The organism is Halosimplex marinum, from assembly GCF_051414075.1.
Lineage (GTDB): Archaea > Halobacteriota > Halobacteria > Halobacteriales > Haloarculaceae > Halosimplex > Halosimplex marinum.
Window position 1 is genome coordinate 561655 of sequence record NZ_JBLKNY010000004.1, and the last position, 54515, is coordinate 616169.

Sequence of the window (54515 nt, forward strand, 5' to 3'; positions counted from 1 at the left end):
GCTGACGCCCGCGGAACTGGCCGAGAGCGACGAGTACGAGCGACGCAAGCGCGAGGCGGAGCGGCTGGGCCGACAGCTCCGGGAGTCCCACCCCGACTTCGAGGAGATCGTCGACACCTTCCGCGACATCAGCCGCAACGCCTGACCTGCGGTGCAACCTGTGGCGTCGCCGCGACGCCCGGGCGGCCGGATTACAGGTCGTCCAGCGCCGCCCGAACCTCCTCCCAGTGGGGCTGGCCCTCGGGGTCGTCGGCGGCCCACGCGTAGCGGACCGTCGTGTCGGTGTCGACCACGAACACCGCCCGGTTGCACACGTCGCGGTGGCCGGCGACCTCGTCGAGCCGGACGCCGTAGCGCTCGGCGACGGCGCCGTCGCTGTCGGACAACAGCGGGAAGGGGATGGCGTGCTCGCGGGCGAACGCCCGGTGGCTGAACGCGCTGTCGCGGGAGACTCCGAGGACAGTCACGTCCTCGCGCACGTCGAACCAGCCGAAGTTCCCGATCGAACACAGCTGGTCGGTGCAGTCCGGGTTGAAGTCGAACAGGTAGAACGCCAGGACGACGGGCCCCTCGCGGGTGTGCTCGGCGAGCATGTACTCGCGGACCTCCTCGCCGTCGGTGCCGGGCAGGATGAAGTCGGGCGCCGCGTCTCCCGCTGTGAGCATTGCTACCCGGTCCGTTCGGGGTACGGTGGCTTAAACGACCCGGGCGGCGTCGCCAAGCGATAGAGCTTTTCCCCGCCGGTCGATAGGGAGCGAGTAGGATGCTCCAGGGCGCGACGCTGGCGCAGGCAGGGATCGACGCGGCCGCGATCAAACCCGCCGAGGTCGAGGTCGAGCGGGCCCGCGACCTCGCCGTCGACACGCTCGCGGTCGACTACGAGGGCCGCGAGCACCTGCCGTCGCCGGAGACGCTCGCCGCGCTGGCCGAGGCGAAGGAGCTGCGCGTCACGACGCCCGTCCGCGCCGACGGCTTCGACCCCCTCGGCGAGCGGGACCTCGCCGAGTCGCTGCCCGAGTCGGCCGGGCGGGTGCTCGTCGCCGGCCACCCTGCCTACCTCACCGACGCCGAACGCGAGCGGGCGGTCGCGCCACGCCTCCGGGAGGCCGCGGCCCGCTCGCGGGACCCCTGGGTCGGTACCGAGGGGATCGAGCGGGTCGCCCTCGCCGTCGGCGGCACGCAGTTCGAACTCCTCGGCCCCGGCACCGACCGCCGCCTGCGCGCGCTCAGACAGGCGGGCTACGAGGGGGAAGTCGCGCTCTACGCGCCGACGGTCTTGACCGACGAGGAGGACGCCGTTCTCGACGCGCTGGGCGCCTACGCCGCCCGCCGCGCCCCGGTCCGGTCGGCGCTACCCGACGGCGCGCCGACCGACGCCACCGCCGGCGGTCGCGCCCGCGAGGTGCTCTCGCAGGCGGTCCGCGACTACGGCCTCGTCGGCGGCGTCGGGACGGTGGCCGACCGGGTCGACGAACTCCGCGACGCCGGCGCCGACCGGATCGTCGGCTACCCCGCCCGCGGGCTCGACCCGTTCCTGTGACCCGCGTCGCCGTCGTCGGCGGCGGCGCCCTCGGCGTCACCGCCGCCCGCGACCTGGCCGCCCGCGGCGCCGACACTGTCCTCTACGAACGCGGCGAACTGGGGAGCGGCGCCTCCGGCCGCGCCGCCGGCATCGCCTACGACGCCTTCGCCGAGGACACCGACGCCGCCGTCGCCGCCCGCGCGGTAGAGCGATTTCGGGAACTGGGCGAGGAGGGTGCCATCGAGTTCGTCGACCACCCGTACGTCTGGTTCGCCCGCACCGGCGACGACCGCCGCGCGGAGGCGGTCCGCGAGAGCGCCGAGCGGATGCGCGCCAACGGCCGCGACGTGGAGACGCTGGATCCCGACGAGTTCGCCGACCGCTTCCCCGCACTCGCCGGCGTCGACGTGGCCGCCGCCGCGCTCGCCCGCGACGCCGGCTACCTCGACCCCGCCGCGTACGTCGCGGCGATGGGCGAGCGGGCCGAGTCAGCCGGCGCCGACCTCCGGAGGAGGACGCCCGTTCGGCTCGCCGCCGACGGGACAGCCGTCGAGACAGCCGCCGGGACCGAACGGTTCGACGCCGTCCTCGTCGCCGCGGGCGCCCACACGAAGCGCCTGCTCGCCGGGGTCGACGTACCGATCCCGATGAAACCCTACCGCGTGCAGGCGCTCGTGACCGACCCCGTCGACGGGAGCGAGCGGGTGCCGACCTGCTACGACGCGACCGAGGGCCGCTACGCCCGCCCCCGCGAGGGCGGCCTGCTCGTCGGCGACGGCACCGACGAGCGGGAGTTCGACCCCGATGACTACGACGAGAGCGCCGACCTCGAGTTCGAGCGGGCGTCGCTGGCGTGGCTGAGAGAAATCAGTGGCGACGGGGCCGGCCCCGTCACCGACGACGACCTCGCACTCCGCCGGTCGTGGGTCGGGCTCTGCACGGCCACGCCCGACCGGGACCCGCTGCTGGGCGAGATCCGCGACGGGCTGTACGTCGCGACCGGCTGGCACGGCCACGGGTTCATGCGCGCGCCGGCGCTGGGCGAGCGGATCGCGGAGCAGATCCTCGGCGGCGACGGGGTCGCTCCCTTCGACCCGAACCGCTTCGACGGCGACGAGACGTTCGAGGTGGTAGAGGGGATGACGGTCGACGACTGATACGGATTATTGCAAGCGTTTCCCGGGTCGACCGCACGACTGCGTGCGGTCGATCCCGGACTGTCTTGCAATAATCCGTATGAGAAAGGACCGCGGCTGGGCCGCACCGCGATGGCACCGCGCCGCTACTGCTCGCCGTCGCTATCGTCGGAGTCGTCGGTGTCGTCCTCGTCGGCGGTTTCTGCTTCGGCGTCGAGTTCGTCGGCGTCGGCCCCGTCGCCGACCTCGGTGACCTCGTCGGCCTCCAGCGCCTCGTCGGTGTCGGGGTCGACGGGTTCGGCCTTCGGGATCCGAACTTCGAGCGTGCCGTTCTCCCGCAGCGTCGCGGTGGCGGCGTCGGCGTCGACGCGGGCCTCGGCGGGGAGTTCGACGTGGCCGTCCAGCGCCAGCCCGCGGCCGGGGTAGCGCATCTCGAAGCCCTCGTGGAACCCGCGGAAGCGGTCGATGCGGACCTCCACGAGCCCGGCGTCGAACTGCACCTGCACGTCCGAGGTCCGGGCGCCCGGCGCGTCGAACACCGCGAGGTAGGCGTCGTCGCTCTCCAGCAGGTCGACCGGCAGTGGCGTCCGCTCCTGGGCGCGACCCATCGCCCGCCCGACGTTCTCCAGCACGGTGTTGCCCAGCGACTCGCCGATGTCGCGCAACTTGCTCATACCCGCCGGTTGGGGCGGTACGGCCTTCAGGATTGTGCCCGCGGCGTCGGGACAGAAGACGGTCGGCGCCGACCCGCGGACGCCCGCGGGCCGCGGGGCCGCTACAGCTCGATCTCTTCGAGGCAGTCGGTGCCGCCGCAGACCGGACAGGACAGGTCGGAGACGCCGTGGTCGTCGGGCACGTCGTAGGTGTAGTGGTTCTCGAACATGTCGAGGAAGCAGTCCTCGTCCGTGCATTTGACTTCCTTCGTCGGTGGCATACCCGCGGGTTCGGACGGCCGACGGATACTGTTTTCGACCGTTGGGCCGGGGAACGGCGGTTCCGGGAAGCCGAACATTCATATCGGACGAGTGAGAGTCGGGTGGTATGGGTTCGCGTGTCCTGGGCGTCGATTTCAGCGGGGCGGGCGACGCGGGGCGCTCGCTGTGGCTGACGGAGGCGCGGTCGACGGGGGAGGGGCTGGTCGTCGAGGACTGCTACAGCGCGGCCGACGAGTGGGGGGTCGACCGCGAGCGCGCCCACGCCGGCCTCCGCGAGCGCGCGACCGAGTTCTCGGTCGTCGGGCTGGACTTCCCGTTCAGCCTCCCCGAAGCACTGCTCGACGAACACTGCGGCACCAGTTGGCGCGGCCTGGTCGAGTGGCTGACCGGCGGCGGGCCGGACGATCCGGATACCTTCGCCTCGACCTGCCGGTCGACCGCCCGCGCGTACACGGGCGACGGCACCGCGCAGTTGCGCCGGGAGACGGACCTCCGGCGGGCGGCGCTGTGTCCCTACGACTCCATCGTCCAGTACCAGACCTTCCACGGGATCCGCAACGTCCTCGCGGGGCTGGCCGACGACCCCGACGCCGCCGTCCTGCCGATGCAGTCGGGGCCGGCGGACACCCGCGTCGTCGAGGTGTACCCCGCGGCCACGTTCGGCTGGCTCGGGCTCTACCGCGAGGGGTACAAGGGCGACCACCGCGAGCGCCGCGCGACCAACCTGGAGGGCATCGAGGCCTGCAGCGTCGACGTCGGCGGGTTCCGCGACACCTACGAGTCGAGCCACGACGCGCTCGACAGCCTCGCCGCGGCCGTCTCGGCCGGCCGGGTCGGCGCCGACCCGCCCCGTCACGGTCCCCGCGAGGAGGGTCACATCTACGTCTAGCCCGCCGACGCACCGACCTGCGGCGGCCGCTCCTCAGGCGTACTTCGGCAGCGTGACGGTGAACACCGACCCTGTCGGGTCGTTGTCGGTCACCTCGATCTCACCGCCGTACTGGTCGACGAGGGTGTGCGCCAGGTAGAGCCCGATGCCGGTTCCGGGACTCTCCGGCCCCATCTCCCCTTTGCCGAAGACGGCGTCTTTCTGCGAGTCGGGGATGCCCGGGCCGTTGTCGGCGAAGCGGACGGTGACTTCGATCGCCGACTCCTCGACGCCGACGCTGACCCGGGGGTCGGCGCCGTCGTTGTGGCGGGCGGCGTTGCTCAGCAGGTTGCCGAACACCGACGAGAGCAGCTCGTTGGCCCGGACCGAGACGCGGGGGATCTCGCCGTCGACCGAGACGGTCAGGTCGTCGTGGCGCCGGTCGGCCTTCTCGATCTCGTCTTCGAGGATCTGCCGGAGGTCGACGCCGGTCAGCGTGAACTCGCCGTCGCCGCCGATACTGTCGACGAAGTCGCGGGCGATCGTCGTCAGCTCGTCGATGTGGTCGCAGGTCCCCTGGATCCGCTCGACGTACTCCCGGCCCTCCTCGTCGACGTACTGGTCGATCCCGTCGGCCCAGGCCAACAGCAGCTGGATGTCGTTGTTGATGTCGTGGCGGACCAGCCGGTTGATGACCGCCAGCTCCTCCGTGCGGGTCTCAAGCTCGCGCTCGCGGCGCTTCTGCTCGGTGATGTCCCGGGTGATGAGCTGGAAGGAGTCGGCCTCGCTGCCGACGCTGACCGGCGCGGCGACGTTGTGGAAGTGCCGGACGCCGAAGCTGTCCTGGAAGGTGACGGCCGACCCCGCCGTGAGCGCCCGCCGGCCGTGTTCGATGCGGCCGGCGGCCGTCTCCGTCGGCAGCACGTCCGAGAGGTGCATCCCGGTCAGCTCCGAGCGGGTGGTGTCAAACGACCGGGCCGCCGCCTCGTTGGCGGCCGTGATCGTCCCGTCGACGGCGACCTGCGTGATCTCGTCGGGCGTGTTGTTGACCAGCAGCTCGTACTTCTCGTTGGCCCGGCGCTGTGCGACGACGTTCTCGATGCGGTTGGCCAGCAGTTGCAGTTGCCCCTCCTCGGCGACGTCGTCCTTCCGGAGGTAGTCGTCGACGCCCGCGCCGATCGCCCGGCTGGCCGTCCGCTCGTCGCCCTTCCCGGTCAGGAGGATGAAGGGGAGACCGTACTCCTCGTCGACGCGCTCGTACAGTTCCAGTCCGTTCAGCCCGGGCATCTCGAAGTCGCTGACGACGCAGTCGACCGACTGCTCGTCGAGGGTCTCCAGGGCCTCCTCGCCGTCCACGGCCTTCCACACGGAGACGTCCTCGGCCGCCCCCAGCCGGTCGGAGACGATCGTGCGAAAGAAGCCGCTGTCGTCGACGAGTAGCACGTCGATTGACGACGTATTCACCATATCGGAGCGTCACCGACGGCGGTGTTATAGCTGACTCCCGGATTTTCGCCGGCGATAATCGAACCGGGCGCCGGTCCCCGTCGGACGGGCCGCGCCAACGCTCCCGAACCGGCGTCGCTGACTGCAAGCCCGGGATATTTCAGTCCGGAGCCGAACGCGGTTGCATGAGCGACGAACACGGGGGGTTCGAGGGGGTCAGGGAGAACCTCGACGGGAACCCGATGTGGCAGCTACTGGGGTACGCGACGGCCTACTGGCCGCGGCTGACGGCGGGCGTCGCGGCCTCGATCCTGACGCGGCTCGCCCGGCTGGTCCCGCCGATCATCGTCGGCGCGGCCATCGACCGCGTGATCCGCGGGTCGGCCGACCCCGGCCTGCTGACGACGCTCGGGCTCCTGCCCGGCGGGGCGATCACCGGCCAGGCCGCACGGATCGCCCTCCTCGAACGGCTGGTCGCCATCGCGGCGCTGGCCTACCTGGTCCGGTCGATCTCCCGGTTCGTCTCCCGCTATCTCCTGCAGTCGACGGCCCAGAAGGTCCAGCGGGACCTGCGAAACGACAGCTACGACCACATCCAGCGCCTCTCGATGGACTTCTACGCCGACCACCAGACCGGCGGCATGATGTCGATCCTCAACAGCGACATCAACCGGCTGGAGGCGTTTCTCAACACGGAGTTCCGCCAGTTCATCCGCGTGGTTGCGACGGTCGGGGGGATCGCGGCCGTCCTGGCCTACTACTCGCCGAAGCTCGCGCTGATCGCCCTGGCGCCGGTCCCGCTCATCGGGGTCGCCTCCTGGTACTTCCTCAGCTGGATCGAACCGCGCTACAAGTCGATCCGCGAGACGGTCTCGCGGCTGAACACCCGGCTGGAGAACAACCTCAGCGGCGCGGCGGTGATCAAGGCCTTCGACCGCTACGAGTACGAACACGACCGCGTCGCCGCCCAGAGTCAGACCTACCACGACGAGAAGGTCGGCGCCTTACGCATCCGCCGGGGCTTCTTCGCGGCGCTGCGGCTCGTGACCGGCGTCGTCTTCGTCGTCGCGCTGTACGTCGCCGGCCGGGGCATCATCGCGGGGACCAGCGCGCTGACCGCCGGGACCGTCGCCGTCTTCTTCCTCTATCTCCGCCGGCTGTACTCCCCGATGCGCCGCGTCGGCAAGTCCGCCAACAAGTACCAGCTCGCCAAGTCCAGCGCCGAGCGGGTGTTCGGCCTGCTCGCCCAGGAGCCGACGGTGACCGACCCCGAGGACCCGTACGTCCCCGAGTCCGTCGACGGCGCGGTCGAGTTCGACGGCGTGACCTTCGCGTACGACGAGGAACCCGTGGTGCGGGACGTGAGCCTGGACGTGTCGGCCGGCGAGACGGTCGGACTCGCCGGTCCCACGGGCGCGGGGAAGTCGACGCTGTTGAAGCTCGTCCCGCGGTTCCACGACCCCGACGAGGGCGTCGTCCGCGTGGACGGCCGGGACGTGCGGGAGTACGGCCTGCAGGCGTTGCGCGACCACGTCGGCGTCGTCGAACAACAGCCGTACCTCTTCTCCGGCACCGTCGCCGAGAACATCGCCTACGGCGACCGCGAGGTACTCGACGGCGAGGCAGCCGGCGACGAGGCGGCCCGCGAGCGCGTCCGCGAGGCAGCCCGCGCGGCCGAGGCGAGCGAGTTCATCGAGGGCCTCCCGGAGGGGTACGACACCCAGATCGGCGAGCGCGGCGTCAAGCTGTCGGGGGGCCAGCGCCAGCGGGTCGCCATCGCCCGCGCGCTGCTGAACGACCCCGAGGTCATCGTCTTCGACGAGGCGACCAGCGACGTGGACACCGAGACCGAGGAGCGCATCCAGGAGAGCCTCGACCGGCTGGTCGAGGACCGCACCGCGTTCGTCATCGCCCACCGCCTGTCGACCATCCGCGACGCCGACCGCATCGTCGTGATGGACGACGGCGAGGTCGTCGAGCGTGGGACCCACGACGAACTGCTCGCCGAGCGCGGCGACTACGCCGACCTCTGGTACGCCCAGGCCGACGAGGGCGCCGTCAGCGCCGACGACTGAGTGTCGGCGACTGAGTTTCGACGACCGCGCGTCGAACGCGGACGGTGACCGGGTCGCGCCCGGTCATCCACCACCGAAGTAATATGTCGGGCCGTTGAATCCGGGGCCATGGCAGAGAGTCCCGAGCCCCCGGGCTGGGTCGTCGAACAGCCGGGACTGACCGCCGTCGCGCTGGTGAGCGTCCTCCTCGCGCTGGCCGTGCTCGCCCCGTACCTCCAGTTCGTCCTGTTCGGCGTCGTCCTCGCGTACATCCTCTACCCGCTCCAGCGGCGTCTGGAGCGGTACGTCCGACCGATGGTCGCGGCGATGGGCGTCGTGGTCGCCACGCTGCTGGTCGTCCTGCTCCCGCTGGTCTGGGTGCTGTCCCTCGCCGTCGAGCAGGCGTTCGGCGTCGTCCGGACCATCCGGCGGGGCGACATCGACGTCGAGCGGATCGAGCAACTGATCGAGGCCAACGGCTACTCCGTCGACCTCGTGGCCGTCTACGAGGCCAACCAGGGCCGGATCGCGATGGCCATCCAGGAGGTCACGACGGGCGCGCTCGGCCTCGTCGGGAGCCTCCCCGGGCTGTTCATCGGGCTGACGATCACGATATTCGTCCTGTTCGCGCTACTGCGCGACGGCGAGGGGCTGCTCGCGTGGATAGAGTGGGTGCTGCCGGTCCCGGACGACGACCTGGCCGAGCTCCGGGCGGGACTGGACGACCTCATGTGGGCGTCGGTCGTCGGGAACGTCGCCGTCGCGGCCATCCAGGCCGTGATGCTCGGCGTCGGCCTGTTCGTCGCGGGCGTCCCGGCCATCGTCTTCCTCACGGTGGCGACGTTCGTGCTGACGCTGCTGCCGCTGGTGGGCGCGTTCGGCGTCTGGATCCCGGCGGCGGCGTACCTCGTCTCGGTCGGGCGCCCGCAGGCCGGCGCGGCGGTGGTCGTCTACGGCCTGTTCGTCACCTTCTCGGACTCGTACCTGCGGCCGGCGCTGATCGGGCAGACCGCCGCGTTCAACTCCGCCATCGTCATCGTCGGCATCTTCGGCGGGCTCGTCGTCTTCGGCGCGGTCGGCCTGTTTATCGGGCCGGTCGTCCTCGGCGGCGCGAAGCTCGCGCTCGACAGCTTCGCCCGCCAGCACGCCGGCCGCCCGCCCGACGAAGCGAGCGTCGAGCCCACCGACGACGAGGCCGGAGCCGCCGAGGGGAACGCCGAGGCGGGGTGAGCGCCAGCCGCGGGTAGCCGACTCCCGGGGCCGACCGCGCCGGGGAGTGCCCGAAAAAGATAGTTTATACGCGTCGAGCGGGTACCGGGAACCAATGACCCGAGACCCCGCGACGCTGGACGTGACCATCGTCGACGGGTACGTCGACGAGCCGGCGCACTTCGGCGTGCCGCCCTACATCTCGACGTACCCGCGCTACACCGCGGGGGCGCTCGTCGACGCCGGCGTGCCGCGCGAGGGAATCACGTACCACACCATCGACGGCCTGCGCGACGACAACGGCCGCTGGGCCGACGTGGCGGACGCCGACCTCATGATCTACGTCGGCGGCATGACCGTCCCCGGCAAGTACGTCGGCGGCACCCCCGCCGAACCCGACGAGGTCCGCCGGCTCACCTGGGAGGCCGACGGGACGACCCTGCTGGGCGGCCCCATCCGCTTCGGCGTCGGCGAGGAGAACAAGGGCGCCGAGGAGACCGAACGCGACGACCTGGACTACGACTTCGTCGCGAAGGGCGACGTGGAGGCCGCCGCCCACGACCTCGTCCGCGAGGGACTGGAGGGGTTCTCCGACCGGATGCGCGACAACGAGGAGATCCGGCGGTGGGCCCGGGAGGGGGCGTTCGTCGTCGAGCAACACCCCAACCACCCCGACTACCTCATCGCCGAGATGGAGACCTCCCGGGGCTGTGCCTACCGCTGTTCCTTCTGCACGGAGCCGCTGTACGGCGACCCCGCCTTCCGCACCGCCGAGTCGGTCGTCGACGAGGTCGACGCCCTCTCGGACCACGGCGTCCGGGACTTCCGACTGGGCCGCCAGGCCGACATCCTCGCCTTCGGCGGCGACGGCGAGGCGCCCAACCCCGAGGCCCTCCGGGACCTCTACGGCGGGATCCGCGAGGTCGCGCCCGACCTGCGGACGCTACACCTCGACAACATGAACCCGGTGACGATCACGGATTACCCCGAGAAGTCGCGGGAGGGGATCCGGATCATCGCCGAGCACAACACGCCAGGCGACACGGCCGCGTTCGGCCTGGAGTCGGCCGATCCGGTGGTCCAGGAGGAGAACAACCTGCTCGTCTCTGCCGAGGAGTGTCTGGAAGCCGTTCGCGTCGTCAACGAGGAGGCCGGCTGGCGGCCGGGCGGCGACCGCGAGTCGGCGCCCAATTTCGGCGACGACGCGGCGCGACGGCTCCCCAAGCTTCTGCCGGGGATCAACCTCGTCCACGGCCTGGAGTGCGAGCGCTCGGAGACGTTCGAACACAACAAGCAGTTCCTGCGGGACGTGCTGGACGAGGGGCTGATGCTCCGCCGGATCAACATCCGGCAGGTGATGGCCTTCGAGGGGACGGAGATGAGCGACACCGGCGCGGAGATCGCCCGCGACCACAAACAGCAGTTCAAGACCTACAAGCGGGAGGTCCGCGAGGAGATCGACAACGCGATGCTCCAGCGGGTCGCGCCGCCCGGGACGGTGCTCCCGGACGTACACCTCGAATACCATCAGGACGGCAAGACGTTCGGCCGCCAGCTGGGTACCTACGCCCTGCTGGTGGCCGTGCCGGGCGAGCGCGAGCTCGGGCGGACGGTCGACGTGGCGGTCACCGACCACGGCTACCGCTCGGTGACGGGCGTCCCCTACCCGCTCGATTTGAACGCGGCGTCGATGGACGAGCTGACCGCGGTGCCGGGGATCGGGACGTCCACGGCCGGGGACCTGGTCGTCGGCCGCCCCCACGAGAGCCTCGACGCCGTCGACACCGACGCGGACCTGGGCCGGTTCGCGACGGTCGACGGCGAGCCCGCGCCGGCCGTCCCCGGACTGGCCGACGGCGAGGGCGGCGGCGGAACTGGCTCCGGCTCCGCTGACCGGACGGGGACGCCGGAAGCCGACGACTGAGTCGCGGTCGGGGCCGCCGGCGACCGCGGTATCGCCCGCCAACGCGCCGGGCGGACGGCGGGCCTGCATCAGCGAACAGAAGGTTCTTGCCCGTCCCCGCCGGTAGCTGCACCAATGAGTGACGCCGAGGTGAGCGTCGTCCTCCCCGCCTACAACGAGGAGGGGACCATCGAGCGGACCGTCGAGGTCACGCTGGAGACGCTCGCCTCCTTCCTCCCCGACGGGTCCTTCGAGGTGATCGTCGCCGAGGACGGCTGCGACGACCGCACGCCCGAGATCGCCTCGCGGCTGGCGAACGAGGACGAGCGGGTCCGGCACATCCACAGCGACGAGCGCCTGGGGCGGGGCGGCGCGCTGGAGTACGCCTTCGAGCGGGCCGCGGGCTCGACGCTGGTCTACTTCGACACGGACCTCGCGACGGACATGAGACACCTGGAGGAGCTGGTCGAGAGCGTCCGCTCGGGCGAGTACGACGTGGCGACCGGCTCGCGGTGGATGCCCGAGAACCAGGCCGACCGCCCGACCAAGCGGGCCGTCTCCAGCCTCGGGTACAACACCCTCGTCCGGCTCTTTCTCCGCTCGGACCTGCAGGACCACCAGTGCGGGTTCAAGGCCGTCTCGCGGGAGGCCTTCGACGCCCTCCGGAGCGAGGTCGAGGACGAACACTGGTTCTGGGACACCGAGGTACTGGTGCTGGCCCAGCGCCGCGGCTACCGGGTCAGGGAGTTCCCCGTCGACTGGGAGCCGAAGGGCGACACGAAGGTCGACCTCGTGCGGGACGTGTTCGGCATGGGCAGTCAGATCCTCCGGACGTGGTGGCAGCTGTCGGTGAGCCCGCGGCTCTCTCGGCGGGTGAGCATGGCCGCGGGGTCGGTGCTCGTGATGCTCGCGCTGGTGGTCGCGGTGAGCGTCGTCTTCGACCTGGGAGCGGTCGTCGACGCGATGAGCGGGGCGGACCCGCGATGGATCCTCGCCTCGGGGGTCGTCTACCTGCTGTCGTGGCCGCTGCGGGGGTTGCGCTACCGGGACATTCTCGACCGGCTGGGCTACCCCAGCGACACGTGGTTCATGACGGGCGCGGTGTTCATCAGTCAGACGGGCAACCTCGTCTTCCCGGCGCGGCTGGGCGACGGTGTCCGCGCCTACGTCGTGAAGGCCCGCCGCGACGTACCCTACCCCAGCGGGTTCGCGTCGCTGGCCATCGAGCGCGTGTTCGACCTGCTGGCGATCACCGTCCTCGGCGGGAGCGTCCTGGTCGGACTGGCCCTGACCGGCGGGACCGACCAGATCGTCGCGGCTATCGCGGCCGAGGTCCCGCCGGTCACGGTCGGCGGCGAGACCATCGACCCCGGCGCGGCCGCCCGGACCGCCCTCCGGGTCGCCGCGGCCGTCGGCGGCGCCGCGGTCCTCGCGGTGACGGCGATCCTGGTCAGCGCTCGCCTGGAGGGCGACTACGTCCACCGCGCGGTCACCGCGGTGAGCAACGACTCCTACGCCGACTACGTCGCCGGCGTCATCGAGCAGTTCGTCGGGGACGTGCAGGCCGTGGTCAGCGACCGCGGCGCCTTCCTGCGGGTCGGCGTCGGCAGTCTCGTCATCTGGGTCGTCGACGTGCTGACGGCGCTGGTCGTCTTCGCGGCGTTCCCCGGCATCGCGCTCACGCCCGCCCTGGTCGCCACTGCCTTCTTCGCCGTCAGCGTCGGCAACCTCGCGAAGGTGCTCCCGCTCTCCCCGGGCGGGATCGGCCTCTACGAGGGGGCGTTCACGCTCATCGTCTTCGGGCTGACGAACGTGGCGGCGCCGGTCGCGTTCGCCATCTCCATCGTCGACCACGTCGTCAAGAACGCGGTCACCATCCTCGGCGGCCTCGTCTCGATGGCCTGGCTCAACGTCTCGCTGACCACGGCCGTCGAGGAGAGCCGCGAAGCGGGCGAACTCGAGGCCGCCGCGACCGAGGACTGACCGGCCGAAAACGGGCGGACCTCAGTACAGGTCGGTCGCGAATGGTCCGAACGCACCAGCGACCGCGTGGGCCAGCGCCGACTCGCGGTCGATGGCCTCGCCCGTGAGTACGCCCGCCGCGCCGGCCCGCTCGCTCAGGCCGTCGGTATCGAGCAGGTCGTCGAGGACCGGGCCGAGTTCCTCGCCCGAGCGGACGCGTTCGGCGATGTCGCCGGGGAGTCGCAGCGCGGGCCCGCCGCCGCGTTCGAGGGCCTCGCCGTCCGAGACCGCGGCCCACATGACCAGATAGAGGCCGGGCCGCTCGGCTAACTCCGCGACGCCGCCCTCGATCCCGACGCCGTAGTCGGCGCCGGGGTCGCCCTCCAGCGCCCGCGCCGCGCGGTTCTCCGCGCCCGTCACCGTCTCCGCGCGGCCCCGCGGCTGTTCGGACACCCCCGAATCGACGGCGACGGCCGCCACCTCGACCCCGTTCTCGAACAGTTCGCCCGCGACTCGCTCCGTCGCGGCGACCTTCACCGGGTTCTCGCTCCCGACCGCGACCCGTTCCATACCGCCGTCCAGCCCGCCCACCCGCTTCGGCGTTTCGCTCCGCGCCGGATGCGGATATATAAATGCGGGATAGTAACGTGTGGAAGGTGTTCACACACTGCCCGAAATCCCGTCTGTGGGCCGTTTTTGCGACCGCACGATCTCGGGAGCGAAAGATTTATAAAAGTTTCTCCGTATTGTTGTTCCACCACCGAACGTCCGGGGTTCTCGCGGCCTTGCTGCCCGGATCGTCACGCCCATAGCAATGAGCGACTCTCGACTCAGAACCCAGCGAACAGAGGCACAGGAGACCGAATCGACCGAGGAGCGGACCGACCAGGCCTGCCCCGAGTGCAGCGGCCACCTCGTCGTGGACGAGGAGCGCGGCGAGACGGTCTGCGAGGAGTGCGGCCTCGTGGTCGACAGCGACGAGATCGACCGCGGCCCCGAGTGGCGCGCGTTCGACTCCAAGGAGAAAGACGAGAAGTCCCGCGTCGGCGCGCCGACGACGAACATGATGCACGACAAGGGCCTCTCGACGAACATCGACTGGCGCGACCAGGACGCCTACGGCAACTCGCTGTCGTCGAACCAGCGACAGAAGATGCAGCGCCTGCGCAAGTGGAACGAGCGATTCCGGACGCGGGACTCGAAAGAGCGCAATCTCAAGCAGGCGCTGGGCGAGATCGACCGCATGGCGAGCGCGCTCGGCCTCCCGGAAAACGTCCGCGAGACGGCCAGCGTCATCTACCGCCGCGCGCTCGACGAGAACCTCCTGCCCGGCCGCTCCATCGAGGGGGTCTCGACGGCGGCCGTCTACGCCGCCGCGCGGCAGGCCGGTGTCCCGCGTAGCCTCGACGAGATCAACGAGGTCTCCCGCGTCGAAAAGTCGGAGATCGCCCGCACCTACCGCTACGTCATCCGCGAACTCGGCCTGGAGGTCCAGCCGGCCGACCCCGAGAGCTACGTGCCCCGCTTCGCCTCCTCGCTCGAACTCTCCGACGAGGCCGAACACCGCGCGCGCAAGCTCCTCCAGAACGCCAAGGAACAGGGCGTCCACTCCGGGAAGTCCCCGGTCGGCCTCGCGGCCGCCGCGGTGTACGCCGCCGCGCTTCTCACGAACGAGAAGACCACCCAGGCCGCCGTGAGCGAGGTCGCCGACATCTCCGAGGTGACCATCCGCAACCGCTACCACGAACTCCTCGAGGCCGAGCAGGGTCTCCCCGCGGTCTGACACCGGGGCCCGCTCGACCCTGCCCGATCTGACCACCGCCCTGCCGCGGCCGAACGGTCCGTAACATACCCCGTCGAACCCCCAGAGCGACGCCGCTGGCCGTGCTGACGGCAGTCGAGAATCAGGCCTGATAACCGCGGGGGCACGTTTAATTCGGACGCTCCCGCCTATCGGCGTATGGCTTCCGATTCCGGTGACCTCGGCACCGAGGCACTCGACGTGGACTCCGAGGCAGGGGATATGACCGTCGACGAGTTGGGGACCGCTATCGACGAGTTGCTCCGCGCGTCCGAGAGCGTCTCCCAGAGCTCCCAGCAGATCAGCGACCTCGCCAACGAGCAGTCCGAGAACATGCGCGAGGTCGCCGGCGAGGTGTCCAACCTCAGCGCGACCGTCGAGGAGGTCGCCTCCAGCGCGAGCCAGGTGCGGCAGGTCAGCACCGACGCCCGCGAGCTGGCCGACGACGGCCGCGAGCTGGCCGACGACGCCATCGACGCCATGGAGGCCGTCGACGAGGCCAACTCGGAGGTCTCCGACGACGTCGAGCAGTTGCGCGACCGCATCGACGAGATCGACGAGATCGTCGAGGTGATCAACGACATCGCCGACCAGACGAACATGCTCGCCCTGAACGCCTCGATCGAGGCCGCCCGCGCGGGCGAGGCCGGCGAGGGCTTCGCCGTCGTCGCCGACGAGGTCAAGAGCCTCGCCGAGGAGTCCCAGCAGAACGCCACAGAGATCGAACAGCTCGTCTCGAACATCAAGAGCGACACCGAGAGCACCGTCGAGAGCATCGAGCACGCCAACGAGCAGGTCGAGGAGGGCATCGAGCAGGTCGACGACACCGTCGACGTGCTCCGGGAGATCGACGCCGCCGTCGAGGAGGCCGCCCAGGGCGCCCAGGAGGTCGCCAGCGCCACCGACGAGCAGGCCGCCTCCACCGAGGAGGTCGCCTCGATGGTCGACTCCACCGCCGAGAGCGCCGAGGAGGTCGCCGGCGAGATCGAGCGCATCGCCGCCGCGAACCAGGAACAGACCGCCCAGATCAACGAGATCCAGGAGCTCATCCGCGACCTGCAGCGGTAGCGGGCCTGCGGCGAACCGGTGTCGCGGAACTGGCGACCCCCGCGGCCGTCGATCCGGTCGCTTTTTTCCGGTGCTCGCGGTAGCACCGGTATGCACATCGACTTCTCGTCGTTCGTCCTCGCGGCCGCGACCGCGGATCTAGCCGACGAGCCCGCCGCGCGCGAGGCCGCCGACGCCGTCGAGTTCCGCATGGACTTCGCGAGCGACCCGCTCGATTCGCTCGCGGCCTACGACGGCGAGTTGCCGCTGATCGCGACCAACCGCCCCGAGTGGGAGGGCGGCGACGCCACCGACGACGACGCCCGGCTCGCCGCGCTCGAAGCCGCCGCCGAACACGACGCCGTCGGCGCGATCGACGTGGAACTCGCGGCGCTGACGGACGGCGACGCCGCGGGCGTCGTCGACCGCGCGCGCGACCACGGGACGGCCGTGATCGTCTCGACGCACGACTTCGAGGGGACGCCCCACCGCGACGCGCTCCGGGAGACCCTCGCCGAGGCGAGCTGCTGGGGCGACGTGGCGAAACTGGCCGTGACCGCGGAGGGCGCCGGCGACGTGCTGGACCTGCTGGGCGCGACGTGGGCGGCGACCACCGCCGGCGAGACGGTGGCGACCATGGCGATGGGCGAGGCCGGCCGCCACTCCCGGGCGGTCGCGCCGCTGTACGGCTCGCGGATCGGCTACGCGCCGGTCGACCCCGCCGAGGCGACCGCCCCCGGCCAGTACGACCTGGCGACGCTGGCGGCGCTCGTCGACCGGCTCGGCGGCGAGCGACCGGACGGCGAGTGACCGGGCGACGACGACGAATTCCCCGGAGTCGGAAGCTTAACAACGCGCGACGACCGAACGCTGACAACTAACAGTGAGTACACGGAACCGACGGCGGCCGCTGCTGGCAGTCGTACTCGCCTTCCTCTACCCCGGCCTCGGCCACGTCTACCTGCGCGAGTGGCTCCGCGCGCTGGTGTGGTTCTTCCTCAACGTGACGAGCTTCGCGCTGCTGATGCCCGAGAGCGCGGTCCCGGAGACGTTCGGCTGGTCGGAGCTGGTCGCCGCCGCCGAGAACGTCACGCCCGAGGCGGCGCTGGCGCTGGCCGCGATCACCGTCTTCAGCATGGTCGACGCCTACTGGATGGCCAAACGGCAGAACACGGAGACGGAGGTCGAGGACGGGACGACCTGTCCCAACTGCGGCCGCGACGTGGACCCCGACCTGGAGTTCTGTCACTGGTGTACCGAGCGCCTGGAGCCCGAGTCCGGCGCAGACTCCGAGGAGACCGCCGACGACTCCGGGGCGAACGCCTGAGCGCGGTCGGCGTCGCCGCTCACCCCGTCGGCGTCCGCTCGTTCGTGGTGCCGCTCACGAGTTCGTCGTACAGCCGGACGAGTTCGTCGCCGACGGCGTCCAGCGTGAACCGTTCGGTCGTCTCGGCGGCGTTGTCGCCGATCCGCTCGCGCTCCTCGTCGTCCTCGCACAGTTCAGTGATGGCGTCGACGAACTCGTCGACTGTCTCGGCTTTGCGGCAGTCCCGGTCGTCGTCGAGCCACTCGTAGGTGGGGATCGACCGGACGACCGGCGGCTTGCCGCAGTGCATCGCCTCCAGCAGCGCCATCCCCTCGTTCTCGTTGCGCGAGGGCCAGAAGAACACGTCGCCCGCCGCGGGCGCGCCCCGCGGGTCCTCGATGTACCCCGTAAAGGTGCAGTTGGCCGGCGAGTTCTCCACGAGTTTGCGCGTCTCGCGGGGCTGGAGGAACCTGTCGAGGGTCCCGCCCGTCGGGTTCAGGTAGCCGAACCAGGCGAAGTCGTACTCGGGGAGCCGGCGGGCGACCTCGACGAACGTGTCCAGGCCCTTGCGCTTGATGACGTGGCCGAACATGAACACGACCGGCGGCTCCAGGTCGTAGCGGTCGAGGTACTCCGCGCGCAGTTCGGGGTCGTCCCAGCCGGCGAACCGTTCGGCGTCGAAGCCGTTGGAGATGACCGTCGAGGGCGTGTCGGTGTACCCGGCGATCACCTCCCGGTTGTGCTCGGAGGGACAGACGAGGTGGTCGGCCTGGTCGTAGGCGTAGGCGAGATAGGGTTTCAGCGGCCGGGCGAGCTGGTTCGAGAAGACGAAGCTGTTCCGGAAGTCCGCGGCCGTGTTGTGGGTGTGGAAGAGAACGGGAATCCCCCGGCGGCGGGCGCGCTTGGCGTAGTAGATGGAACGGGGACCGGCGTTGTTGAGGTGCAGCAGGTCGCAATCGAGGGTGGGTTCGGTGGTGTAGTCGACCCCGCGGTCGTCGAGGACCGCCCGCTGGTTGTTGACCGACTGGGCGAACCCGCCGGTGACGACGCCCTCGCCCTCGAAGTAGTGGCTGACTCTCATAGGATGTCCACGACCCGTTCGCCGGCCTCGGTCAGCGCGTAGCCGTCGTCGGTCTTCGCGACGAGTTCGCCGCGGAGTCGCTCCAGGTGGTAGTTGAACTGGCCGGAGTCGGTCACGCCCGCCCGCGAGCGCAGGTCCGAGAAGCACACCGCCTCGGCGTCCGCGTCGGCCAGCGCCGCGAGGATGCGCACCCGCATCTCGTTGCTGAGTAGCGCGAACGTGTCCGTCACCGCCGCGGGGTCGTCGCGCTCGCTCGGACTACTGACCGTCGGTCGGGCGTCGTCGCGCTCGTCGGGTCCGTCCCCGCCGTTCGCGCGCTCACTCATCATCGACGAGCACCTCCGGGATCCCCACGTCGGAGACGATCGGCGCCCCGCCGTCGTCGCGACGCCAGGCGATGGCCGGCCCCACCTCGTAGGCCTCCTCGCCGTCGAACGACAGCGTCGCCGTCCCGCCGCGAGCGAGGTGTTCGTTTATCGACTGGCGGGTCTCGCGGTCGAAGCGGTTCATCCCGGAGACGGACTTGCCACCGCGGACGGCGACGACGTCGAAGTCGAGGCCGCCGCGGCTCGTCTCCAGTCTGACCCGCAGCGGTACCCTGTATCGGGGGTCGTCGCCCGTCACGTCGTCGAACCGGAGGACGGCGTCCTCGGCGCGTTCGAGTTCCGTCATCTCCCGCTCCAGGTCCCCGCCCTCGACCGACTCCATCGAGGCGCGCAGCGACTCCCGGACCTGGTCCTGGACCTGCCCCTTGATCTCGTCGACCATCGCGCCGATGGAGTCGCCGGGGTCGAACGAGTCGCCCTCGAACTCGACGCTGACGTCGTGGCCGCGCCGACCACCTCGTTCGCCTTCCGGGCGACGGCCGCCCTCCCGACTGGGGCCTGCGCCGGGGGAACGCGGCTCCCCCTGTCGCTCCTCGGGCACCTCGCGCAGTCCGCGGTGGAGCACCTCCTCCCAGGAGAGGTCGAGTTCCCGCTTGCGGGCCTTCATCCGCTCGAAGACCTCGTCGTCGTCGATCGTGATCCGGACCTCTCTCGCCATGGTGTGAGTTCTAGCGGAACGCTTACTTAAATCTATCCTAGAATACTCACATCGGACTCACATCGAATCGGGGATCGGCGCTCGATCGAGAGGGAGACGTGGGTCTTTGGGGCGCGAGAACGGGAGGAGATCGGCGCGGAGAAGGCGGTCGGCCGTTACTACTGCTCGATGATGCTCTCCTCGATGGCCTCGCCGAAGTGACGGGCCTCGTCGCCGTAGAAGACGCGCACCTCGTCGCCCTCTTCCAGATCGGTGACCGCCTTGCGGCCGTCGGCGGTGGCGACCTTGATCGTCTCGGCGTTCTGCAGCAGCGTCTCGATGCGGTCGACGCCGTCGTCGGTCTCGACCTCGGCGCCGACCCGGAACATCGGCCGCTTCTCGATCTTGACGCGGCCGACGATGGCCTCGCGGGTGTGGCCCTCGGTGTCGACGACCTGGACCTCGTCGCCGCTCCGGAGTTCGGAGAGGTACTTCGTGCCGCCGTCGGGGGTGCGGACGTAGGCGTGGACCGCGCCGGCGTTGACGCGGAAGGGTCGCGAGGCGACGTACGGCGACTCGGCGGTCTCGGCGTGGACGAAAAAGAGGCCCCGGCTCATCGACCCGACGAGCATCCCCTCGTCGTGGTCCATGAGGTTGCCCGTGTCGATGCAGACCCGATCGGCGGAGCCGGTCCGCTCGATCTCGGTGACCGTCGCCGTCGTGAGCTCCAGCTGCTCGCGGCGCATCTCGTCGCGGACCTCGACGGTCTCGCGGATCTCGTCGGGGTCGTCCGTGTCGAGCAGGACCGAGTCGGCGCCGATCTCCAGGGTCTCGTAGGCGGTGCGGGCCTCCTCGGCCGTGGTGACGCCCGCGACGAGGTTGGTCTCGTCGCCGATGCGCGCGATGAGATTTTCGAGGGGGATGATCTGCCAGTCCTCGCCGACGACGATTGTGTAGTCGGCGGCCGTCGCCACTTCCTCGGCGAACTCCTCGTAGCGCTCGTCGAAGATGCGGACGTAGCCCGCCGTCGCTTTCCCGTCCTGGCGCAGCACCGACAAATCCGCCGAGCCCGAGAGGTCGCCGGGGATCTCCATCGAGCCGTCGCCCTCGCCGTCCTTGCCGACGACGGCGGCGTCCGGTTCGTCCGCCTCGTCGGCCTCGGCGTCCATGACGTGGACGTCACCGTTGGTGAACGCCGCGACGTTGACGGCGCCGAGGTCGCGGACCCGCGCCACGTCGGACTCGTCGACGAGGACCCAGTCGACCCCCGCCTCCAGCCCCGCCGTGATCCGGCGCTTGCGCGCCTCCCAGTCGCCGACCTCGTCGTCGGCCTTCAGCCACACTTGCCGTGTCATGTATCCACGCTCGCCCCCGTCCGATTTGAACGTGGCGGAAGCGGCGCTATCGGGGACCCGCCGTCCGAACCGCGACGGGAGCGGCCCCGCCGCCACTACCGGCCGACGGCAGCCGTCGCTGACCGGGTGGGCTTCCGGTGGACAGAACGCGCGAGTACCCCTACCCGCTGTCCACCGACGTACACCCGAGTCGGCGGAGGGTCGGAATATGTCTTGTGGTCGCTGGCGGATGCCGCCGGGGTTTCCGTCCCGCCGCTGTCCCTCGGTTCGAGCGACCGCGTGCGGGCGCTCAGCGCCCGGTCGCGTCGGCAAGCGCGTCGCGGGAGGCTCGGCGGACGGCGTCGGGGTCGAGGTCGGTCTCGGCCCAGGCGGGGAGGCGGTCGGCGGCCTCGGGCGCGCGGACCGACTCGGCGTAGGCGTCGACCTGCCGGCGCTCGTCGGCGGGGTCGTAGTCTAGCCCGTTGAACGCGGCGTCGGCGGCGTACTGGTCGACCAGCCGGCGGGCGGCCGTCCGGTAGCGCTCGCGCAGGTCGCCGTAGTCGACGGCGACGCCGCCCTCCTCGAGCGCGGCAAAGAGGGCGGCGGCGACCTCGTCGGCCATGTCCGAGAGGCCGCCGCGGCCGCTGACGGCGCGGTGGTCGTGCTCGTGGATCCCCAGGTCGACCTGCGCGGTGCCCTCGAAGCCGGCCGTCCGGAAGGCGTCGCCGAGCGTGGCGACCTCCAGCCCCCACCCGCGGGGCGGGCGGAGTTGCCGGACGAGGTCGCTCGTGGCGGCGAACTCGCCGGCCAGCGCGTAACGGAAGGCGCCCAGGTAGTCGACCAGCGGGTCGTCCGTCGCCTCGTCGAGAGCGGCGACGACTGGCTCGTAGAACAGGCGACAGAGCCGCCCGTAGAGGCGGCCGTTCTCGACGCGGGCGTAGTAGCCCTTGACGAACTCGTAGTCGCGGGCGAGCGGGAAGAGCAGTCGGGGAACGTGCTCGGGGCCGTAGGTGGTCGCGTCGGCGTCGTGGACCGCCACGAGGTCGCTCCGGGCGGCGGCGACGCCGAGCGCGAGCCACACGTCACGTCCCTTGCCCGCCTCGCCGTTGAGCCCGTGTTCGCCGAGGAGTTCGCGGACGGCGGGCGCGTTGCACCACAGAATGTCGGCGTCGACGCCGAGGGAGTCGACCCACTCGCGGACCGCCTCTACCTTCCCCTCGTCGGCGCGCAGCGCGACGACGACGGACTCGGGGTCGACCGCCCCGAGCGTCGAGAGGACGCGCTCGGCGGCGAGGCTGGCGTGGTCGCGGTCGGTCAGCGGCACCACGACCGTCGCGCGGTCGACCGGCGCCTCGGGGGCCGCGCCGCCGAAGTCGTGCAGCGTCGCCACCCGCTCCTGGACGTACTCCATCGACGCCGGCTAGCGACTCGACTCCCATATAGTCCGCTGTTCCGGCGAGTCCGGGGCGGTCGCCGCGCGGTCGCGGCCCGTCACGAGCGCGCGCTCCGGGGGAGCCGTCCCATCCCGTGAGCGACGATGAGCCCGGCGAGCACGACGACGAGGCCGCCAGCGAACGAGCGGAATATCAGGTCGAACGGCACTTGCGCGTCCCGGAGGAAGCCGACGGCGTAGGAGCCGCCGGCCTGGACGAACATCATCGTCCCCGAGTAGGCAGCGTAGGCGCTCGCGCGGTGGCGGTCCGGCAGCGAGCCCAGCAGGTAGGTGTCCATCGCCGGGAACAGGCTGTGGGTGACGTACCCGAGGACGAGACTGACCGCGACCACGGCAACGAGCCCGGAGACGGTCGTCAGCGCGAGGACTGTGACGACGAACCCGAAGAGTAGCGCGAGGATGTACCGGACGATGTCGAGGCGGTCGGCCAGCCGGCCCGACAGCGCCATCGCCGGGACGCCGGCGCCGAAGACCACCGAGAGGACCGTCCGCGCGGTCGACTCGGAGAGGGACTTCGTCTCGGCGAGGTAGGTGGGGTAGAAGTTGAACACGCCCTGCCAGACGAAGCCGGTCGCGCCGAGCATGACGACGCCGGCGAGGACCAGCCGCCACTGCTCGCGGACCGCCCGGAGGAGGTTCCGGTCCTCGGTACCGGCCGCGGGCAGGTCCGTCCGCCAGGCCGCGACGGTGAACAGGACGGTGGCGACGGCGGTGATCCCGGCCATGATCCGGAAGGTCAGCGGCCACTCGCCCCGGGCGAGGACGGCGGTGACGAACAGCGGCGCGCCGACGGCGGCCAGTTGCGCCGCCGTCCCGTGGACCCCCAGCGCCGAGCCGACCCGCGAGGGGAACAGCTCGCTGACCAGCGGGTTCGCGGCGATGAGGTAGGCCCCGCCGGCCGCCCCTATCAGGACGGCGGCGGCCTGGAGCGCGCGGATGCCCGGCGCGACCGACGCCAGCGCGGTCGCGGCGGTGAGGGTCGTCCCCGTCGCGAAGACGACGTAGTGGCGCGGGACCCGCGTGAGCAGGTAGCCCGTCGGGATCCGCGGGACGGCGCTGCCGACCCAGACGAGCGACGCGAGCAGGCCGACGGCCGCGGCGTCGACGGTCAGCGCCGCTCGCAGCGGGTCCAGCAGCGGCGCGAAGACGACCCGCCCGAGGTTGACGACGAACACCATCGCACAGAGCGACCCGAACAGCTGGCGGCGCGTCACACCACGGGGTTCGTCCGCTACCCTTCAAGGGTTGCGAACTCGGCGGAGCCGTCCGCTACACGGGCGGCCGGCCGCCCGCACCCGGACGGTCCGCCCGGCCGCGTCCGACCGTGGTGTGTCGGATCTATGCATGGGGTTTTTCAGAGTCGGTGTCGTACCCCCGGCCATGAAATCGGTCCGGAAGGGGTTGCGTTCGGGCGAGATCGAGAAAGACGTCTACGAGCGCCTGGCCTGCAGCGAGTGCGAGGAGGAGCTCGCGACCGAGAACGACCCCGACGAGGTCGGCACCGTCCGGGTCTGCCCGGAGTGCGACAGCAAGTGGAAACAGGTGGGGTGACCGCCCGCTCGGCTCGCGCGTCAGTCCGAGCGCCGCCGACCACCCGCCAGCCGCCCGACAACCGTCCTTTCCTCACTCGAAGACGGCGTCGAACGAATCCGCGCCGAGCGGCGGGTGGGTCCCCGCCGCGACGTTCTCCGCGACGTGCTCGGGCGAGCCCATCCCGACCAGCGAGCACGTCACGCCGGGCGCGCTCCGGGCGAAGTTGATCGCCTTCTGGGCGCTCGTCTCGCCCTCGACCCGCTCGGCCACCTCCTCGGGCAGCCCCGCGCGGGCGAGCTTCCCCTGGGCCAGCGACGCGCTCGTGAAGACGTTCAGCCCCGCGTCGTGGGCGAACCACAGCGTCGACTGGGCGCCCTCGGACCCCTCCTGGGCCTCGACGGTGAACGCGTCGGCCATCACGACGTTGAACGGTAGCTGTATCGCCCGGAAGTGCGTCGCCGCGTTGTTCGCCCGCTTGGCCGCCTCGCGGGCCCGCGAGACGACCTCCGCCAGCGAGAGGTAGCTGTCGTCCGCCGCGGGGACGCGGAAGGCCTCCCACGTCGCCACGCCGTACTGGCGGATGTCGCCCTCGGCGGCCCGCTCTTCGAGGCGGGTGAACGTGTCTTCCAGCCGGTCGTAGACCTCGTCGGCCGGGCGGTCGGCCAGCTGTGTCTCCGGATTGTGGACGTAGTACAGGTCGATCGTGTCCAGTCCGAGGTTGTCCAGCGAGCGGTCGAGCTGGTCGTCGATGTACCCGGGGGCGATGCAGTGCTGGCCGGCCACGAGGTCGTCGGCGTCGACGATGCCGGTGTCGACGTACTCTTCCTGGATCCACCGGCCGGGGTCGTCCGGTCGCTCGCCGTCGAAGGGGACGAACCCCCCCTTCGTGGCGACGAGAACGGCCTCGCGGTCCACCTCGGCGGCTTCGATGGCCTCTCCGACGACCCGTTCGCTGCGCTGGTTGCGGTAGTTGATCGCCGTGTCGACGACGTTGATCCCCGACTGGAGCGCCTCGACGCTCGCCTCGCGGTAGGCGTCGTCGACCTCGTCGGTCGGGTCTCCGAGGTAGGTGCCGACGCCGACGCTGGAGACGACGCCCTCGCCGAACCGCCGGAAGTACGTGCGGGCGAATTCGTCACCGAACTCGTCGCGGTAGGCCCACGTGGCGTCCCTGGTGACCATACCGGAACTGGGGTCGCCGCGGGTAAAAGCGTGCCATCTCAACGACGGTCGGCTCCGCGCCCGGCCCGCCGGTCGGCCCCCGGTTCTACCTTACCCCGCGACCGGCGCGGTCGGCCCGTCGTCGGTCGCACCGAGGAGGGCGGCGACGATCAGGAGCCCGGCCGCGGGAAAGACGAACATCCAGAGGGCCGCCTGCCAGAACCCCAGCAGGAACAGGCCGCAGGCGCCGCCGGCCGCGACGAGGGGGCGCCGGGAGACGGCGCCGGCCGCCCCAGCGACGGCCGCCCCGCCGATCGCCGCGAACAGCGCGAGCCGGGACCACGTGCCCCCGGGCTGGACCAGGTAGTAGCCCAGCACGGCGAGCAACGCGGCGGTCGCCGCGACGGTCAGACCGCGGACGAGAGGACGGATTTCGGGGACCATCTCGTCCGAACTACGCCGCGCGTCCTTAAGAATTCACTCGTCGTCGAGGTGGTCGGCCATCCACGCGAACTGCTCGTCGACCATCCGGCGGCCGGCGTCGGTCAGCGCGTACTCGTCGTGGATGCCGGACTCCCGGAGTTCGAGGTGGCCGTTGTCGACGAGCGTGTCCAGCGCGCCGTAGAACGACTTCGGGTCGATCCGCTCGTCGTAGTGCGATTCGAGCCGCGATTTGAGCGCCTGGCCGTTGAGCGGTCCCTCCCCGGCGAGGATCACGCAGATGTCCCGGCGGCGCCCGCTCCCGAGCCACTTGGTCATGGAACGAGTGTCGCACCGGGGCCGTTCGACTCTTGTGGTTCCCGGTGGTGCGGGTGCACGACGGCGGACGGGCGCGTCGCCGAGCCACGACGCGGCGACGAGTCGACCGGGGATCGAAGCCTACGACTATCACCGGTCCACAGATCCGCCAATGACCGACGCGACCGCGACGAGCGAGGGGATCACGGCCCGCTACGAGGAGACCGAGACCGAGCGCCTGCTGACCTTCGAGCGCGACGGGGCGACCGCCGCCGTCGCCCAGAACACCGAGGGCTACGCGATGCTGAAGGTCCGGCCGACCGCCGACGGCGACGAACTGGAGCGGTACTACGGGTTCGACATGGCGCTGGACCACGCCGCCGAACTGCTCGGCGTCGCCCCGCGTGACCTGCCGGTGCCCGAGGCCGCCGAGGACATGGGGATGTAGGGCGGACGGCGACACGGGGTGTAGGTCGGTCGGACGGCGACACGGGGTGTAGGTCGGTCGGGCGGCGACGCTCACAGGAAAGCGTTGCCCCGCCGGCGGAACTCGCGGCGTTCGGCGGGCGTCGGGAGGGTGTGGTAGTCCTCGGGGCCGGTGGGGTTCGGGCGCGTCTCGAACGCGGGGTAGCGGTCGAGGAGGTCGACCGCCAGCGGGCCGCCGGTCTCCGCGATCTTCAGCGACAGGTCGTGCATCGAGTCGTCGGGGTCGATCGGGAACGAGCGCTGTTCGATTATGGGGCCGGCGTCGAACTCCTCGGTCATCAGGTGGGCGGTGACGCCGGACTCGTCGTCGCCGTAGTACAGCGGCCAGAACGCCGTGGCGCGTCCGCGGTACTTCGGGAGCAGCGATCCGTGGACGTTGACGGCGTAGTCGGGCACGTCGAGGACCGCCGGGGGCAACCGCTGTCCGCAGATGATCGAGAGCGCCACGTCCGGGTCGACCCGGCGGTACCAGTCGAGAAACTCCCCGTCGGCGGTGTCGGGGACGCGCCGGACCGGGACGCCGTGGTCGCGGGCGAGCGAGGCGACGCCGTGGTAGCGGCCGGTCGCGACCCGCTGGAGCCCCGGCGGGAGCGCGTCGAGGGCCGCCCCGCGGGCGAAGCGCAGGCCCATCCGCGGGAACGCGCCCGGGCCGAGGGCTCGCAGGTAGTCCCGCACCTGCTCGCGTCGCGGCTTCCGGGGCGGGGCGACGACGACCGCGGCGATCGAGTCGGCGTGGGAGCGGACCACCGGCCGGAGGTACCGCGGGAGGTACAGCGGTTCCGCCGAAGTGAACAGGACGACGCGCACGGCGGTACGAGGGCGGCCGCCGACATAGCTGTCACGCCACAAGACATATGCCGGACTGCGGAGCGGTTCGGGGTATGACGCGTTCGACCGTCCGCGCCCTCCTGCTGACGGCGGTCGGCCTGCTCGCGGTCCCGGTCGTCGCCGGCTGGAACCGGCTCGTCACCGCCCGCGCGCCCGTCCCGCCCGCAGGTACGTCTCCGACCGCCGACCCGTCCGCGAGCGAACCGGCGACCGACACCTCGGCGACCGACGCTCCGGCGGTGACCGAACACGAGCGCGCCTGGCCCGACTACCTCCGCGGGTTCGACGCCCACCACGGGCCGGCGGGGTCGGCCGACGCCGGTCCCGGCGAGGGGTCGCTGCTCCGCGGCGTCCGGCTGTGGGTCGAGTCGGACTTCCTGCGCGGGTACACCCTCGGAGACGACGTGTACGTCGTCGCGCGGGCGCCGACCGTCGTCCGGGTCCACCAGGCGGGCCACACCCCGGAGTTCGGTGCCGCCTTCGACCCGCTGGCGGCCGACTATCGCGAGGACGGCGGGCTCCCCGATGAACCGCTACGCACCGCCGACGTAATGCTCCCCGGGACGTTCCCCCACACGCTCCTCCGTCTGCGCGACCCGCGCGGGCTCCGGGGAGCGTATCGAGCCTGGCTCCACGACGGACACCTCGAACGGGTCGCCGAGTGACGGCGCGACTGTGGTTCGCCCGCGCCGGTCGCGCCGTCACGCGGTCGACCGGACCGCCGGACTACGACATGATCGTGCGTCCGGTTTACACGTGAACGCGCGTCTTTTACCGCCTGGAGTCCGTACGGGTAGTCGATGAGCCACCCACGCGTCACCGGCGTCGGGTTGACCGACTTCGGGGAGCACTCCGAGCGGACGGGCCGGGACCTGTTCGCGGAGGCCGGACTGGCGGCGCTCGACGACTCGGGGGTCGACCCCGGCGACGTCGAGGCGCTGTTCTACGGCAACTTCATGGGCGAACTCGCCGAACACCAGGGCCACCAGGCCCCGCTGATGGCCGAGGCAGTCGGCCTCGACGTGCCGGCGACACGCTACGAGGCCGCTTGCGCCTCCAGCGGCGCGGCGGTCCGCGAGGCGGTCAGACACCTCCGCAGCGGCGAGGCGGACGTGATCCTCGTCGGCGGCGCCGAGCGCATGACGAACATCGGTACCGCGGGCGCGACGGACGCCCTCTCGATCGCCGCCGACGACCTCTACGAGATCCGCGCCGGGATGACCTTCCCCGGCGCCTACGCGCTGATGGCCCGGGCGTACTTCCGGGAGTTCGGCGGCGCCCGCGAGGACCTCGCCCACGTCGCCGTGAAGAACCACGACCACGCCCTCCCGAACGAACACGCCCAGCTCCGCAAGGAGATCACCGTCGAGGACGCCCTGGAGGCGCCGATGGTCGCCGACCCGCTGGGGCTGTACGACGCCTGCCCGATCACCGACGGCGCCAGCGCCGCCGTCCTGACCAGCGCCGAGTACGCCGCGGAGCACGGGCTGGACGCCTCCGTCGCGATAACGGGGACCGGCCAGGGCGGCGACAACCTCGCGCTCCACGACCGCGAGAACCTCGCGCGCTCGCCGGCCGCCAACAAGGCCGCCGACGAGGCCTACGACGACGCCGGCGTCGGCCCCGAGGACGTGGACATCGCCGAGGTCCACGACTGTTTCACAATCGCCGAGGTGCTCGCCGTCGAGTCGCTCGGCCTCTACGAACCCGGCGAGGGGATCGCCGCCGCCCGCGATGGCGAGACCCACGCGACCGGGGAGACGCCTGTGAACCTCTCGGGCGGGCTGAAGGCCAAGGGCCACCCCGTCGGCGCGACCGGCGTCGCGCAGGTCGTCTCGCTGGCGAGGGTGCTGGAGGGCGAGTCCGCGTGGTCCGACGACGTGGGCGACGCTCAGGTCGGCGTCGCGCACAACGCGGGCGGCACGGTCGCGAGCGCGACCGTCCACGTGCTGGAGGTGGTCGCATGAACTCGCGGTTTGAGTTCCTGCGATTACGCCAGAGCTTCGCTCTGGAGGTGGTAGAATGAGCGACAAAGCCAGGGACGGCGCGTTCGACGACTGGCTCGACGCGGTCGCGGACGGCGAGGGGTACTACGTCGAGTGCGAGAACGGCCACGGCTGGCTCCCGCCGCGGCGGGTCTGTCCCGACTGCGGGAGCCGCGAGCTCTCGGAGACACAGCTACCCGATTCCGGCGAGGTGGCGACGTTCACCGAGGTCTCGGTGGCGACGCCGCAGTTCAGCGCCGACACCCCCTACGTCACCGCCATCGTCGACTACGGCCCCGTCCGCGTGACCGGCCTGCTCCGGGGCGTCGACCCCGACGAGGTCGACGTGGGGATGCCCGTCGGGATCGGCGTGGGGGAACGGGAGACCACCGGCGACCGCGCGGTCGTCTTCCGGCCGCGGTAAGGACGGGTGGCGCGGCCGCTCCGCGTCGCGTCGTCAGGCGATCAGTCCCCAGACGATGCCGAACACGCCAAGGGCGATGATCGCCAGTCCGAGCAAGAACCCCCAGATGCGCTGCTTTCGCGCCGCCTTGTCCGGGTTCTGTTGCCACTCCCGGCCGGACGGGTGACTCCGGATCCGCATCGGGAACTTGACCGCGAACGCACCCATCCCGACCATCAACAGTCCGAACAAGATGGCTGCGCCGTTCATACTCGAAGGTGTCACTGGAGCGTAAATAGGCTTTCGAGGAAATCACTCGCACCGGTCGCGGGCCATCGGTTTCGACGGTCCTTGGAGTCGACGTGCCGTGCCCGACGACGGCGGTATCGACACCGGAGTGCGGCGACCGAGCGGGGCACGAACCGCGTCAGGCGTCGGTTCGCTGGCGCTCGCCGCGGACCACGTCGAGGAACTCGGCGGGGTGTTCGACGTGGGGGAGCAGCGCTGAGTCGCCGATCGAGACCAGTTCCACGTCGGCGGCCTCCGCGAGTTCGCGGCCGGCCGACAGCGGCGGCATGTCCGTCTCGGTGCCCCAGACGAGCGTGACCGGGACGCCCAGGTCGCCCAGCACCGCGGCCAGGTCGACGTCGGGGTCGAGGTGGCCGCTGACGAAGGAGGCCGGCGCGAACCGCGCGCCCGGCTGGTGGGCGCTCTCCCACTCGTAGCGGACGGTCTCGTCGTTGAGGTTCGAGCGGTCGTGGTAGCCGTGGTCGTCGTGGAAGTGGCGGATCGAGCGCTCGCTCACGATCCCGTTGTAGATCGCCTGTCCGACGACGGGCGCGCGGATCAGCGACCGGAGCCAGACGCGCCGGCCCGGGACCGTGTCGGCGGTCGGGCAGACCAGCACGAGCCGCGACACGTCCGCGTCGCGGGCGGCGTCGGCGGCGTAGGCGCCGGTCAGCGACGACGCGACGACGACGGCGTCGTCGCTCGTGTCGGTCAGGAAGTCGCGGACGAACGTGGTGTACAGCGACGCCGAGTAGGTCAGCGGCGGGCGGTCCGACCGGCCGAACCCCGGCAGGTCGGGCGCGACGACGTGGTAGTCCTCGGCGAGCCCCTCGAAGACGGCGCGCCACTCGTTGCTGGTCGCCGCGGCGTTGATCCCGTGGAGGAGGACCAGGTCCCGGTCGTCGGGGTCGCCGGCCTCGGTGTAGGCCACGTCGAACCCCCGCCAGCGGTAGGTGCCGGACTCGCCCGCCAGTGGGGGACCGAGTTCGCCGGCCCGCCGGCCGAGCACCCGGTTGGTCGCGGCTGCCGCGCCGACTGCGCCGAGCGTCGCTCCGACGACTGTCCGCAGTTTCATATCGGAGCGTTGGGGCCTCGCCCGCTTATAAGTGATGCTCAGCGGACAACCCAAGGGCGACCGCCCCACCGGCGACCGCGACTCCGGCCGAACAGACTCGGTCGGCGCCCGGCTACTCCCGCCGGTCGCGCCGCTCGGCCACGCAGTCGGCGAGCGGTTCGAGGACCTCCTCGGCCACGGTGTAGGGGTCCGTCTCGCGGCGCAGGACCGCGTCGACCCGTTCGTCGAGGCCGCCGCGGGCCTCGATCTCCTCGGCGAGCAGCCCGCGGACATCCTCCCGGATCAGGGTCCGGATCTCCTCGGCGTAGCGCGTCCGTGCCTTCGATTCCAGCTGTCCCGACTCGACGAGGTGCGCCCGGTGGTCGTCCATGGCCGCCACGAGGTCGTCGATCCCCTCGCCGCGGTCGGCGACCGTCTCGACGATCGGCGGGTCCCAGGGTTCCTGTGCGGGGGCGTCGGCATCGGCGTCCTCGGACCCGGGCGATTCGGCGTCCGCGCCGTCGCTCACGTCGACGGTCGTCTCCGCGAAGCCGTGGTGGCCGCCGACCTCGACCCGGCCGTCCCGCAGCTGGAGCATCTCCCGCAGCTCCTGGACCGTGCGGTCGGCGCCCTCCAGGTCGGCCTTGTTGACGACGAACAGGTCGGCGATCTCCAGGATCCCCGCCTTGAGCATCTGCACGTCGTCGCCGCTCCCGGGCGGCACCAGCACCACGACCGTGTCGGCCGTCCGGACGATGTCGACCTCGTTCTGCCCGGCACCGACGGTCTCGATGATGACCTTGTCCTTGCCGAACGCGTCCAGGGCCTTGACGGCGTCCGTCGTCGCGGTCGAGAGCCCGCCGAGCGTCCCGCGGGCCGACATCGAGCGGAAGAACACGTCCATGTCGCCGACGTTCGAGGCCATGCGGATCCGGTCGCCCAGCACCGCACCGCCGGTAAAGGGCGAGGCCGGGTCGATGGCGATGACGCCGACGGTCAGGCCCGCCTCGCGGTACGTGGCGGCGAGCTTGTCGACCAGCGTCGACTTCCCGGCGCCGGGGCTGCCGGTGATCCCGATCACGTCGGCGTCGCCGGTGTGGGCGTGCAACTGGGAGACCAGTTCCCGGTAGCCGGGCGAGCGGTTCTCGATCCTGGTGATCGTCCGCGCCAGCGCCCGGTGTTGCCCGTCGAGCAGATCCGCGATGAGGGGGTCCAGATCCGAGTCCGAGTTCGAGTCCGGGGAGTCACCGTCCGGGGCGCCTCCCTCCTCCCTGCTCGTCATCGTCGCTCGGGTGCGGTCTCGCGAATGGAGTCGATCATCTCGTCCATCGACGCGCCGGGGCCGAAGATCTCGGCGACCCCCTCCTCGCGAAGCCGATCCTTGTCGTCGTCGGGGATGACCCCGCCGACCAGTACCAGCGTGTCCTCGGCGGCGCCGTACTCCGCCAGCCCGTCCGTGATCTTCGGGACGAGCGTGTTGTGCGCCCCCGAGCGGATGGAGATGCCGAGCACGTCCACGTCCTCCTGGACCGCCGCCTGGACGACCTCGTCGGGCGAGCGGTGGTGCCCGGAGTAGACGACCTCGAACCCCGCGTCCCGCAGCGCCCGCGCGATGACGTGCGCGCCCCGGTCGTGGCCGTCGGACCCGACCTTGGCGACGAGACAGCGGATCTGCCGTTGGCCCTGCTCTGCGCTCATACCCGCTAGTTGGGCCGATCCCCGTTTCACGCTTGCGGTGATTTTTGCGTGTGTCGCCGGCGGCGAGGTCCGAGACGGCGCGAGGCCGGTCGCCCGCGATTCCGAAGCGGGTATACCGGCGGCGTCCACAGATCCGGTATGGCAGTCGCTGACACCTTGCAATCGCGGGCGCGGGCGAACCCGCGCCGCGTGACCGCCGTCCTCTCGGCCATCGGCTACGTGCTCGTCATCGGTGCGTTCACGCCCTACGCGCCGTTCCCGCAGATTAGCGACGACCTCGTCATCCTCCTGGGCGACGCCATCGCCGTCGTCAACTCGCTGGCGCTGGTCTCGATCCTCGTCGGGGTCCGCTACATCAAGCGGGGCGAGGTCGCGAAACACCGGCGGGCGATGCTGACGGCGTTCTCGCTCATCGTGGTCTTCCTCGTGATGTACCTGCTGAAGGTCGGGGGCGGGTTCGAGAAGGCCATCCTCGCCGAGGGCGCCGTCTACTACGCCTACCTGGCGATGCTCGCGGTCCACATCGTCCTGTCGGCGGTGGCGGTGCCGGTCGTCCTCCACGCCGTCGTGCTCGGGCTGACCCACAGCCCCAGCGAACTGCGCGACACGTCCCACGCCCGCGTCGGCCGGATCGCCGTCGCCGCGTGGTCGCTCAGCCTCTTCCTCGGCATCGTCACCTACGTCATGCTCAACCACGTCTACATGTGGGAGCCGCGCGGCCACGGCGCGGCCCTGTTGCTCGCCGTCGGGCCGTCGTTGCGGCGGGTCGCCCGCCGCGCCCGGCCGGACGAGACGCGGCGCGACTGACCCGGTCGCTCTCGCTCACTCCCCGGTCCGCACCTCGAAGCGCGCGCCGCCCTCGTCGCTTTCGGTGACCGAGAGCTCCCAGCCGTGGGCCTCGACCGTCGTCCGGACGATCGCCAGCCCGTACCCTCCCTTCCCGTCGTCAGCGCCGTACGCGAGCGCGCGCTCCCGGCGCTCCGACGGGATACCCGGGCCGTCGTCCTCCACGTAGAACCCCGCGTCGTCCCCGAGAGTCCCGACGCGGACCGTCGTCGCCGACTCGTCGGCTTCCCGGTCGGTCGCCGGGTCGGTCCCGGAATCCGGGTCGCTCCCGGATTCCGGGTCGCTGTCGGGACCGGTTACCGACCCGGGATCGAGGTCGGGGTCGAAGTCGAAGTCGGGGTCGCCGGACCCGCCGCGGAGCAGCGGCTCGGACCGAGTCGGTCCGTCGGTCCTCGACCCCGGGGAGTCTCCCGCAGCGTCGGGTCCCGAGGGCCCGGCCGGATCGGAGTGGTCAGGGGGCCCGGATCGGTTCGCCGGTAGGCCCGCCGCGCCGAACGGTTCGACGGCGTGGACGACCGCGTTCTCGAAGAGGTTCTCCAGCGCCTGCTGGACGCGCGAGGGCTGGCCGCGGAGCGTCGTGGTCCCCTCGACGACGAGCGAAAGCGACCCGGTGTCGACGACAGTCCAGGCGTCCTCGGCTATCGCCTCCAGGTCGAACGGCATCTCGGTCTCGACGGCCATGCTCTCGCGGGCGAGGTCGGGTATCCGGTCGGCGAACTCGCGGAGCCGCGCGTGGACGGTCTCCAGGTCCGACAGCGACCGCCGAACCGACGGGTCGGCGTCCCCGAGGTCCGCCCGGATCAGCTCGACCAGCGACCCGGCCGTCGCGAGCGGCGTCCGGAGGTCGTGGGCGACGATGTCGGCGAGCCGTTCGAGCTGGTCGTTCTTCCGGCGGAGCTGCGCGGTCGTCCGTTCGAGCTCCCGGTTCTTCGTCGCGAGCTCGCACTCCCTGCGCCTGTGTTCGGTCACGTCGCGGGCGACGACGACCCACCCCGTCCGGGCGGGGCCCAGCGGCAGCGGGGAGACGTTCAGGCTGTAGTTGCGGGTCTCGGCGCTCTCACCCCCGCCCTCCTCGCGGGCGACGAGTTCGACGGTTCGGGCCGCGTCCGGGTCCTCGGGGAGCGCCCGCTCGACGGCCGGCCAGTACTCGGCGACGGGGTCCCCGAGGATCGGTTCGGTCCCGAGCACCGCGTCCGCCCGACTGTTGGCGTCGATGATCCGCGCCTCGTCGTCGAGGGCGACGAACGGGTCGCGCATCCGTTCGACGGCCGTCCGGCGGGCGACCGGCATCAGTTCCAGGAAGCGGTAGCGGAACAGCGCCCACGCGGCGACCAGTCCGCCGAAGACGAAGCTCAGCGGCGTCAGGTCCACACGCGGGCCGAGGACCGACAGGGTGACGTGGCCGATGTCGGCGAGCAGCGGCCCGACGCCGGCGAGCGCCATCGCGCCCGCCTGCTTCCGGAAGACCCCCCGCCGGCGTAGCGCGTGGCGGAGCAACAGCGCGGTCGCCGCGGCGACCAGCATGTAGCTGTACGCCGCGTGCGGGTAGAACAGCGGGCCGTAGACCCTGTCGAGCCCGCCGCCCGGCAGGGGCGTCGTCCCCGGCGCCCAGAACAGCTCGTGAACCGGGTTCGTCCACGCGAAAGCCTGCGTCGCGGTCGGGACCGCGAACAGAGCGACCAGCCCCCGGCGCGACGGGAACCGCTGGCTGGTGTACTCCAGCGCCATGAGGAACCAGCCGACCGTGCCCACCCCGGCCGCGAGGATGACGAAGTTGTATGCGACGACCGGCGGGACGACCGTCTCGAAGGCGAGCGCGGTCCCGTAGGCCGCGAGCCACACCGTCACCCCGCCCATCGAGAGCGCGAGCCCGCGAGCGCCGACCTCCGACCGGTGGGCCAGCGCAACCCTGGCCAGCGCCGCCGAAACGACGGCGCTCGCGACGGCTAGCCCCGCGACGGCGTCCACGAACTCGACCATCGGACTGTGTATCCTTCGGTCGCAGATAACTATAAAACTGGTTACCACTTCATCGGTCGGCGGAGCCCGGAACGGGCGGAGAGCACCAGGATACGGGCGCCGACGGAGAGTGCGGAACCGAACGGACGGCGCGGGCGGGATCGTCAGTCGGAGTCGAACAGGCGCGCGAAGACCTTCCGTTCGGCGGTCCGGAGGTGCTGGGTGAACGTGACCCGGTTGATCCCGAGCACGTCGGCGATCTCGGTCGCGTTGTGTTCGCGAGGCCGTTCGAAGTATCCCTCGTGGTACGCGATCTCGAGCGCCTGCCGCTGCTTGTCGGTGAGGTCCGCGGCGAGCCCTTCGTCGACGACGGGCTCCGCCCCGGACTCGTCGGCCCTGATGCGCCCGACGTCCACCCGGGAGAACTCGTCGCGGAGCGCCCGCGAGAGCGCCTGGATGTCCCCCTCTCTGGGGTACGACACCGAGACCGTCACCGCGTCGTTCCCGACGGCGGTCCCCGTGACCTTCGCTCCGCGGTTCGCCAGCAGGCGCTCCGGCGTCGGTCCGTCGGCGACGAGTTCGACCCGGACGGGCGTCACGTCGTCGTCGACGCGCACCGACTCGACGCCCGGTACCGACGCCGCGTCCGGGATCGCCGACCCGGGAACGCCCGACACCCGGAGGAGATACAGCAGCGATCGGTCGCTCTTGACCGCCGTCGAGGCCAGCGACACCGACGCCTCGGCGGGGAGCCGGCGGCCGAACGCGACCAGCGGCACCTCGTCGCCGGCGAACCGGAACTCGACGGACACCGGCACCGAAGACACCAGCGACCGCTTCCAGCTGGCCGTCCGAAGCGCGTAGACGATAGTCGCCGCGTAGTCCGACAGCAACCGACACTCCCGTTCGTCGAACGCTCCCGGTTCGGCTGCGAACACCGTCAGAACGCCGACGCGCCCGCCGTCCTCGCCCAGGGGGACGGCCGCGGCGCTCCGGAAACCGGCCGCCAGCGCCGCCGACCGCCAGTCGCGGTCGTCGGTCCCGCCGTCGCGGTCGCCCTCCGCCGGAACGGTCGCGTCGGAGTCGTCCGATTCGATCCGGTCGACGACGCAGGACTCGCCCCGGTTCCGCGCGATCAGAGCCGGAGTCTCCCCGTCACCGGCCCGCTGGGCGGAGCCGACGCGGTCGAGGTAGGCGCCGCAGTCGACCGCCGCCCACGGGTCGAGGCCGTCGACCCCCTCCTCGATCCCGATCCACGCGCCGGCGTAGCCGTGTTCGTCGACGAGGAGGTCGCAGAAGGCCTGGCAGAGCGTCTCTCGCGAGGCGGTCGTGGTCACGATGTCGAGCATCGCCTCCTTGCTCCGACGCTCGCGGGTCAGCGCCCGCCGGGTCCGGTAAGCCCCGATCGCGGAGGTCACTCGCTCGGCCAGCAGTCCCGGGTCGTCGCTGTGGCGGCCCTTGCGGACGTAATCCGTCGCGCCGCGCCTGATGGCCTCGCTGGCGACCCCCTCGTCCCCCTCGCCGGTCACGAGGACGAACGGCCGGTCCGAGTCGACCCGACGCACGGTCGAGAGGAGGTCGAAGCCGGTCGCGTCGTCGAGCCGGTAGTCGCAGACGACGCAGTCGGGATCGAGGCGTTCGAAGGCCGCCTCCCCCTCCGAGAGCGTCGTCGCCGTCGCGACTGAGAGCCGTTCGCGCTGGCGTTCGAGGAGTCGAGCCGCGGTCCGGCCCCACAGTTCGTCGTCGTCGACGACCAGCACCGTCGCCCGTGAGGAGAGTCCGTCGCCGGCGTCGACCCCGCCGGTATCGGTTCCGTCGGGGACCTCAGCGGTCATCGACACCTCCGCCGGTAGACGTGGTCAGTCCGCGAGGGCGACCCGCGACGAGCGGTGTCGGCCCCGTGGCCGGCCGACGGTGCCCCTCGAGGAAGCCCTCGAACCTGCCGTCTGTGGCCGGTTCCGGCGTCACGGACGCCGGTTCGCCGCCGGGTCGGTCGAACACTGGTGGAACCGTTGGCTTACGTACACGTTCCCGACTCATATTACTGTTCGCGTCGCGGCGACGGTCCCCACCAGCAGCAGATCGGCCGCGGCCGTCAACCCCGACAGCGCGATGCCCAGCAACAGCAGGTACGTCAGGAGGACGATGACGTTCCGTTTCGGCGTGTTCGTCCGGACACCCGGCAAGACCGTCGCGACCGACCGTCGAGGCCGTCGCTCCGTCACTTCGGGCCACCCCTGGCACCGCTCGGCCTGTCGCGAGCGCGACCCCGTCGTTCGACGGGGTTCGGGCGTACCACCGGTGCCTCGACCGGGGACCCGCCCGCGACGAGCGGGGGGCCCCCGCTCCCCGGAGCGTTCCCGGCACCGTCCGGTCCGCCTCCGGGGCCGCTCGGCCCGGTCTCGACGCCATCGGGGGTGTTCCCCGCTCCCAGGGGTCCGGAGACCGGGGCGTTCCCGGCGCCGGCGTTGCCGGCCAGCGTCGCGCTCACCGACTCCCGGTCGATCAGGACGCCGTGAGTGAGCCCGCCGGTCGCCGCGGCGAACAGCAGCGCCGTCGACAGCGCGAGCGCCGCGATTTTCGCCTCCGTACGGCGGTCACTCCGGCCCATCGTCGCGCTCCCGACCGTCGCGGTCCCGCGGGCCGTCGGCGGCGTCGCCGGTGCCGACCCCGCCGTCGGTCCGCCCCGTGGCGGCGTCGTCCGCGGCCGTCCCGTCCGTAGCCGCGCTGTCCGCGGTCACGTCGTCAGATCCGGCGAGCGAGTCGCCCGCTCGGGCACCCGAAGGGGAGTCGTCCCGTTCGCCCGGCTCCGCCGGGTCGGTCGCGACGAACGTCACGCCGTCTTCGAGCAGCGCGTACTCGCCGGCGGCCTCGTCGTGGACGACCCACGCGTCCGAGTCCGCCGCGAGCTCCCGGAACGCGGCGATATCGCGGACTTCGACCCGCCTGGCGCGCGAGCGGTCCGAGACGACGGTCCCGGCGACGACTCGCTCCCCGCCGTCGGGTACCGTGTCCGGGTCCGGGTCGCCACCGGGCCCGGACTCCTCGTCGGCCGCCTCCTCGGGCGTGGCACCGGCGAGAAACGCCACTAGCAGGAGCGCGCCGATGCCCGACCCGACGGCGACCACGGCCGCGACCGGGCGGCGCGCCTGGAGAGCGTAGCGCCCGGCGACGACCGCCAGCGCCGCCAGCACGACGGCGAGCAGTCCCCCGACCCGCGGCGAGAGGGTCACGACCGGGTCGGGCTCCCCACTGGCGGATCCATCCGTCGGCACGCCGGCAGCCGTCGCGTCCGTCTCGTCGTTCTCGGGGCCGTCGCTGCCGGCGTCGTCTGCGGCGTCGCGCCGGCGGACGAACGCGTTCCACGCCTCCGAGAGGACGAGCAGCGACAGCGGCGCGACCACCAGCGCGGCGAACCCGTGGGTGGTGTTGGCGAAGCGGACGACGAACCCGATGTAGGGGATCGCGAACAGCGTCGGACCGACTCCCGGCAGCGACGGCTCCATCACCCGCCCGGCGAGCTCGCCGGCCGACGCCCGCTCGGGGTCGGGCGCCTGGTTGTTGTCGCCTTTCGTCTCGAAGACGAGCTCGCCGGCCTCCCGTTCGACCCCGACCACCCTGTGGGTCGTCGGCGGCTCGGTCGGGCCGCCGCCGAAGGTGATCACGTCGCCCGTCGAGACGGCCGACGGGGACACGTCGTTGACGATCACCACGTCGCCGGGGCTGATCGCCGGCTCCATGCTCCCGCTCAGGACGACGTAGCTGGCCTCGGCGCCCACGACTTGCGGGACCGCGAAGACCACGAACGGGACGACCGCCGCGACGAGCAGCGCCACCAGCGCCGCCCTGAGGAGACTCCACCTGTCGTACGATGCGACCCGCGCTTGCACTCTGGTTCGGAAATTGTCAGTCATTGTCACACCCGTCTGATTCGAACTCGCCGCCGTCGACGTCGTATTTCAGCCCGCAGTCGCCGGGACACGGCGTCGGATTCGAGCGGCCCGACCCGGGGAAGCCGGAGCCGCGCTGGTCGTACGTCTCGCCGGTCCCCGCGACGAACCGCCCCGGCGAGGCCCGCTCGAAGACGGCCAGGTTCGTCCCGTACTTGAGCAGGACCGTCCCGAGGGCGTCCGGCGCGTCGGTCAGTTCGAGGACCGACCCGTCGACTTCGAACCGCAGGTCTGCCGGGCGGAGCCGCTCGCCCGAGGCCGCGCAGAACCCGACCCAGCTGATGTCGGCCGTCCCCGACTGGCGGTCGCCGCACCCGGCCGGGCAGGCCCATCCCGGACCGAAGGTCTCGGGGTCCGCGACGTTGCGCGTCTGGGCCGCGTAGAACTCCAGGTCGACCGAGACCGTCGCGTCGGTCGTCAGCGGCTCGCGGAGCTCCCACTCGACGGTCAGCCGCCAGTCGTCTCCCGGCGCGATCGACTCGTCGAGCCGAACGCCGTCGCCCAGGCTCGCCCGGGCGTCGCCGAGTCGCCCGCGGAACAGCCGCGTCTCGGTCCCGTCGGCGACCAGCGAGAGCGCGACCCGGAGTTTGCGCTCGATCTCGGTACACCGTCGACACCGCGTCCGGACCCAGACGTACGCCGGGTTGCTCGCGGGCGCCAGCGACAGGGCGACCGCGTCGCTCCCGCCGTCGCCGACCGCGTCGACCGCCCCGAACGAGGCGTCGACCCCGCCGCTCGTCCACGACGCGCGGAGGTCGACGACGCCGCTGTCGGCCGACCCCTCGACGCGCTCGTCGTCGCGGAACACCGCCCTCGTCCCGACGCCGGCGCCGGCCGCCGCGACCGCGCCGGCCGAGGTGAGCCCCGCGAGGACGGCCCGCCGGGACAGCGACCCGTCGTCGTCGCTCACGGTCGACCACCCCGCCGCTCGGTGCCCTCCGGTCCGCGTCGCTTGGACCGACCGGCTCCCGCGACCCCGGGGTCGGACCGGCCGGCTCCCGCGACACCGGAATCGACTGCGCGCGATTCGGGAGTCGTGGCCTGGCGAGACACGGCGGTCACCTCGCGACCTCGAAGCGGTCCGCGTCGGCGTCGCCGGCGTCGCCGAACGTCACGGTTCGCGAGTCGGTCACGGCCCATCCGAGCCCGTCGTACAGCGGCCGGGACCGCTCGGCGTCGCCGCCCAGGTCAGCCCACAGCGTCGCGGTGACCTCGACGCGTCGACCGCCCCCCGGCTCGGGCGTGAGCCCGGTGTCCGTCCAGTCCGTCCGCGGACGCTCACCGACCGCGCTCGGCGCGGCGATCGGGAAGGGGTTCGCCTCCCAGACGGGAACCGGCACCGCCCGGTACTCCCCGGGCGCCAGGACGCGGACGCCGACGAGCGACGCGGGCGAAGTCGGGTCCCCGTCGCCGACCGACGCGGCGTGGACGCCGAGGACGAACGAGTCGCGCTCGTCGGCGTCGGCCGCCATCCCGGGCGGCTGGTCGGCCAGCCCCGGGCCCCCGTCTGTCTCCGGCGCGTCCGTGGCATCGCTCGTCTCCGGATCGCCCGCGGCGTCCGGGGCATCCGGAGCGTTCGGGGTCCCCGGTGCGTCCGGGGCCGCCTCGGCGCCGGGGTCGAGCGACACCGACGGCTCCGCGGGCGTCGAGGCGTCGGGCCCGACCGCCGCCCGCGGCAGCAGGGCGCTTCCCCGCCACTCGTCGGCGAGCCGGCCGATCGCCGTCTCCTCTGCGACCAGCGCGGCCAGCGGGAGCGCCGACGGTCCCGACCCGCGGGGACAGACGACCCGCGGGACGACGAACACGTACCCCGTCCCGGACTGGACGCACGCCACGGTCGTCACCTCCGCCCGCCGCTCGCGCGGCGTGGGGGGTCGAACGGCCCCGCGCGGCGGTCTCGACGGCCGAACGCGGCCGACGGCTCTCCGTCTCCCGAACGGTGCGAGTGATCCCGGATCATGCTTGTGCGTACCGGTCTCCCGGTGCAGGCCCACCGGCGGAGTCGAACCGCCGTGCTCCGAGTGGGCGAGTCGCCGCGTCGCGGCGCTATATCGTCACCTGGTCCGTCGAATCGACCGCGCTGTCGTCGTCGTCCTCGAAGACGAAGTCCACGTCGTAGGTCCCCGACGGCGCCGCGATACCGCTCACCGTCAGCTCCAGGAAGGTGTCCGACGTGTACGTGTTCGAGTTGTCGGGGTAGTCGAGCTCGACGGTGTCCCCGTCGACCGCGACGACTTCCGAACCCGAGGGACCGACGCTCCAGGCGGTGTCGTCGACCGACGCCCCCGAGAGGGCGAAGGGGAACTCGACGTCGACCGTCTCGATGGTCGCGCCGTCGTCGTCGTCACCGGGAAAGCCCTGCACCGTCACGGTCGCGGTCTCTTCCTCTTCCTCCCCGCCGTCGCCGTCGTCGACGGTGCTCGTGCCGCCGCCGTCGTTGCCGCGGCACTGCTCGGTGTAGAAGCCGAAGTCGAAGCTCACGGAGTCGCTCTGGACCTCGTTGCCGGCGTCGACCGGGAGCCACCAGCCGAACCCGACGAAGTGGTTCACGCCGGGCTGGAAGCACTCGCGGTCGGCGCTGTCGTCGGGGTCCGACAGCTCGTCGAAGCCGGTTTCGAGTCCCGCGTCCAGCGGGATCCCGGCACCCGAGGACAGCGCCGCCAGGTCGTCGGCGAGGGTCCCGCGGTGGAACACCTCCTCGTCCATGGCGATCGCGTCGGTGATCGCGCTCAGGACGCCCGACACCGCGCCGGGGTCGTCGCTGCTGAAGTAGTCGCCCTGGCTCCCCGCGATCTCGTCGCGGAGGTACGTCGAGAGCAGCGGGACGCCGGACTCGCCGTCGCGACCCGACGGCGCCCGGCCGTCGTTGATCCCGACGGCGAGGATCCGGTGATCGTTCCGGACGGTGTCGGCGATGTCCGCCGTCTCGTCGAGCTCCGCGTCCTCGACGACGGCGTTGTCGCTGTCGCCGCCGCTGTACGGCCCGACTTGATAGCCGCCGACCTCGTAGGGCCCGTTGCCGTAGTTCGGTCCGCCGTCGGTGAACAGCACGACGAACGTCTCGGCGCCCGAGCGCGCGTTCGCGTCCAGTTCGGCCGCAGCGATCTCAAGCGCGGCGGGCATCGCGGTGCTCCCATTGGCTGAGAGCCCGGAGAAGGAAACCGGTCCGTCGGTGAGCGCGGTGAAATTGCTCACGTCGTCACCGAAGGACACGCCGCCCACGCGGGCGTCGGCGTTCGCGTCAAGACCGGCTGCGAGGTCGTTTGCCGCGGTCTCGAGCGCGCTCACGTCGTCGCCGTTGAGTGACCCCGACGTGTCCACCGCGATCATCACGTCGACCGCCCCGACCGAGTCGTCGACGACGTTGTTGCCGTCGGTGTCGTACCACCAGACGGTCCGGATCTGCTCGGCCAGCTCCGGGTCGGCGGGGCTGTCGTCGACGGTCGCCTCCGGCCCGGTCAGGCCGTTCTCGGACTCGGAGACATCACGGGCCCGCAGCCAGACGTAGCCGGGGTTGTCACAGAGGTGGAAACTCAGCGTGAGCTCGCCGAAGTCCCCCGGTTTGACGTCGTCGAGGCTGACCAGCGGCTCGACCTCGCCGTCGACCAGTGTGTCGGCGTTGTTCGTCCGCAGCCCGCCGACAGGGTCGAAGTGCTCGTCGAGGTCGGCGCCGTCCCGGCAGGGGGAGTAGGCGAACTCGCCGTCTTGCATCTCCTGAACGCCGTCGTCGTTCGGGTCCGGGAACGACTCGATCGACGTGTTGGCCATGTACGCCGGGAGGTCCCCCTCGGCGACCCAGACCACGGGGTTCTCAGGATCGGGGAGGCCGACGTAGCCGTCGCCGTCCGGTTCGACTCGGGTCACGTCCAGATCCGCGGCGGGGTCGTCGAACCCGTAGCGTTGCGGGTAGGAGTAGTGTTCCTCCCAGTCGACCTTGAGGTCGAGTTCGCCCGCCGCGAACGTATTGCTCTCGAACGATTCCTCGTCGCTGAACAGCGCGGACGTACCCAGTCCGGCGCCGGCGCTCGCGAGCCCGACCGCGCCGAGCCCGCCCAGCAGTTTCCGCCGTGAGAGTTCCATCGGTTCGTCGGTCATCGTACCACCCCGTCAGGGGCAGGCCCACCGGCGGAGTCGAACCGTCGCCGCGTCTCGCGGGCGCCAGCGTGGGTGTCGTCGGTCATCCCGCGGTCACGCCCCGCCGAACGGAGTCGCGTTGTTGCGGGTCTGTTCGGCGTCAAACCGCAGGGTGAACGTCACCTGGTCGCCCTGCACGTCGTTGCCGACGCGGATCGGCAGTTCGAGCAACTGGTAGAACCAGGCGGCCTCCGAGTTGGTCCCGACCGTCAGCGGCTCGCCGTTCCCGTCCCGGAGCACCACGCCCGACCGATAGACCTCGTGGGCCTCGTTCATCGTCGTGTAGTGGGCGCCGCTGGCGGTCACTCCGTCCAGGTCCGGTCGCTCCCACTCCGAGAGGCCGGTGTCCTCGTTGTCGGTCGTCGTATCGAGTCCGGCGAGGTCTCCCCGGCTGATCCCGCCGCTGAGATCCTCGTACGACGCCCAGATCGTCGACAGGAGCGCGTCGCCGAGGTCGCCCGGCGGGTCGGTGTCCGTCTCGGAGTCGGGAGTCAGGCCCTCGGTGTTCGAGTAGTCCTCGTCGACCGAGGTGACCCGCACGTACCCCGGGTTGGCGATCACCTCCGGGTTCCACTCGAGGACGAGCCAGTCGCCCGGCTTCAGGTCGGACACCGTGATAGTGACCGCCTCGCCGTCGGCCGTGTCCTTGGGCGTGATCGCGGTGTTGTCCCGAACGGTGGGGGTGCTGTGGGCGATGTTGTCCACCGTGACGCGCAGGTTCAGCGCGCCCGCGCTCAGCTGGGTGTCCGCGAACGATTCCTCGTCGCTGAACAGTGCCGTCGTCCCGAGGCCCGCGCCGGCGCCGGCGACACCGATGGTGCCGAGTCCGGCGAGCAGCGAGCGCCGCGTGAAGCGGACGCCGTCGGTCGAGTCGTTGTCTCCGGTCATGGTTACTACACCCGTGTATCGGGCGAGGCCCGCCGGCGGAGTCGAACCGCCGTCGTCGCGGTGACGAGTCCCGGCGCGGGTCCCGGCGGCCGTGCCGCCGGAGCGGTCGCGCCGTCCGCGGGCGCGACCGATGTCGCAGGGGGTATGTGGGGTCCGGGGGAGCGGTTACCCGAGGCTCACTCGGGCGCGGCGGTCCCGTCGGGCGTGTCGGTCCCGTCGGGCGTCGCCGTCTCGCTGACCGCGCTATCGCCGTCGAACGGCACGTCGTTGTTGCGGACCTGCTCGGCCTCGAACACGAGGTCGAACGACAGCGTGTCGCTCTGGATGATGTTGCCCACGTCCTCGGGGACGTACAGCAGGAGACACCACTCCGCCGAGCCGGGGCCGTCGGGAGTGCCCTCCTCGGGGTCCGACCCGACCACGAGCGGCTCGCCGTCGCCGTCGCGCATGATCACGCCGTCGGAGAACGTGTCGTAGGTCTCCTGCAGCGTCGACCCCTCGGGAGCGGCGGGATCGCCGCCGCTCGGCGAGAGGTAGCTGCGCGGCGGGTCGCTGTCGGCACCTGCGTCGAAGCTCCGGTACACTTCGGCGAGCATGAAGTCCTGCAGTTCGCCCGCACCCTCGGGTTCGTCCGGGTCGTTGCCGTCGGTCGGCTCGGGCTCCGTGTAGCCGTTCTCGCTGGTTTCGAGGCCCTCCGTGCGCGTGCGGACGTAGCCGGGGTTGTCGCCGACCTCGAACTCGAAGCAGACGATGCCCCAGTCGCCGGGCTTGACGTCCGAGACCTGGATGCCGGTGACCGCCTCGCCGTCGGCGGTCGCCTCCAGCTCCGCCAGGTCGACCTGTTCGGCCCAGTACTCGTTTGCGGCCTCGACCGACGCGGTGACGCTCAGATCGAGCGTGCCCGCGGTGACCGAGTTGCCCTCGAACGATTCCTCGTCGCTGAACAGCGCCGTCGTCCCGAGACCGGCGCCCGCGGACGCGACACCGATGGTGCCGAGCCCGGCGAGCATCTGCCGGCGGGACAGTCCGAATTCCTTGTCTGACATGAGTTGTTTCCACCCGTTCCGCGGGACGGGACGGGCTTGCTACGACCCACAGCGGGACACCCCATAGGTAATTACCAGATTTTTTATCAATCGGCCCGTTCGACGGGTTCGAACGCGTCGTTGGTCGGGGACAACCGGGGATTTGCTCACCGATGGTACCGTTCGAGGGCTTAACCACGGGTTCAGGCGGCGAGACCGGGACGCGGGCGGACGGGTCGTTCCCACGGACGGTGGGGCGGGATCGGGCTTCCGGAGGTTCGACCCGTCGGCGAGCGGTTTCGGGGGGGAGACGGTCGTGGTGAAACGGGCCACCGGCGGGGTTTAACCGACCGTTCGGTCGTCCGAAACGGCGGGTTCGGTCGTAAACCACCGGATAAGCCGGGCCGGCGGATCGCCTCCCTGACCGCCTCAAAACGCCGTATCCGGCAAAGCGGGTCGATAATTAAGCGGGCGGGGGGCGTGGCCATTCTCGGGATGGGTATGGGCACGTTACGAAACACGCGGTCGTTAGCCGAGGAACAGATCCACGACGTTCTCAGGAACGAGCGGCGACGGGCGGTACTCACGCACCTTCAGCGGACCATCGGGTCGGTCTCGCTGCGGGAGCTGTCGGTCTCCATCGCGGAGCGAGAGTCGGGCGAGTCGCCGCCGCCGACCGACCTCCGCGAGAGCGTCTACAACTCCCTCCACCAGACGCATCTGCCGAAGCTGGACCGCGAGGGCATCGTCGTCTACGACAGGGACCGGAAGACGGTCGCCCTCGACGAGTCCGCCCGCGAGGTCGACATCTACATGGAGGTCGTCTCGCCGTACGGGATCACCTGGGCGTCGTTCTACCGCGCGCTGGCGACGATCGGGCTGGTCGTCCTGCTGAGCGTCGAACTGGAGTTCCCGGTGTTCACGCGGCTCGACCCGATACTCCTGATCACGGTCATGCTGCTCGCCGTCGCCGTCTCGACGAGCTACCAGCTCTGGAACCGGCGCTGGTTCGTCCTGTGGGCACTCACGGACTGACCGCGAACACCGCGTCCCGGTGAGCCACCCCTCCGGCGGCTCCCGGCTCGCTCTCGCCGGTCAGCCGTGTCTCCCCTTCTGATAGACCAGTACGAGCAACACCGCGAACAGTGACAGCTCCGCGTAGGCGCCGTCCAGCACCGCTGGCGTCAGCGTCCAGGTCGACGGGTCGACCACGGCCAGCGCGAGCCCGGCTGCGGCGACGGCGATACTCCTCTCCAGGCGGATCGGACCCTGCGACTCCGCTCCGTTCGAGCCCGTCGTCTCCCCCGCGTCCGCCCCGTCGCGTTCCGAGCCGACGATGTCGAGGCCCCGCGGCTCGACCGTGACGGTCTTGCGTTCGGAGTCGTAGTCGACGACACCGTGGTCGGCGAGCTTCGGCAGGTGCGTCTGGTGGAGCGTCACGTAGACGCTCTGACGTTTGTTCCGCGGGGGCGGCCGCTCGCCTGTCTCGGCGGCTGCGATCTCCTCGGCGAGGTCGGAGAGGGCCCACGTCCGTTCTCTCCCCAGCAGTTCCAGTACCCGCATCCGCCGCTCGTTGCTCAGTAGTTCGTGAACCGTCGTGCGGTCCAGTTCGTCGCACCTGTCCCCACCCGGGGGCCCGAGCCCCGGAGACGACGCCTGTGGCGTGATCGGTCGTGACATGTGTCTCGGTCTCTGCCGGCTGCCACTGGTCGTGGCGCTGGCGGCGTTCTCTGACCGTTCCGGCCGGCTATCCACACCCGTAGAACCCACCGGAACGTCGCCTGTTCGTTTACCGTCTACCGACTAATCGTTGGTGACTACATGCGTAGTATGATCGGTTACTATTCTGATTGGTTCTTGTCCCGGGCTCCGGCCCGCACCGTTTTGTCTCCGGGTACGGTACGTTGACACATGGTGCGGACCAGCACTGGTAGCGGCGGACGATCGGGGGACGACGAACCGGACGGGGGCGCTCGCCACGGCGGTTCAGGCAACCACCCGGACGGGAACGGCCGCTGTGACTACTGTCGGCTCCCGGTCCCGGGCGACCCCGTCGTCGCCGATCGCGACGGTCATCGGTACGCGTACTGCTGTGTCGCCTGTCGGGAGGCTGCCGGCGAGGGCGACAAGGTGTTCACCCAGTTCCACGGCTGTCGCCGGGTGCCGACCGGCGTCGACCCGCTGGACGAGAGCCTCCCGCAGGGGATCCCCCGCAACTCGTTCGTCCTCCTGACGGATCTGGCCGGCACCCGAACGGAGTCGATCCAGGCCGAGCTGGTGTGGCGCGCGCTCCAGCGCGGCGAGCCGGCCGTCTTCGTCTCCTTCCTCGAACCGCCGATGTCGGTCGTCCAGGAGTTCGTCACGCTGGACTGGAACGTCCTCCCGTACCTGGAGTCCGGGCAACTGCAGATCCTCGACTGTTTCACCTACCGCCTCGAGAATCGCGAGCGGATGTACGACCGGCTCAACGACTGGAACACCTTCCTCTCGGAGACGGCCGCCGACGCGACCACGCAGGTCCGCGACCCCACGGAACTGGGCGAACTCCACAACCGCATCGACGACGTGCTCGAGGACCGCGACATGGAGGACCGGGGGGTCGTCGTCGTCGACTCGCTGACGGAGTTCGGGGCCTTGGTCCAGCCGGTCCAGGCCTACGACTTCCTCAAGGACGTGCGCGCCGAGGTGTGCAAGAGCCGGTTCGTCCCCATCTACGCGGGGGCCACCGTCACCGGCGAGGACCAGCAGTTCCCCCACGACCTGAACTACATGGTCGACGGCATCGTCGAACTGAACCTCGACGAGGAGCTGGTCGAGGGGTCACTGATGAAGCAGATCCGCGTCCGGAAGATGAGCGGCGTCCTCACGCTCCCGAAGTGGACGCTCTACGAGTACACCGCCGGCGAGGGCATCGTCACCATCGAACTCCACGAGGGACCGCCCGGCGAGGGCGACGGGAGTCAGGGAGCCGCAGGCCAGCCCGACGCCGGCGGTCGGCAGGGCGGCGGCCAGCAGGGCGCCGGATCCGGCGGACGGGGAGGGGGCTCCGGCGGACAGGGGGACGGTTCCGGCGACGCGCTCGGCCAGGGGCCGCCCGCCGGTGGCCCGCCCGAGAGCGGAACGGCGGAGGACGCGCCCGCGAACGGGGACGACGGGGAGCAGGCCGGCAGCGAGAGCGGCGAGTCCGACGGCGAGAGCGACGGGACGGACGGCGAGTAGCGCGACCGCGCCGGGGACCGGTCGTCAGTCCGTCCGCGGGAGCGCGACCGCGCCGGCGGCGACCGAGACGGCGGCGAGCGCGACGAGCGCGAGCAGGTAGCCGAGTTCCGGGGCGAGCGGTCCCGTCGGCGGGACGGCGCCGCCGTCGGTCGTCGCGCGGACGCCGCGGGCGAAGTAGGTCAGCGGCGAGAGCATCGTCGCCGGCTCGAACCACCCCGGAAGGAGGTCCAGCGGGACGAACGTCTCCGAGAGGAAGAGGAGCGGGAGCGCGATGGTGTTGCTCGTCGCGATGACGCCGTCCTGGGAGTCGGCGGTCGCGCCGATGACCGCGCCGACCCCGCAGAACAGCGCGACGCCGACGACGACGTAGGCGACGAGCAGGAGCGCGACGGCCGGGGTAAGCGGGACGGCCGCGCCGGTCAGCGCGACGACCAGCGCCAGTAGCATCAGCGCGGCGAGGCCGATGACGACGACGTTGACGACGGTCTGGGCGAGTAGCCACTCGGCCCGAGTCAGCGGCGTCGTCGCCAGCTTCTCGAAGCGGTTGCCCTCGCGGTGGCGCGCGACCTCGCTGCCGACCCGCGACAGCGGCGTGAACAGGACGACGACGGCGAGATAGCCGGGGACGTAGTAGACCGCCGGCTCGGTGAACAGCCCGCCGCCCGTGGGCTGTGTCTGGACCAGCGCGCCGAAGATGACGACGATGAGCAGCGGGAAGAGGAAGGTGAAGAACACGGCCGTCCGCCGGCGGAGGAAGGATCGCCAGCCCGCGCGGACCGACGCGGTCACCCGGCCGGTCCTGGTCATCGTTCGCCCTCCGTGGGGGCGTCGCCGCCGGCGCTCGCCTTGGGCGAGTCAGCCCCGACCGCCGCGCGCTCGCGGCGGCGGCCGTCGTAGGTCCCGCCCTCGCCGGCGAGTTCGAGGTACACGTCCTCCAGGTCCGGCTCCGACCAGGTGAGCGCGTCGTAGCTGGCGCCGGCCGCGGCCAGCGCGTCGACCACGTCGCCGATGGCCTCCGGCGGCACGTCGGAGACGACCAGCGAGTCGCCCGCCCGCTCGGCGGGGAACCCCAGGTCGAGGGCGGCGGGGTCTGCGTCGGTTTCGACGACGAGCCGGCTCTCGCCGCCGAACTCCGCGACCAGCGCGTCGGGGTCGTCCGCGGCGACGAGCCGGCCGTCGGCGAGGAGGCCGACCCGGTCGGCCAGCCGGTGGGCCTCGGCCATGTCGTGGGTGGTGAGGACGATGGTCGTCCCGTCGTCGGCCAGCGATTCGAGGAGGTCCCATAGCGCCCGGCGGCCCGCGGGGTCGATGCCGGTCGTCGGCTCGTCGAGGAACAGCAGGTCGGGGTCGTTGACCAGCGCCGAGCCGACGCAGGTCCGCCGTTTCTGACCGCCCGAGAGGTTCTCGTACCAGGTGTCGGCGGCGTCGGCCAGGCCGACATCGTCGAGGACTGCCTCGACGTCGCGGGCCTCGTCGTAGAGGCCGGCGTAGTAGTCGAGCAGTTCGCGGGCGGTGAGCCGCGCGGGCGGGTCGAACGCCTGCGGGAGCAGGCCGACGCGCTCGCGGTCCACCTCCCGCGGGTCGGCACCGAACAGTTCGACCGACCCGTCGGCGTCGGTGGTGCCCGTCAGCGCGCGGACGAGCGTCGTCTTGCCCGCGCCGTTGGGGCCGACGAGGGCGAACACCTCGCCCGCGCCGACCGAGAGGGAGACGCCGTCGAGCGCGACCGTCTCGCCGTAGGACCGGCGCACGTCCTCGGCGACGAGCGTCGCTGTCATGGGCGAATCGACGGCGGCGCCGCGCAAAGGCGGTTCGGTTCGGAGCGCCCGCGACCGGATCGAACGGAGAGCGTCGGCGGAGTCGAGGAGGGAGGGAGCGTCAGCGGAGGGTGGATGGAGGGCCGAACGACAGCGGGGAACTCGGAGCGGAGGGCCGAACGACAGCGGGGAACTCGGAGGGGACGGCCGAGCGTCGGCGGGGGAGGGACGGCGACGGGGCGAGTGGAGGGGTGCGCCAGCGGGGGGCCGGTGGAGGGGAACGTCAGCGGGATCGGATGGAGGGGTGCGTCAGCGGGATCGGATGGAGGGGAGCGTCAGCGGGGTACCCGAGTCGCTACGGGAGGGGAGTCAGACCGCGCGGGGGGAGGGATCCGGGGGCGGCGTCTCGGCGCCGCCGTCGTCGCCGTCGCGGCGGCGGGCGGCGATAGTGAGTGCGCCGGCCCCGAGGCCGAGCAGGGCGACGCCGAACGTCAGCAGGTCGCCGAACACCGGGATCTCCGCCAGCAACTCGATACCGACGACGCCGACGAGGAGCGCGGCCCAGCGGTTCTCGACGCCCGCCTCGGCGAGCACGCGCCGCCCGACGAGATACTCGCCGTAGACCAGCGCGACCCAGGCCGCCAGCGCGAAGACGGCGCCGCCGGCGAACGCCAGTGGGAGTCCGATGATAGTCAGCGCCACCGCGACCAGCGCGGCCGGCACCGCGATCATCGTCGCCAGGCCGGCGGCGACCGAGCGGCCGGGCTGGTCGGTCACCGTCTCGACCATCTCCCCCGAGAAGTCGGGGAAGACCACGAGCAGTAGCGCGCCGACGACCAGCGCTCCGACGGCGGTGAGGAGACCGACGACCGGCGAGGGCAGGAACGCCAGGTCGTCGAGCGCTTCGAGGTCGTCGACGGTGACGCCCCACTGGAGGCCGTCGAAGCTCAGGCTCTCGTCGTGGGTCACCGTCCCGTCGACGGCGGCCCCGTCCGCGCGGTCGAGGCTCTCGCCGTAGGCCACGTCGCCGTGGACGGTCGCACCGTCCTCCAGGCGAACGGTCTCGGAGCCGGTCACGTCGCCGTCGACCGTCCCAGCGACGGTGACGGTCCCGGCCGCGGCCTCCACGTCACCCCCGACCGCGGCGTCGGGGCCGACCTCGACCGAGCCGGCGGCCGACTCGACCGTGCCGCCGACGCGACCCTGGACGGTGACCGAGCCCGCGGCGGCCTCCACGTCGTCGGTCACCTCGCCGGTGACCCGGACGGATCCGGCGGCGGCTTCAACGTCGCCCTCGACGGTCCCGCGGACGACCACGTCGCCGCTCACGACCTCCAGGTCCGAGACCGTCTCGTCGGGGCCGACGACCACGTCACTGCCGACGGTCTGGTCGACGAATTGACCGCCGGCCGGTGCGCCAGCGGCGGGAGCGTCGTTCGCGAACGGTACTGCGGCCGCCGCGCCGGGGGCCAGCGCGGCGGCGAGGGCGAGCACACAGACGAGCGCGACGAACCGCGTCGCGCCGGCGGGGGAGTCGGTCCGGCTCATGCAGTTCGACGTAGCCCCCGCGACACCCTGTATAAGGGTGGAGAGCTTCCGACCCGGTAGTCCGGGGGAAGATTTATATAATTGTTCAGAGGGCGGCGCGCACGTCCCGGACGATAGCGTCGACGTCGAAGGTGTCCCGTTCCTTGTCGTAGACGATCTCGTCGCCGACCTCGACGCGGAAGACGCCGTGGTCGCCCATCACCAGTTCGAAGCGGTCGATCTCGCCTTCGAGGCTCGAGAGGATCGCCTCCTGGGTGTCGAGCGCCCGCTCGCGGAACCCGCAGGGGACGCAGTACTCCAGCGTGACTGTCGTCATGAGTCCCCGTAGGCGGTTCCCGGCGATAAAGATGGGGGCGTCGTTCGGGTGTGTCCGGTACGGGCGGTCCGCTGGCGCGCCGTCGCGGCAGTGTCAGATGTCGCCGGCCATGGCGTCGAACAGGCGGTCGACGAACTCCTCGCGGTCGAGGCCGTCCCCGGGGCCGAGCCCTTCCATGTGTTCGACGGAGAGCTTCCCGCCGCCCATGCGGGCGTGGCCGCCGGCGCTGGCCATGGGGATGTCGTCGACGGCGGTGCGGAGGGTCTTGCCCATGTGGACGCGGTCGTCGCGCGACCGACCCGAGAGGTGGATCTTGTCGCCCTTCTGTCCGATCACGACGACGGCGGTCACGCCCTCCAGCTGGCTCAGCTCGTCGGCGGCCTGGGGGATGGCGTCGACGTTGGAGAGTTCGCCCACGTCGGAGACGGCGAAGGCGTTGCGGACCGACCGCCGGTTGATCGCGCGGGCCTTCACGTCGAGCACCTCGGCGTCGACCTGCGGGTTGGCGATGCGGTCGAGGCGGTCCTCGTCGATCCCCTCGTAGAGGTACGCGCTGGCCTCGAACTCGGCGGCCGAACAGCCCTTCGTCAGGTGTTTGGTGTCGGACTGGATGCCGTAGAGCAGTCCCGTCGCGGTGCCCGAGCGGAGTATCCGGTCGTCGTCGTCCTCGATGTCCTCCTCGTCCTCCGGAGCGACGGGCGTCCAGCCCTGCTGTTCGAAGTACTCGGCGAAGATGCTGGCACAGGAGCCGCGGTCGGGCCGCACGTCGGTGAACTCCGAGCCGGTGCCGTCGCCCGGGTGGTGGTCGACGACGGCGAACGGTTCGACGGAGTCGGCGCCGGCGAACCCGCGGGGTTCGTTGTGGTCGACGAGGACCACGTCCTCGGCGAGCAGGTCGCTCGCGTCCTCAACCCGGTCGAACTCCAGGTCCAGGACGGTCTCGAAGGCGCGGTTCTCCTGGTGGCGGATCTGCTTGGAGTACTGGAGGTGGGCGTCGACGCCGGCCTCCGCCGCGAACTCCCTGACGGCGAGCGCCGAGGCCATGGCGTCGGGGTCCGGTCTGGGGTGCATCAGGACCGAGACCTCGTCGCGACCGGCGAGGAGGCCGGTGAACTCCGCACCCGGAGTCCGACGGAACCGCCGGATCCCCCACCAGAGCGCGACGAGCACGGCGAGCAAGCCGACGACGGCGGCCGCCAGGACGAGCGGGTCCTGTTCCGCGACCGCCGCGGCGGCGTCCGCGGGCGCGACCGCCCCGACGCCACCCGCGGCTGCGTGTGGCATACCCGGCCTGTCGACTTCGAGGGTCAAGTAGTTTCTCACTACCACACTGTCCGACGGATCGACGAATACCACGGTCGAAACGGCCTAAAAGTCCGAATACCGATCCGGTATCTCCGTGACCTCTCGGACACCGAATACGTTCGCCCGGGCTCAGGTCGTCCCGCCGTTGTCCGCGGGATACGCCTCGACGGCGGCCCGGTATCCCTCCCGGTAGGTCGGGAAGGCCAACTCGTAACCGAGCTCGCGCAGTTTCGCGTTCGAGACCCGCTTGCTCGTCCGTAGCCGGCGCTCGGCGGGCGCCGAGAGGTCGCCCGCGGCGAGGCGGTCCTCGACCGTCCGCTTGGGCGGTTCGGGCTCGCCGCACTGCTCGGCCAGCCAGTCCGCGAACGCCCACTTCGAGACGGGCTCGTCGTCGGCGACGTTGACGGCTTCCCCCCGCGCCACGTCCGATTCGAGCAGGTACCGTACCGCGCCTGCGGCGTCGTCGCGGTGGACCATGTTCAGGTACCCCTCCGTCACCGGCCCCTCGACGTACCGGGCCAGTCGGTACCTGTCCGGGCCGTACAGCCCGGCGTACCGTGCGACCGTGCCGTCGACCCCGTACTCTGCGGGCTGCTCGACGGCGATCCGCTCGGCCTCCGCGAGCACCTCCGTCTTCGCCGTCGTCGGTTCGATGGGCGTCCCCTCGTCGACCCAGTCGCCGCCGTGGTCGCCGTATACGCCTGTGCTCGACGTATACACGAAGCGGTCGGGCGGGTCCGTGCGCCCGCAGAAGTGGTCGACGGCCGTCGCCAGGCCCTCGACGTACACCTCGCGGGCGGCCTCCGCGCCGCGGCCGCCGCTGCTGGCCGCGAAGACGACGGCGTCGGCGTCGGGCACCGCCGCCAGCGCGTCGTCGTCGGTCACGTCCGCCTGCACGCCCGCGAAGCCCGCCGCCTCGATCGACTCGACGCCCGCCGCCGAGCGGCGGACGCCGACGGCGTCGTGGCCGGCGGCGGTCAGCTGTCGGCCCAGTTCCAGCCCGACGTAGCCGCAGCCGAGGATGGCGACGCGCATTATCGGGCTTCGAGGAAGCGGTGGATCGCCGCGTACTCGGCCAGGGTGATCGGGTACCGCCCCTCGACCTTCTGCTGGATCTCCTTGGGGTCCATCGCGTCGTCGAGACCGACTGCCACGGCCTCCACGTCGACGACCGCGGTGGTCATCCCCATCAGGAGGATGTCCAGCGCCTCCGCCTTGATCGTCTCGCCGTCCGGCCGGTCGGGGTCGGCCGAAAGCACCGCTGCGGCGGCCTCCAGCGTCAGCTCGGGCTCCTCGCCGGCGGCGATGGCCTCG

Annotated in this window: 57 protein-coding genes and 1 pseudogene (2 of these 58 only partly in view); 20 read left to right on the plus strand and 38 right to left on the minus strand. The window is 71.5% G+C overall.

What is annotated here, in order from left to right; genetic code table 11:
* Positions 1-145: the final stretch of a response regulator transcription factor gene (locus tag ACMGFI_RS10870; RefSeq protein WP_436909607.1), read on the plus strand. 434 nt of this gene lie to the left of the window's left edge; only the last 145 of its 579 coding nucleotides appear in the window; the start codon falls outside the window, past its left edge; the stop codon is at positions 143-145.
* A gap of 46 nt (positions 146-191) precedes the next feature.
* Here the strand turns inward: ACMGFI_RS10870 and ACMGFI_RS10875 are convergent, their stop codons facing one another.
* Positions 192-665, minus strand: coding sequence for a redoxin domain-containing protein (locus ACMGFI_RS10875; RefSeq protein ID WP_436909608.1), 474 nt, complete (start codon positions 663-665; stop codon positions 192-194).
* 98 nt (positions 666-763) lie between these two features.
* On the opposite strand from ACMGFI_RS10875, the gene ACMGFI_RS10880 reads away from it, so the two are divergent.
* Both ACMGFI_RS10880 and ACMGFI_RS10885 read left to right on the plus strand, forming a co-directional pair.
* Positions 764-1540: a DUF7388 family protein gene (locus ACMGFI_RS10880; RefSeq protein ID WP_436909609.1), complete on the plus strand. Its 777-nt coding sequence runs from the start codon at positions 764-766 to the stop codon at positions 1538-1540.
* The gene (locus ACMGFI_RS10885) at positions 1537-2679 is read left to right on the plus strand and encodes an NAD(P)/FAD-dependent oxidoreductase (protein ID WP_436909611.1); all 1143 of its coding nucleotides are present in this window, start codon (positions 1537-1539) and stop codon (positions 2677-2679) included. The genes ACMGFI_RS10880 and ACMGFI_RS10885 overlap by 4 nt, the downstream gene beginning before the upstream one ends.
* A gap of 125 nt (positions 2680-2804) precedes the next feature.
* On the opposite strand, the gene ACMGFI_RS10890 is transcribed toward ACMGFI_RS10885, so the two are convergent.
* A complete protein-coding gene (locus ACMGFI_RS10890) occupies positions 2805-3332 on the minus strand; it encodes an Hsp20/alpha crystallin family protein (protein ID WP_436909612.1) in 528 nt (175 codons plus the stop codon).
* Positions 3333-3433: 101 nt separating this feature from the next.
* Positions 3434-3592 (minus strand): DUF7559 family protein, encoded by a 159-nt coding sequence (locus ACMGFI_RS10895; RefSeq protein WP_167837329.1) that lies wholly within the window; start codon positions 3590-3592, stop codon positions 3434-3436.
* Between the two features lie 107 nt (positions 3593-3699).
* Here ACMGFI_RS10895 and ACMGFI_RS10900 point away from each other — a divergent pair, with 107 nt between their 5' ends.
* Positions 3700-4482: a DUF429 domain-containing protein gene (locus ACMGFI_RS10900; protein ID WP_436909614.1), complete on the plus strand. Its 783-nt coding sequence runs from the start codon at positions 3700-3702 to the stop codon at positions 4480-4482.
* A gap of 33 nt (positions 4483-4515) precedes the next feature.
* Here the strand turns inward: ACMGFI_RS10900 and ACMGFI_RS10905 are convergent, their stop codons facing one another.
* Positions 4516-5928 (minus strand): sensor histidine kinase, encoded by a 1413-nt coding sequence (locus tag ACMGFI_RS10905; RefSeq protein WP_436909615.1) that lies wholly within the window; start codon positions 5926-5928, stop codon positions 4516-4518.
* A gap of 164 nt (positions 5929-6092) precedes the next feature.
* Between ACMGFI_RS10905 and ACMGFI_RS10910 the strand changes: the two genes are divergently transcribed.
* From ACMGFI_RS10910 to ACMGFI_RS10925, 4 genes are all read left to right on the plus strand, one after another.
* Positions 6093-7982: an ABC transporter ATP-binding protein gene (locus ACMGFI_RS10910; RefSeq protein WP_436909616.1), complete on the plus strand. Its 1890-nt coding sequence runs from the start codon at positions 6093-6095 to the stop codon at positions 7980-7982.
* A 108-nt stretch (positions 7983-8090) separates the two neighbouring features.
* Positions 8091-9191 carry an AI-2E family transporter gene (locus tag ACMGFI_RS10915; protein ID WP_436909618.1) on the plus strand — a complete coding sequence of 367 codons (1101 nt, stop codon included), beginning with the start codon at positions 8091-8093 and terminating at the stop codon, positions 9189-9191.
* A 94-nt stretch (positions 9192-9285) separates the two neighbouring features.
* The gene (locus tag ACMGFI_RS10920) at positions 9286-11094 is read left to right on the plus strand and encodes a radical SAM protein (protein WP_436909619.1); all 1809 of its coding nucleotides are present in this window, start codon (positions 9286-9288) and stop codon (positions 11092-11094) included.
* A 114-nt stretch (positions 11095-11208) separates the two neighbouring features.
* Positions 11209-13056, plus strand: a complete 1848-nt coding sequence (locus ACMGFI_RS10925) for a flippase-like domain-containing protein (RefSeq protein ID WP_436909620.1) — start codon at positions 11209-11211, stop codon at positions 13054-13056.
* 21 nt (positions 13057-13077) lie between these two features.
* Here the strand turns inward: ACMGFI_RS10925 and yjjX are convergent, their stop codons facing one another.
* The gene (gene yjjX, locus ACMGFI_RS10930; protein WP_436909621.1) at positions 13078-13605 is read right to left on the minus strand and encodes an inosine/xanthosine triphosphatase; all 528 of its coding nucleotides are present in this window, start codon (positions 13603-13605) and stop codon (positions 13078-13080) included.
* Between the two features lie 244 nt (positions 13606-13849).
* Between yjjX and ACMGFI_RS10935 the strand changes: the two genes are divergently transcribed.
* The 4 genes from ACMGFI_RS10935 (at position 13850) to ACMGFI_RS10950 (ending at position 17210) form a co-directional block, all read left to right on the plus strand.
* A complete protein-coding gene (locus ACMGFI_RS10935) occupies positions 13850-14818 on the plus strand; it encodes a transcription initiation factor IIB (RefSeq protein WP_436909623.1) in 969 nt (322 codons plus the stop codon).
* Between the two features lie 177 nt (positions 14819-14995).
* Positions 14996-15904 (plus strand): methyl-accepting chemotaxis protein, encoded by a 909-nt coding sequence (locus ACMGFI_RS10940; protein WP_436909624.1) that lies wholly within the window; start codon positions 14996-14998, stop codon positions 15902-15904.
* 90 nt (positions 15905-15994) lie between these two features.
* The gene (locus tag ACMGFI_RS10945; RefSeq protein WP_436909625.1) at positions 15995-16693 is read left to right on the plus strand and encodes a type I 3-dehydroquinate dehydratase; all 699 of its coding nucleotides are present in this window, start codon (positions 15995-15997) and stop codon (positions 16691-16693) included.
* A 73-nt stretch (positions 16694-16766) separates the two neighbouring features.
* Positions 16767-17210: a DUF7575 domain-containing protein gene (locus ACMGFI_RS10950; RefSeq protein WP_436909626.1), complete on the plus strand. Its 444-nt coding sequence runs from the start codon at positions 16767-16769 to the stop codon at positions 17208-17210.
* Between the two features lie 19 nt (positions 17211-17229).
* Here ACMGFI_RS10950 and ACMGFI_RS10955 read toward each other — a convergent pair whose 3' ends face one another.
* The 6 genes from ACMGFI_RS10955 to ACMGFI_RS10980 all read right to left on the minus strand — a co-directional run bounded on the left by ACMGFI_RS10955 (position 17230) and on the right by ACMGFI_RS10980 (position 23258).
* Positions 17230-18270, minus strand: coding sequence for a glycosyltransferase family 4 protein (locus tag ACMGFI_RS10955; RefSeq protein WP_436909627.1), 1041 nt, complete (start codon positions 18268-18270; stop codon positions 17230-17232).
* Positions 18267-18599, minus strand: coding sequence for a DUF7347 domain-containing protein (locus ACMGFI_RS10960; RefSeq protein WP_436909628.1), 333 nt, complete (start codon positions 18597-18599; stop codon positions 18267-18269). The genes ACMGFI_RS10955 and ACMGFI_RS10960 overlap by 4 nt, the downstream gene beginning before the upstream one ends.
* Positions 18589-19314, minus strand: coding sequence for a hypothetical protein (locus tag ACMGFI_RS10965; RefSeq protein WP_436909629.1), 726 nt, complete (start codon positions 19312-19314; stop codon positions 18589-18591). The genes ACMGFI_RS10960 and ACMGFI_RS10965 overlap by 11 nt, the downstream gene beginning before the upstream one ends.
* Positions 19315-19472: 158 nt before the next feature.
* The gene (locus tag ACMGFI_RS10970; protein WP_436909631.1) at positions 19473-20648 is read right to left on the minus strand and encodes a 3-dehydroquinate synthase II; all 1176 of its coding nucleotides are present in this window, start codon (positions 20646-20648) and stop codon (positions 19473-19475) included.
* 289 nt (positions 20649-20937) lie between these two features.
* Positions 20938-22038 carry a glycosyltransferase family protein gene (locus tag ACMGFI_RS10975; RefSeq protein ID WP_436909632.1) on the minus strand — a complete coding sequence of 367 codons (1101 nt, stop codon included), beginning with the start codon at positions 22036-22038 and terminating at the stop codon, positions 20938-20940.
* A gap of 80 nt (positions 22039-22118) precedes the next feature.
* The gene (locus tag ACMGFI_RS10980; protein WP_436910233.1) at positions 22119-23258 is read right to left on the minus strand and encodes an MFS transporter; all 1140 of its coding nucleotides are present in this window, start codon (positions 23256-23258) and stop codon (positions 22119-22121) included.
* A gap of 202 nt (positions 23259-23460) precedes the next feature.
* Between ACMGFI_RS10980 and ACMGFI_RS10985 the strand changes: the two genes are divergently transcribed.
* On the plus strand, positions 23461-23631 hold the full coding sequence (locus ACMGFI_RS10985) for an HVO_0758 family zinc finger protein (RefSeq protein ID WP_436909633.1): 171 nt from the start codon (positions 23461-23463) through the stop codon (positions 23629-23631).
* Between the two features lie 72 nt (positions 23632-23703).
* Here the strand turns inward: ACMGFI_RS10985 and ACMGFI_RS10990 are convergent, their stop codons facing one another.
* The 3 genes from ACMGFI_RS10990 to ACMGFI_RS11000 all read right to left on the minus strand — a co-directional run bounded on the left by ACMGFI_RS10990 (position 23704) and on the right by ACMGFI_RS11000 (position 25533).
* Positions 23704-24795: an aldo/keto reductase gene (locus tag ACMGFI_RS10990; protein ID WP_436909635.1), complete on the minus strand. Its 1092-nt coding sequence runs from the start codon at positions 24793-24795 to the stop codon at positions 23704-23706.
* 90 nt (positions 24796-24885) lie between these two features.
* Positions 24886-25218, minus strand: a complete 333-nt coding sequence (locus ACMGFI_RS10995) for a hypothetical protein (RefSeq protein ID WP_436909636.1) — start codon at positions 25216-25218, stop codon at positions 24886-24888.
* 33 nt (positions 25219-25251) lie between these two features.
* Positions 25252-25533 (minus strand): PadR family transcriptional regulator, encoded by a 282-nt coding sequence (locus tag ACMGFI_RS11000; RefSeq protein ID WP_436909637.1) that lies wholly within the window; start codon positions 25531-25533, stop codon positions 25252-25254.
* 151 nt (positions 25534-25684) lie between these two features.
* On the opposite strand from ACMGFI_RS11000, the gene ACMGFI_RS11005 reads away from it, so the two are divergent.
* A complete protein-coding gene (locus tag ACMGFI_RS11005) occupies positions 25685-25960 on the plus strand; it encodes a DUF7111 family protein (protein ID WP_436909638.1) in 276 nt (91 codons plus the stop codon).
* Between the two features lie 71 nt (positions 25961-26031).
* Here the strand turns inward: ACMGFI_RS11005 and ACMGFI_RS11010 are convergent, their stop codons facing one another.
* Positions 26032-26805, minus strand: coding sequence for a methionyl-tRNA formyltransferase (locus tag ACMGFI_RS11010; protein ID WP_436909639.1), 774 nt, complete (start codon positions 26803-26805; stop codon positions 26032-26034).
* A 74-nt stretch (positions 26806-26879) separates the two neighbouring features.
* Here ACMGFI_RS11010 and ACMGFI_RS11015 point away from each other — a divergent pair, with 74 nt between their 5' ends.
* The 3 genes from ACMGFI_RS11015 (at position 26880) to ACMGFI_RS11025 (ending at position 29235) form a co-directional block, all read left to right on the plus strand.
* Positions 26880-27491 (plus strand): hypothetical protein, encoded by a 612-nt coding sequence (locus tag ACMGFI_RS11015; protein WP_436909640.1) that lies wholly within the window; start codon positions 26880-26882, stop codon positions 27489-27491.
* Positions 27492-27626: 135 nt separating this feature from the next.
* Positions 27627-28793: a thiolase domain-containing protein gene (locus tag ACMGFI_RS11020; protein ID WP_436909642.1), complete on the plus strand. Its 1167-nt coding sequence runs from the start codon at positions 27627-27629 to the stop codon at positions 28791-28793.
* A 55-nt stretch (positions 28794-28848) separates the two neighbouring features.
* Positions 28849-29235, plus strand: a complete 387-nt coding sequence (locus tag ACMGFI_RS11025; protein ID WP_436909643.1) for a Zn-ribbon domain-containing OB-fold protein — start codon at positions 28849-28851, stop codon at positions 29233-29235.
* A gap of 33 nt (positions 29236-29268) precedes the next feature.
* On the opposite strand, the gene ACMGFI_RS11030 is transcribed toward ACMGFI_RS11025, so the two are convergent.
* The 4 genes from ACMGFI_RS11030 to ACMGFI_RS11045 all read right to left on the minus strand — a co-directional run bounded on the left by ACMGFI_RS11030 (position 29269) and on the right by ACMGFI_RS11045 (position 32254).
* Complete coding sequence (locus ACMGFI_RS11030; RefSeq protein WP_436909645.1) at positions 29269-29484, minus strand: hypothetical protein; 216 nt, start codon at positions 29482-29484, stop codon at positions 29269-29271.
* A gap of 157 nt (positions 29485-29641) precedes the next feature.
* A complete protein-coding gene (locus ACMGFI_RS11035) occupies positions 29642-30577 on the minus strand; it encodes an alpha/beta fold hydrolase (RefSeq protein ID WP_436909646.1) in 936 nt (311 codons plus the stop codon).
* Positions 30578-30689: 112 nt separating this feature from the next.
* Positions 30690-31772, minus strand: a complete 1083-nt coding sequence (gene meaB, locus ACMGFI_RS11040) for a methylmalonyl Co-A mutase-associated GTPase MeaB (protein WP_436910234.1) — start codon at positions 31770-31772, stop codon at positions 30690-30692.
* A 62-nt stretch (positions 31773-31834) separates the two neighbouring features.
* Positions 31835-32254, minus strand: coding sequence for a cobalamin B12-binding domain-containing protein (locus tag ACMGFI_RS11045; protein ID WP_436909647.1), 420 nt, complete (start codon positions 32252-32254; stop codon positions 31835-31837).
* Positions 32255-32392: 138 nt separating this feature from the next.
* Here ACMGFI_RS11045 and ACMGFI_RS11050 point away from each other — a divergent pair, with 138 nt between their 5' ends.
* The gene (locus ACMGFI_RS11050) at positions 32393-33061 is read left to right on the plus strand and encodes a DUF420 domain-containing protein (protein ID WP_436909648.1); all 669 of its coding nucleotides are present in this window, start codon (positions 32393-32395) and stop codon (positions 33059-33061) included.
* 15 nt (positions 33062-33076) lie between these two features.
* On the opposite strand, the gene ACMGFI_RS11055 is transcribed toward ACMGFI_RS11050, so the two are convergent.
* The 11 genes and pseudogenes from ACMGFI_RS11055 to ACMGFI_RS11105 all read right to left on the minus strand — a co-directional run bounded on the left by ACMGFI_RS11055 (position 33077) and on the right by ACMGFI_RS11105 (position 45077).
* Positions 33077-35080 carry a sensor histidine kinase gene (locus ACMGFI_RS11055; RefSeq protein WP_436909650.1) on the minus strand — a complete coding sequence of 668 codons (2004 nt, stop codon included), beginning with the start codon at positions 35078-35080 and terminating at the stop codon, positions 33077-33079.
* Positions 35081-35223: 143 nt separating this feature from the next.
* Entirely contained in the window at positions 35224-36894 is a 1671-nt protein-coding gene (locus tag ACMGFI_RS11060) for a helix-turn-helix domain-containing protein (RefSeq protein WP_436909651.1), read from the minus strand.
* Between the two features lie 201 nt (positions 36895-37095).
* Positions 37096-37245 (minus strand): hypothetical protein, encoded by a 150-nt coding sequence (locus tag ACMGFI_RS11065; RefSeq protein WP_436909652.1) that lies wholly within the window; start codon positions 37243-37245, stop codon positions 37096-37098.
* A 35-nt stretch (positions 37246-37280) separates the two neighbouring features.
* Entirely contained in the window at positions 37281-37670 is a 390-nt protein-coding gene (locus ACMGFI_RS11070; RefSeq protein WP_436909654.1) for a hypothetical protein, read from the minus strand.
* The gene (locus ACMGFI_RS11075) at positions 37657-38973 is read right to left on the minus strand and encodes a signal peptidase I (RefSeq protein ID WP_436909655.1); all 1317 of its coding nucleotides are present in this window, start codon (positions 38971-38973) and stop codon (positions 37657-37659) included. Before ACMGFI_RS11075 ends, ACMGFI_RS11070 begins: the two co-directional genes overlap by 14 nt.
* On the minus strand, positions 38966-39919 hold the full coding sequence (locus ACMGFI_RS11080; protein WP_436909656.1) for a hypothetical protein: 954 nt from the start codon (positions 39917-39919) through the stop codon (positions 38966-38968). The genes ACMGFI_RS11075 and ACMGFI_RS11080 overlap by 8 nt, the downstream gene beginning before the upstream one ends.
* A 148-nt stretch (positions 39920-40067) precedes the next feature.
* A complete protein-coding gene (locus ACMGFI_RS11085; RefSeq protein ID WP_436909657.1) occupies positions 40068-40844 on the minus strand; it encodes a hypothetical protein in 777 nt (258 codons plus the stop codon).
* Between the two features lie 211 nt (positions 40845-41055).
* Positions 41056-42777, minus strand: coding sequence for a vWA domain-containing protein (locus ACMGFI_RS11090; protein WP_436910235.1), 1722 nt, complete (start codon positions 42775-42777; stop codon positions 41056-41058).
* A 149-nt stretch (positions 42778-42926) separates the two neighbouring features.
* A pseudogene (locus ACMGFI_RS11095) lies at positions 42927-43104 on the minus strand (TasA family protein); the annotation flags it as partial.
* 93 nt (positions 43105-43197) lie between these two features.
* Positions 43198-44031 carry a hypothetical protein gene (locus ACMGFI_RS11100; protein ID WP_436909658.1) on the minus strand — a complete coding sequence of 278 codons (834 nt, stop codon included), beginning with the start codon at positions 44029-44031 and terminating at the stop codon, positions 43198-43200.
* Between the two features lie 176 nt (positions 44032-44207).
* Positions 44208-45077, minus strand: a complete 870-nt coding sequence (locus tag ACMGFI_RS11105; RefSeq protein ID WP_436909659.1) for a SipW-dependent-type signal peptide-containing protein — start codon at positions 45075-45077, stop codon at positions 44208-44210.
* Positions 45078-45557: 480 nt separating this feature from the next.
* Between ACMGFI_RS11105 and ACMGFI_RS11110 the strand changes: the two genes are divergently transcribed.
* Positions 45558-46091, plus strand: a complete 534-nt coding sequence (locus ACMGFI_RS11110; protein WP_436909660.1) for a DUF7344 domain-containing protein — start codon at positions 45558-45560, stop codon at positions 46089-46091.
* Positions 46092-46151: 60 nt separating this feature from the next.
* Here ACMGFI_RS11110 and ACMGFI_RS11115 read toward each other — a convergent pair whose 3' ends face one another.
* Positions 46152-46736 carry a DUF7344 domain-containing protein gene (locus ACMGFI_RS11115; RefSeq protein WP_436909661.1) on the minus strand — a complete coding sequence of 195 codons (585 nt, stop codon included), beginning with the start codon at positions 46734-46736 and terminating at the stop codon, positions 46152-46154.
* A gap of 231 nt (positions 46737-46967) precedes the next feature.
* Here ACMGFI_RS11115 and ACMGFI_RS11120 point away from each other — a divergent pair, with 231 nt between their 5' ends.
* Positions 46968-48275 carry an RAD55 family ATPase gene (locus tag ACMGFI_RS11120; RefSeq protein WP_436909662.1) on the plus strand — a complete coding sequence of 436 codons (1308 nt, stop codon included), beginning with the start codon at positions 46968-46970 and terminating at the stop codon, positions 48273-48275.
* Positions 48276-48299: 24 nt separating this feature from the next.
* On the opposite strand, the gene ACMGFI_RS11125 is transcribed toward ACMGFI_RS11120, so the two are convergent.
* From ACMGFI_RS11125 to ACMGFI_RS11155, 7 genes are all read right to left on the minus strand, one after another.
* Positions 48300-49082, minus strand: coding sequence for an ABC transporter permease (locus ACMGFI_RS11125; RefSeq protein WP_436909663.1), 783 nt, complete (start codon positions 49080-49082; stop codon positions 48300-48302).
* Complete coding sequence (locus ACMGFI_RS11130) at positions 49079-50053, minus strand: ABC transporter ATP-binding protein (protein ID WP_436909664.1); 975 nt, start codon at positions 50051-50053, stop codon at positions 49079-49081. The genes ACMGFI_RS11125 and ACMGFI_RS11130 overlap by 4 nt, the downstream gene beginning before the upstream one ends.
* A 348-nt stretch (positions 50054-50401) precedes the next feature.
* The gene (locus ACMGFI_RS11135) at positions 50402-51580 is read right to left on the minus strand and encodes a bactofilin family protein (protein ID WP_436909665.1); all 1179 of its coding nucleotides are present in this window, start codon (positions 51578-51580) and stop codon (positions 50402-50404) included.
* Positions 51581-51665: 85 nt separating this feature from the next.
* The gene (locus tag ACMGFI_RS11140) at positions 51666-51896 is read right to left on the minus strand and encodes an Rdx family protein (RefSeq protein WP_436909666.1); all 231 of its coding nucleotides are present in this window, start codon (positions 51894-51896) and stop codon (positions 51666-51668) included.
* Positions 51897-51989: 93 nt separating this feature from the next.
* A complete protein-coding gene (locus ACMGFI_RS11145; RefSeq protein ID WP_436909667.1) occupies positions 51990-53180 on the minus strand; it encodes a DHH family phosphoesterase in 1191 nt (396 codons plus the stop codon).
* A gap of 150 nt (positions 53181-53330) precedes the next feature.
* Complete coding sequence (locus tag ACMGFI_RS11150) at positions 53331-54236, minus strand: SDR family oxidoreductase (protein WP_436909669.1); 906 nt, start codon at positions 54234-54236, stop codon at positions 53331-53333.
* Positions 54236-54515, minus strand: the 3' portion of a protein-coding gene (locus ACMGFI_RS11155; RefSeq protein ID WP_436909670.1) for a DUF5791 family protein. The gene runs 143 nt beyond the window's last position; the window shows 280 of its 423 coding nt (coding positions 144-423); the start codon falls outside the window, past its right edge; the stop codon is at positions 54236-54238. Before ACMGFI_RS11155 ends, ACMGFI_RS11150 begins: the two co-directional genes overlap by 1 nt.

Bases quoted from the DNA above. Each gene is read 5' to 3' on its own strand.
- ACMGFI_RS10875 (WP_436909608.1), bottom strand. From the start codon at position 665: ATGCTCACAGCGGGAGACGCGGCGCCCGACTTCATCCTGCCCGGCACC.
- ACMGFI_RS10880 (WP_436909609.1), top strand. From the start codon at position 764: ATGCTCCAGGGCGCGACGCTGGCGCAGGCAGGGATCGACGCGGCCGCG.
- ACMGFI_RS10890 (WP_436909612.1), bottom strand. From the start codon at position 3,332: ATGAGCAAGTTGCGCGACATCGGCGAGTCGCTGGGCAACACCGTGCTG.
- ACMGFI_RS10895 (WP_167837329.1), bottom strand. From the start codon at position 3,592: ATGCCACCGACGAAGGAAGTCAAATGCACGGACGAGGACTGCTTCCTC.
- ACMGFI_RS10900 (WP_436909614.1), top strand. From the start codon at position 3,700: ATGGGTTCGCGTGTCCTGGGCGTCGATTTCAGCGGGGCGGGCGACGCG.
- ACMGFI_RS10905 (WP_436909615.1), bottom strand. From the start codon at position 5,928: ATGGTGAATACGTCGTCAATCGACGTGCTACTCGTCGACGACAGCGGC.
- ACMGFI_RS10910 (WP_436909616.1), top strand. From the start codon at position 6,093: ATGAGCGACGAACACGGGGGGTTCGAGGGGGTCAGGGAGAACCTCGAC.
- ACMGFI_RS10915 (WP_436909618.1), top strand. From the start codon at position 8,091: ATGGCAGAGAGTCCCGAGCCCCCGGGCTGGGTCGTCGAACAGCCGGGA.
- ACMGFI_RS10920 (WP_436909619.1), top strand. From the start codon at position 9,286: ATGACCCGAGACCCCGCGACGCTGGACGTGACCATCGTCGACGGGTAC.
- ACMGFI_RS10925 (WP_436909620.1), top strand. From the start codon at position 11,209: ATGAGTGACGCCGAGGTGAGCGTCGTCCTCCCCGCCTACAACGAGGAG.
- yjjX (WP_436909621.1), bottom strand. From the start codon at position 13,605: ATGGAACGGGTCGCGGTCGGGAGCGAGAACCCGGTGAAGGTCGCCGCG.
- ACMGFI_RS10935 (WP_436909623.1), top strand. From the start codon at position 13,850: ATGAGCGACTCTCGACTCAGAACCCAGCGAACAGAGGCACAGGAGACC.
- ACMGFI_RS10940 (WP_436909624.1), top strand. From the start codon at position 14,996: ATGGCTTCCGATTCCGGTGACCTCGGCACCGAGGCACTCGACGTGGAC.
- ACMGFI_RS10945 (WP_436909625.1), top strand. From the start codon at position 15,995: ATGCACATCGACTTCTCGTCGTTCGTCCTCGCGGCCGCGACCGCGGAT.
- ACMGFI_RS10955 (WP_436909627.1), bottom strand. From the start codon at position 18,270: ATGAGAGTCAGCCACTACTTCGAGGGCGAGGGCGTCGTCACCGGCGGG.
- ACMGFI_RS10960 (WP_436909628.1), bottom strand. From the start codon at position 18,599: ATGATGAGTGAGCGCGCGAACGGCGGGGACGGACCCGACGAGCGCGAC.
- ACMGFI_RS10965 (WP_436909629.1), bottom strand. From the start codon at position 19,314: ATGGCGAGAGAGGTCCGGATCACGATCGACGACGACGAGGTCTTCGAG.
- ACMGFI_RS10970 (WP_436909631.1), bottom strand. From the start codon at position 20,648: ATGACACGGCAAGTGTGGCTGAAGGCCGACGACGAGGTCGGCGACTGG.
- ACMGFI_RS10975 (WP_436909632.1), bottom strand. From the start codon at position 22,038: ATGGAGTACGTCCAGGAGCGGGTGGCGACGCTGCACGACTTCGGCGGC.
- ACMGFI_RS10980 (WP_436910233.1), bottom strand. From the start codon at position 23,258: ATGGTGTTCGTCGTCAACCTCGGGCGGGTCGTCTTCGCGCCGCTGCTG.
- ACMGFI_RS10985 (WP_436909633.1), top strand. From the start codon at position 23,461: ATGAAATCGGTCCGGAAGGGGTTGCGTTCGGGCGAGATCGAGAAAGAC.
- ACMGFI_RS10990 (WP_436909635.1), bottom strand. From the start codon at position 24,795: ATGGTCACCAGGGACGCCACGTGGGCCTACCGCGACGAGTTCGGTGAC.
- ACMGFI_RS10995 (WP_436909636.1), bottom strand. From the start codon at position 25,218: ATGGTCCCCGAAATCCGTCCTCTCGTCCGCGGTCTGACCGTCGCGGCG.
- ACMGFI_RS11000 (WP_436909637.1), bottom strand. From the start codon at position 25,533: ATGACCAAGTGGCTCGGGAGCGGGCGCCGCCGGGACATCTGCGTGATC.
- ACMGFI_RS11005 (WP_436909638.1), top strand. From the start codon at position 25,685: ATGACCGACGCGACCGCGACGAGCGAGGGGATCACGGCCCGCTACGAG.
- ACMGFI_RS11015 (WP_436909640.1), top strand. From the start codon at position 26,880: ATGACGCGTTCGACCGTCCGCGCCCTCCTGCTGACGGCGGTCGGCCTG.
- ACMGFI_RS11020 (WP_436909642.1), top strand. From the start codon at position 27,627: ATGAGCCACCCACGCGTCACCGGCGTCGGGTTGACCGACTTCGGGGAG.
- ACMGFI_RS11025 (WP_436909643.1), top strand. From the start codon at position 28,849: ATGAGCGACAAAGCCAGGGACGGCGCGTTCGACGACTGGCTCGACGCG.
- ACMGFI_RS11030 (WP_436909645.1), bottom strand. From the start codon at position 29,484: ATGAACGGCGCAGCCATCTTGTTCGGACTGTTGATGGTCGGGATGGGT.
- ACMGFI_RS11035 (WP_436909646.1), bottom strand. From the start codon at position 30,577: ATGAAACTGCGGACAGTCGTCGGAGCGACGCTCGGCGCAGTCGGCGCG.
- ACMGFI_RS11045 (WP_436909647.1), bottom strand. From the start codon at position 32,254: ATGAGCGCAGAGCAGGGCCAACGGCAGATCCGCTGTCTCGTCGCCAAG.
- ACMGFI_RS11050 (WP_436909648.1), top strand. From the start codon at position 32,393: ATGGCAGTCGCTGACACCTTGCAATCGCGGGCGCGGGCGAACCCGCGC.
- ACMGFI_RS11055 (WP_436909650.1), bottom strand. From the start codon at position 35,080: ATGGTCGAGTTCGTGGACGCCGTCGCGGGGCTAGCCGTCGCGAGCGCC.
- ACMGFI_RS11060 (WP_436909651.1), bottom strand. From the start codon at position 36,894: ATGACCGCTGAGGTCCCCGACGGAACCGATACCGGCGGGGTCGACGCC.
- ACMGFI_RS11070 (WP_436909654.1), bottom strand. From the start codon at position 37,670: ATGGGCCGGAGTGACCGCCGTACGGAGGCGAAAATCGCGGCGCTCGCG.
- ACMGFI_RS11075 (WP_436909655.1), bottom strand. From the start codon at position 38,973: ATGACTGACAATTTCCGAACCAGAGTGCAAGCGCGGGTCGCATCGTAC.
- ACMGFI_RS11090 (WP_436910235.1), bottom strand. From the start codon at position 42,777: ATGGCCAACACGTCGATCGAGTCGTTCCCGGACCCGAACGACGACGGC.
- ACMGFI_RS11100 (WP_436909658.1), bottom strand. From the start codon at position 44,031: ATGACCGGAGACAACGACTCGACCGACGGCGTCCGCTTCACGCGGCGC.
- ACMGFI_RS11105 (WP_436909659.1), bottom strand. From the start codon at position 45,077: ATGTCAGACAAGGAATTCGGACTGTCCCGCCGGCAGATGCTCGCCGGG.
- ACMGFI_RS11110 (WP_436909660.1), top strand. From the start codon at position 45,558: ATGGGCACGTTACGAAACACGCGGTCGTTAGCCGAGGAACAGATCCAC.
- ACMGFI_RS11115 (WP_436909661.1), bottom strand. From the start codon at position 46,736: ATGTCACGACCGATCACGCCACAGGCGTCGTCTCCGGGGCTCGGGCCC.
- ACMGFI_RS11120 (WP_436909662.1), top strand. From the start codon at position 46,968: ATGGTGCGGACCAGCACTGGTAGCGGCGGACGATCGGGGGACGACGAA.
- ACMGFI_RS11125 (WP_436909663.1), bottom strand. From the start codon at position 49,082: ATGACCAGGACCGGCCGGGTGACCGCGTCGGTCCGCGCGGGCTGGCGA.
- ACMGFI_RS11130 (WP_436909664.1), bottom strand. From the start codon at position 50,053: ATGACAGCGACGCTCGTCGCCGAGGACGTGCGCCGGTCCTACGGCGAG.
- ACMGFI_RS11135 (WP_436909665.1), bottom strand. From the start codon at position 51,580: ATGAGCCGGACCGACTCCCCCGCCGGCGCGACGCGGTTCGTCGCGCTC.
- ACMGFI_RS11140 (WP_436909666.1), bottom strand. From the start codon at position 51,896: ATGACGACAGTCACGCTGGAGTACTGCGTCCCCTGCGGGTTCCGCGAG.
- ACMGFI_RS11145 (WP_436909667.1), bottom strand. From the start codon at position 53,180: ATGCCACACGCAGCCGCGGGTGGCGTCGGGGCGGTCGCGCCCGCGGAC.
- ACMGFI_RS11150 (WP_436909669.1), bottom strand. From the start codon at position 54,236: ATGCGCGTCGCCATCCTCGGCTGCGGCTACGTCGGGCTGGAACTGGGC.